Below are 56,562 nucleotides of genomic sequence, written 5' to 3' on the forward strand. Positions count from 1 at the left end.
AGCACACCGAGGTGTACCCGCTGCTGCTCTTCGCGGTGGCCGGCATGCTGCTGTTCCCGGCGTCCGGCGACCTGCTCACCATGTTCGTCGCGCTGGAGATCCTCTCCCTGCCGCTCTACCTGCTGTGCGGCCTGGCGCGCCGTCGTCGCCTGCTGAGCCAGGAGGCGGCGATGAAGTACTTCCTCCTCGGCGCCTTCGCCTCCGGCTTCTTCCTGTACGGCGCCGCGCTGGTCTACGGCTACGCCGGCTCGGTGTCCTTCGCCGGCATCAACGAGGCGGTCCGCGCCGGTACGGCCAACCACGGCCTGCTGCTCGCCGGCATCGGCCTGCTCGCCGTCGGCCTGCTGTTCAAGATCGGCGCCGCTCCCTTCCAGGCCTGGACCCCCGACGTCTACCAGGGCGCGCCCACCGCGGTGACGGCGTTCATGGCCGCCGGCACCAAGGTCGCCGCCTTCGGCGCCCTGCTCCGGCTGCTCTACGTCGCCTTCGGCGGCGAGCGCTGGAGCTGGCAGCCGATGCTGTGGGTGATCGCGATCGCCTCCATGGTGCTCGGCGCGGTCCTCGCGATCGTCCAGAACGACGTGAAGCGGATGCTCGCCTACTCCTCGGTCGCCCACACCGGGTTCATCCTGGTCGGCGTGCTGGGCGTGCAGAGCGCGGGTGAGCTCGCGAAGGGCCAGTACACCTCGCTCGAGGGCGTGCTCTTCTACCTCACCACCTACGGCTTCGCGATGATCGGCGCCTTCGCGATCGTCACGCTGGTCCGCGACGCGGGCGGCGAGGCGACGGCGTACGAGCGCTGGGCCGGCCTGGGCCGGACCTCGCCGCTGGTGGCGGGCGCGTTCGCCTTCTTCCTGCTCTCCATGGCCGGGATCCCGCTCACCGCGGGCTTCATCGGCAAGTGGGCGGTGTTCACCTCGGCACTGTCCGCGGGCGCGTGGCCGGTGGTGCTGGTGGCCATCGCGTGCAGCATCCTGGCGATCACGTTCTACGTGCGGCACATCCGGCTGATGTTCTTCACCGAGCCCAGCGCCGACGGCGCCGGGGTCGTGACCCGGTCCTCGCTGCTGACGTCCGGCACCATCGCGGTGTGCCTCGTCGCGACTCTCGTGATGGGTGTCGTGCCGGGCCCGGTTCTCGATCTGGTGGTCAGTGCGGGAGACTTCATCAGGTGACCCCTGATGCGCGTCCCGCCGACCTGGCCCTGCCGATCGACGACACCGCCCTCGCCGACCGGCTGAGGGCGCGGATGGCCACGGTCGAGGAGGCCCTGTACGGCCACGCGTCCAGTCGGGCGCCGTACGTCACCGAGGCGGCGCGACACCTGCTGGCCGCCGGCGGCAAGCGGTTCCGCCCGCTGCTGGTCCTCCTCGCCGCCGAGTCCGGGCCGCGGCCCGACGCCGACGACGTGCTCACCGCCGCCTGCGTCGTGGAGATCACCCACGTCGGCTCGCTGTACCACGACGACGTCATGGACGAGGCCGCGCTGCGCCGCGGCGAGGACTCGGCCAACGCCCGCTACGACAACCTGGTCGCGATCCTCACCGGCGACTGGCTGTTCGCGAAGTCCTCGGAGCTGACCGCCCAGCTCGGGCCGGACGCCGTACGGATCCAGGCGGAGACGTTCACCCGCCTGGTCGAGGGGCAGATCCTCGAGACCGTGAAGCCCGGCCCCGACGAGGACGCCCTGGCCCACTACCTGGAGGTCGTCGCCGGCAAGACCGGATCGCTGATCGCCACCTCGGCCCACTACGGCGCGCTGTTCTCCGGCGCCGCCGCCGAGGTCGTCTCGGCGCTCACCGAGTACGGCGAGCTGGTCGGCACCGCGTTCCAGCTCTCCGACGACATCCTCGACATCGCCTCCGAGAGCGAGGAGTCCGGCAAGACGCCCGGCACCGACCTCAAGGAGGGCGTCCCCACCCTGCCGGTCCTGATCGCCCGCGCCTCCACCGACCCGGCCGATGCTCGCCTGCTCGAGCTGCTCGACCCGGCGCGAAGTGACCTCGCCGCCGACCCCGACCTGCACGCCGAGGCCCTCGACCTGCTCCGCAAGCACCCCGCCATGGACCAGGCCCGGGCGTACGTCGTCGCCCGCGCCGAGGAGGCCAAGCAGCTGCTCCAGGCCCTGCCCGAGGGCTCGGTGCGCACCGCCCTCGAGGCGTTCGCCGACGTCGTGGCGGTCCGCTCGGCCTGAGGCTCGGCTGCGTGCGCGCATGAACTGCCCTCCCGCTGTGACGTATGAGGCCGGTGGGTCGGCGGGACACGCGCCCGCCACGCCGTGATCGGCAGCACCTGTCAGGGGGTCGGCCGAACCGTGGTGGCGCGGACTCGTTGAAGAACAGTTTTCCAGTTAACTTTATAGCCGTAGCTCGGTCGCGGACTTCCGCCCGAGCGACCCCGATCGCCTCGCGCGGCGGCGACGTGCACCCCGTCCGCCGCCGCGCGGGGTATCACATCGCGCAGGACTCGGCTGCGAGAGCCAGTTGGCGCCGGTGGTGGCGCAGCGCCTCGGCGGTGAGTACGACCAGCGCCAGCCAGACCAGTCCGAACCCGACCCAGCGCCCGGCGGGCATGTGCTCGCCGAGCAGGGTGACGCCGAGGGCGAACTGGATGGTGGGCGTGAGGTATTGCAGCAGGCCGAGGGTGGTCATCGAGACGCGGGTGGCGGCGCCGCCGAAGCACAGCAGCGGCACGGCGGTCACGATGCCGCTGGCGACGAGCAGGACGACGTGACCGGGGCCCTCGCTGGTGAAGCGGGCGTGGCCGGTGGTGCCGAGCCAGACGAGGTAGCCGAGGGCGAAGGGCGCGATGACAGCGGTCTCGAAGGCGAGGCTCTCGATGGCGCCGGCGTCGGCGGACTTCTTGGCCAGTCCGTAGGTGCCGAAGGAGAAGGCGAGGACCAGCGCGATCACGGGTGGGCGGCCGTAGTCGAGGGTGAGCACGACGACGGCCACGAACCCGATCCCGAGCGCGGTCCACTGCACGGGCCGCAGGCGCTCGCCGAGGACGAGGACGCCGAGCACCACGGTGACGAGCGGGTTGATGAAGTAGCCGAGCGACGTCTCGACGACGCGGTCGCTGTTGACGCCGTAGATGTAGGTGCCCCAGTTGGCGGTGATGGTGACCGCGGCGAGTGCCAGCAGCAGCGCCGTACGTCGCTCGCGGAGCAGGGAACGCAAGGCGCCCACCCGCCGCAGCGCGACGACCAGGACGCCCATGACGACCAGCGACCAGACCATCCGGTGAGCCAGGATCTCGACGGCGCCGCTGGGTTTGAGCAGCGGCCAGTAGAGGGGAAAGGCACCCCATATCAGGTACGCGAGGAACCCGAGGGTGAAGCCGCGGCGCTGGTCCGACACACTGGGACCCTAGCGACGTGGGGCCGCTTCGCGGGCGCGAGGTGGTTTCAGGTCGTGACCAGGTGGGCACGAAAGCCGTGTCCACGAACGAACCCGATCTCGAGGGGGAGGTCCCCGATGCGATTCACTCGCACCATCACCGTCCTGGTGGCGGCTCTGACCGCCGCGCTGCTGGGCTTGACGCTCGCACCGACCGGAGCCCAGGCCGCCGATTCCATCCAGGCCCAGCCGTCCAGCAAGGTCGTCGCCGCGAAGGGTGTCACCCCGCGTCAGGTCGGCATCGGCGCCTGTGGTCCGAACCCGCCCGACTGCTACGGCAAGCGCCTGTGGGCCAAGTTCACCACCAACCCGGCCTCGCCCGGCGTGAAGATGAAGGTCTTCGTCAAGCGCCACGGCAAGTGGGTCCGGGTCGCCAAGGTGAAGACGAAGGGCAGCGGCCTGACCAAGAAGGTCTTCGTCCGCGCCGAGGGCCGGAAGACGACCAAGTACAAGGTCGTCGCCAAGGGCGACGCCGTGTGGGCCAAGGCGAGCTTCAAGTTCAAGGTCTACCCGCGCAGCTGACGCACTCCGTCTCCACGCGAAACACGAAACGCGCCGCCGAGCCCAGCTCGGCGGCGCGTTTCGTCGTACGGCGGGGGACCGGGTCAGTCGATGGTCCAGGTGTCGCCGGTGTTGATGAGGGCGGTGAGGCGTTCGGCGGGGCTGCCGTGGGTGGCGGCGGCTTCGCTGGCGGTGGTGATCTGGGCGCGGGCCTGGTCGTCGTAGGTGGGGCGGGTGATCTGGCGGAAGATGCCGATGGGGCTGCGGTTGAGGTAGCCGGCGTCGGTGAGTCGTGAGATCGCGAACGCCGTGGACGGGTCGTCGTTGTGGGTGTCGTGGACGATGATCTGCTCGGCCGCCACGGTCGCGGTGTCGACGATGTCGATACCGCCGGAGGCGGCGCGCACGAGGGCCTTGTCGCCCAGACCGGTGGTCTCGTCGCGGACACCGAAGGTGATCGGTTGGCCGTGGACCAGCGGGATGATCGCGTGGGCCTTGGTGTCGTTGTCCTTGATGGTGTCGAAGGCGCCGTCGTTGAAGATGGGGCAGTTCTGGTAGATCTCGACGAGGCTGGTGCCGCGGTGCGCGGCTGCGGCGGCGAGCACGGCGGTGAGGTGTTTGCGGTCCGAGTCGATGGTGCGGGCCACGAAGGACGCTTCGGCGCCGAGGGCGAGGGAGACGGGGTTGAAGGGGTGGTCGAGGGAGCCCATGGGGGTGGACTTGGTGATCTTGCCGGTCTCGCTGGTGGGGGAGTATTGGCCTTTGGTGAGGCCGTAGATCCGGTTGTTGAACAACAAGATGGTCATGTTGACGTTGCGGCGCAGGGCGTGGATGAGGTGGTTGCCGCCGATGGAGAGGGCGTCGCCGTCGCCGGTGACGACCCATACGGAGAGGTCTTGGCGGGCGGTGGCGATGCCGGTGGCGATGGAGGGTGCGCGGCCGTGGATGGAGTGCATGCCGTAGGTGTCGAGGTAGTAGGGGAACCGGCTGGAGCAGCCGATCCCGGACACGAAGACGATGTTCTCGCGCCGCAGGCCGAGGTCGGGCAGGAAGGACTGGACGGCTTTGAGCACGGCGTAGTCGCCGCAGCCGGGGCACCAGCGGACCTCCTGGTCGGAGGAGAACTCCTTCGCACTCTGCTTCTCGCCCTCGGGCAGGGTCGGGACCAGGGCCGTGCCCAGAACGGGCGTGGGCAGGTCGATGGTGGTCATCGGACGGGAGCCTCCTCGTGGTCGGCAGGAAGGTTGAGGCCGTGTTCGCCGAGGTCGACCTCGCGTCCCTCGGTCTCGCCGATGAGGGCGCCGATGGCCTCGGCGAGCTCGGCGGCCTTGAGGGGGAGGCCGTAGACGTGGTTGTAGCCCTGGGCGTCGACCAGGAACTCGGCACGCAGCATCTTCGAGAGTTGGCCGAGGTTCATCTCGGGGACCAGGACCTTGTCGTAGGACCGCAGGATGTCGCCGAGGTCCTTGGGGAAGGGGTTGAGGTGGCGCAGGTGGACCTGCGCGACGTGGTAGCCGGCGCGGCGCACCCGGCGGCAGGCCGCACCGATCGGGCCGTAGGTCGAGCCCCACCCGATGACCAGGACCTTGGCCTGGCCTTGTCCTGGGGGGCCTGAGGGGTCGTCGACCTGCAACGGCGGCAGGGAGTCGGCGATGCGTTGGATCTTCTCGGCGCGGATCCGGACCATCTGGTCGTGGTTGGCCGGGTCGTAGGAGATGTTCCCGTGACCGACCTCGAGGGTGCCGGCCTTCTCCAGTCCGCCGATGCGGTGCTCAAGGCCGGCGGTGCCGGGGATGGCCCACGGACGAGCCAGCGTCTCGGGGTCTCGGGCGTAGGGCCAGAACTCGGCTCCCTTGACACCGTCGTGGTTGGGCTGGCCGTCGTGGTTGGGCTGGGTGGCGAAGTTCGCCTCGATCTTCGGCAGCTCGTTCGACTCGGCTGATACGTCGGGGATGGCCCAGGGTTCGGACCCGTTGGCCAGATACCCGTCGGAGAGGAGGAAGACGGGGGTGCGGTAGGTGATCGCGATCCGGGCGGCCTCGAGGGCGGCGGCGAAACAGTCGCCGGGTGATTGGGGCGCCACGATCGGGACCGGTGCCTCCCCGTTACGCCCGTACATGGCCTGCAAGAGGTCGGCCTGTTCGGTCTTGGTCGGCAGACCCGTCGATGGTCCGCCGCGTTGGACGTTGATGACCACCAGGGGGAGTTCGGTCATCACCGCCAACCCGATGGCCTCAGACTTCAACGCGATCCCGGGTCCCGAGGTGGTGGTGACCGCCAACTGTCCAGCAAAGCTCGCGCCGATCGCGGCGCCGATGCCGGCGATCTCGTCCTCGGCCTGGAACGTGGTCACCCCGAAACCCTTGTGCTTGGACAACTCGTGGAGGATGTCGGACGCCGGGGTGATCGGATACGACCCCAAGAACACCGGCAGCTCGGAGCGGACCCCGGCGGCGATGAGACCGTACGACAACGCGAGGTTGCCGGTGATGTTCCGGTAGGTCCCGGCCGCCATGCGGGCGGGTTTGATCTCGTAGGAGACCACGAACGTCTCGGTGGTCTCGCCGTAGTTCCACCCCGCCTTGAACGCCGCGACGTTCGCACCCAAGATCGCGGGCACCTTGGCGAACTTGCGCTTGAGGAAGTCGATGGTCGGTTCGGTCGGGCGGCCGTACATCCACGACAGCAACCCGAGCGCGAACATGTTCTTCGCCCGCGCGGCGTCCTTACGCGAGAGCCCGAACTCCGCGACCGCGGCGACGGTGATGCCGGTCAGGTCGACCGGCTGGACCGAGAACCCCGCCAACAGGTCATCGACCTCCCCGAGCTTGTCCAACGGGTTGGAGGAATAACCCGCCTTGTCGAGGTTGCGTTTGGTGAAGTCGTGGGTGTCCACGATGATCGTCGCCCCCCGCGGGAGGTCGCCCAGGTTGGCCTTCAACGCGGCCGGGTTCATCGCGACCAACACATCGGGACGGTCACCGGCGGTGAGGATGTCGTGATCAGCGAAATGGATCTGAAACGACGACACCCCCGGGATCGTGCCTGCAGGAGCGCGGATCTCGGCAGGGAAGTTCGGCAACGTGACCAGGTCGTTGCCGAACACCGCCGACTCCTGCGTGAACCGGTCACCGGTCAGCTGCATGCCATCACCCGAATCACCAGCGAACCGGATGATCACCCGATCCAGCTGCTTGACCTGCTTCGTCCGGCTCACACCTGCTCCACTTCTCTCGACGTCGGCGAGGGCTGATTCTAGAGCCAATCTAGAACACGTTCCTTTTTTGCCCTGGCGCCTGTCCGACTGGCGCCTGGCCGCCCGATCGGCACTGCTCGGCAACTCCTCACCACGATAGACCGCCGCCGCGGCGCGCCCGGCGCCACGCCGCCTGATGGGCGCCCGGGGCCGTCCCGGGGGCCCTGTGACCTCTGTCATGTCGTCGATTTGTCTTCCGAGCGAGTCGCTTAACTCTCTAATGTGTATGATTCCGATCTATTTTGAGGAACTGGTCCCCGAGAGACCGGCCGAAGCAAGCAAGGAATGGGTGCAATGAAGCGAGTTATCAAGGCTGCGGCCCTGGCGGTGACCGGCGCACTGGCGCTGACCGCCTGCGCGAGCGCCGACGGCGGCAACGCCGACGACAGCGGTTCGACGATCAACATCGTCGGATTCGCCGTGCCGGAGGCCGGCAACAAGGCCGCCGCGGCGGAGTTCAACAAGACCGAGGCCGGCAAGGACGTGAAGTTCTCCGGCTCGTACGGCGCCTCGGGCGACCAGAGCCGCAAGGTCGTGGACAACAAGGGCAAGGACACCGACTACGTCGTGTTCTCCCTCGAGCCCGACATGACCCGTCTCGTCGACGCCGGTCTCGTCGCCGACGACTGGAACGCCGGCCCCAACAAGGGCATCGTCTCCAGCTCCGTCGCCGTGATCGCCACCCAGGCGGGCAACCCGCTCGGCATCAAGGACTGGGACGACCTCACGCGCGACGACGTCAAGATCGTCACCCCGGACCCGGCCAGCTCCGGCTCGGCGAAGTGGAACATCCTCGCGCTCTACACCTACGCGAAGTCGACCGGCGCCACCGAGGAGCAGGCGGACGCCTTCCTCGAGAAGGTCTTCAAGAACGTCACCACCTGGGCGGCCAGCGGCCGTGAGGCGACCGAGGCGTTCAAGAAGGGCGTGGGCAACGTGCTGCTGACCTACGAGAACGAGGCCATCTTGGCCAAGCAGAACGGCGAGGACCTCGACTACATCGTCCCGAACCACACCTTCAAGATCGAGAACCCGGGTGCCGTCCTGAAGGACGCGGCGCCGGTCGCGAAGGACTGGCTGGACTTCATCCTCAGCGACGAGGGCCAGACCGCGTTCGTGAAGAAGGGCTTCCGTCCCGTCGGTGACCTCGACATCTCCGGCATCGAGGTCGAGGGCGCCAACGACCCGAGCAACCCCTTCCCGGCGGTCCAGGACCTCAGCACCGCTGCCGATCTCGGCGGCTGGAGCGCCATCAACGCGGAGTGGTTCGGCAAGGACGGCGAGAAGCTCCGCTTCGACAAGCTGTACGCCGAAGCAACGAAGCAGTGACCGACACCCTGGTCACACCCGCAGGGCCGGCTCCGACACGGAGCCGGCCCTCGGGCACTGCCAAGGGCGGCTCCGGCCTGTTCCGGCTCACGCCCACCTCGCGCCTCGGGCTCGGAGTGGCGCTGGTCTGGTTCAGCGTCCTGGTGCTGCTCCCACTCGCCGCCGTCGTCGGCGCGGCCGCCGAGGGCGGCTTCGGCCGCTTCTGGGACACGCTGACCGACGCCCAGACCTTCGCGGCGCTGCGGCTGACCGTGGTCGAGGCGCTGCTCGTGACGCTCGTCAACGCCGTCATCGGCACCGTCGTCGCCTGGGTGCTGGTCCGCGACCAGTTCCCCGGCAAGCGGATCCTCGACGTCGTCATCGACATCCCGTTCGCGCTGCCGACGATCGTGGCCGGCCTCGTGCTGCTCAGCCTGTGGGGCCCGGAGAGCCCGGTGGGGGTGAACATCGTGAACACTCGCCAGGGCATCTTCTTGGCGTTGCTCTTCGTCACCCTGCCCTTCGTCGTGCGCACGGTGCAGCCGGTGCTGCTCGAGCTCGACGCCGACGTCGAGGAGGCGGCCGCCTCCCTGGGGGCCTCGCGGCTCACGACATTTCGCCGGGTGATCCTCCCGAGCCTGGTGCCGGCCATCGCCGCCGGCTCCTCGCTCGGCTTCGCGCGGGCGATCAGCGAGTTCGGCTCGCTGGTCCTGATCTCGGGCAACACGCCCTACCAGACCGAGGTCGCGTCGCTGAAGATCCTCAAGTTCCTCGAAGGCGACAATCAGGCCGGAGCGGCGGCGGTCGCCGTCCTCCTGCTGATCGTGGCGGTGCTGACGATCGTCGTCCTCGACGTCATCTCGAGGCGGGTGGCGCGCCGTGGCTGACACCCGTGCCATCCGCAGCCGCAAGGGGCCGGTGGCCTACGCGTTGCGGATCTTCGTCATCGTCTACCTCGCGGTGCTGGTCATCTGGCCGCTCTTCGAGGTCGCCAAGCAGACCTTCGCTCCGGCAGGCGTCGGGGACGAGGGCGGTCTGGCCGCCTTCTGGGAGCGACTCAGCGACCCGTCCGTGAGCTACGCGTTCAACCTGACCATCACCGTGGCGTTCTGGGCGGTGCTGATCAACACCCTGTTCGGGGTGGGGATCTCGCTGCTGCTGGTCCGCTACCAGTTCCCGGGCCGACGGATCCTCTCGGTGCTCGTCGACCTGCCGATGTCGGTCTCACCGGTCGTCGTCGGTCTCGCCCTGGTGCTGGCCTACAGCACCGGGAAGGGCTGGTTCGGCGGGGCGCTGGAGTCGGTCGGCTTCTACGTGATCGGCACCACGCCGGGACTGATCATGGCCACCGCCTTCGTCAGCCTGCCGTTGGTCATCCGCGAGATCGTGCCCGTGCTCGAGGAGATCGGCACCGACGCCGAGATGGCGGCCCACAGCCTGGGCGCCAATGGCTGGCAGACCTTCCGGAGGATCACGCTGCCCAGCATCAAGTGGGCGGTCGTGTACGGCGTCGTACTGAGCATGGCCCGCTCGCTCGGTGAGTTCGGCGCGGTCAAGATCGTCAGCCCCGGTGCCGAGTTCCGTGGCGAGACCGCCACCCTCCTCATCCAGAACCGCTACACCAACTACGAGGAGCCCACGGCGTACGCCGCCGCTTTCGTGCTCGTGCTGGCCTCCGTGCTCGCCCTCGTGGTCGTCTCCCTGATCCGCAAGGAGGATCACGCATGAGCATCGAAGTGAAGGGTGTCGGCAAGCGCTACGGTGACTTCGTCGCACTCGACGACATCAACGTGTCCCTGCCCACCGGTCAGCTGACCGCACTGCTCGGGCCCAGTGGCGGTGGGAAGTCGACCCTGCTGCGGATCATCGCCGGCCTGGAGTCGGCTGACGGCGGCTCGGTCGAGATCGAGGGCGTGGACGCCACCAGGCTGCCACCGCAGAAGCGCAACGTCGGCTTCGTGTTCCAGCACTACGCCGTGTTCAAGCACATGACGGTCGCGAAGAACGTCGCCTTCGGCCTGGAGATCCGCAAGCGGCCCAAGGCCGAGGTGAAGGCGAAGGTCGCCGAGCTCCTCGACCTCGTCCACCTCTCGCAGTTCGCGCACCGGCTGCCCTCGCAGCTCTCCGGCGGCCAGCGCCAGCGCCTCGCGCTCGCCCGGGCGCTCGCCGTGGAGCCCTCGGTGCTGCTGCTCGACGAGCCGTTCGGGGCCCTTGACGCGAAGGTGCGCAAGGAGCTGCGCGACTGGCTGCGCCGGCTGCACGACGAGGTCCACGTGACGACCGTGTTCGTGACCCACGACCAGGAGGAGGCGCTCGAGGTCGCCGACGAGATCGTGGTCATCAACGACGGCCGGATCGAGCAGATCGGCACCCCCGACCAGCTGTACGACGAGCCGGCCAACGACTTCGTGATGGGCTTCCTCGGCGCGGTCACCCAGCTCGGGCCGGTGGCACTGCGCCCCCACGACATCGAGGTCGCGGTCGAGCCCGGAGTGCCCGGCTCGGCGGCGGGCATCGTCCAGCGGGCGCTGCGCGTCGGCTTCGAGGTGCGCCTCACCGTCGACGTCGAGGGACAGCAGGAGCCGGTGCTGGTCGTGCTCTCGCGCACCCACGCGCGGGCGCTCGACCTCGAGCTCGGCAGCAGGGTCTGGCTGAGCCCCACCACCGGTGCGACCACCGTGCCGGTGCTCGGGGTTCCGCGGGAGGCGGTGGCCTCCGCCTAGTCTGGGGCGTGTGAGCTATCTGCGGGCGACGCGGGTCCTGTGCTGGCTGCTCGGGATCGCGGTACTGGTGTCGGTCGTCCACTACGTCGACAACTACGTCAACTACGACGACTACCCGGTGCCCGGTCCCGATGCGGCCGTGCCCGCGCCGTCCGCGACCCTGGTCGCGGTGGGCTGGTTCGTGTTCACGGCGTTCGGGGCGGTGGGGCTGCTGCTGTGGCTCCGTCGCCACATCACCACGTCGGCGATCTTCCTCACCGGCTACTCGGTCTCCGGGCTGATCGGCATCGCCCACTACACCGTGCCCGGTGCCACCGACATGGTGTGGTGGCGCCAGACGCACGTGCTGGCCGACATCGTCTGTGGCGCCGCGGTGCTCGGCTTCGCGCTGTGGGCGGCGAAGAACGCAGACGGGCTCATCCCGCCGGGCGCGAGGCCTCCGCCCGCTGCTTGAGCCCCTCGGCGTGGCGGCGGAAGCCGTCGGCCACCCGGCCGGGTCCGGCGAGACGGACGAGCGGCCCGCTGAACTCCTCGACCGTCTCGTACGACGTGGGCCCGCCCGGGTGCTGCGTGAGCCACTGGTGACGTACCCCCTTGACCAGCCCGAGCCGTGAGGGGAGACCCTCGTAGACGTACGACATCAACGCGCTCGTCGTACCGGTGGCGGGGTCGGTGGTGGGGCCGTCGAGGGCGGTGATCCGCTCGGGGGAGCGGGTGCGTCGGCCGTTGGCCCACACGACGTGGAGCACGATCGGGCTGCCGACGGTGGCAGGCTGCGCGGTCTCGGCGCGCTCGACGAAGGGGTTCCACTCGCCGTACCGCTCGGTGTCGGTCATGACCTCCCACACCACGGCGAGCGGGGCGTCGATGTCGATCTGCGCGGAGGGGTTCACGCAACCATCATGGCGGTCCGGCCGGCAGCGCGTCCGGTGCGCTGCTCGACCGGGTGACGCACTACTCGGCGAGCGGCGAGGTGATCCGCCGCTGGGGGTCCTCTGGAAGCGGGAGCGGCCAGTTGGACAATCCCCAGGCCATCGCGGTCGGCCCGAACGGCGACGTCTACGTCGGTGAGCGCTGGAACAACCGGGTCTCCCGGTTCAGCGCGACCGACGCCCAGGGGAACGTCTACGTCGCGGGAAGGCCACCAAGAAGAGCCGCAAGGTGTTGCGCAAGAAGGCGGTCACCAAGGCCGTCGTGACGGTCCACGGCAGCGTGCGGAAGATCAAGATCCGCCGCTGAGACCGGCGCGCGCGGCGTAGACGTTCGCGAGCTGGGCGATGTCGGCGACGTAGGCGTCGGAGTGGTTGAAGCTGAAGATCGCGCGACGCCAGGTGCCGGGGTCGGCGAGGTCGCCGGCGTGGCACAGGTAGCGGGCGGCGGCCAGAGCGGCGTCGTCGATCTGGTTCGGGTCGCTGACCCCGTCGCCGTTGCCGTCGGCGCCCCACCGCTCCCAGGTCGACGGGATGAACTGCAGCGGCCCGATCGCGCGGTCCCAGGTCGCGTCGCCGTCCATCGCGCCGCCGTCGGTGTCGCGCACCGCTCCGAACGCGCCGCCGTCGAGCACCGGCCCGAGGATCGCCGGCCGCGGCACGCCGTCCTCCCCGAGCACCGAGCCCTGCACGCTGCCGTGGGTGGACTCGACGCCGCCGATCGCCGCCAGGCTGTTCCACGCCACCCGGCAGCCCGGCTGCTCGGCCGCGGCCCGCAGGTGCGCCCGCGCGTACGCCGTGAGCGCCCGCAGCGGGATGCCGGTCCGGGCCGACACCTGTGCCAGCCAGGCGTCGTCGGGGCGGTACGGGTCGGGCACGGTGGCGGGTGCGGCCGGGGCGCCGGTGATCGCCGGAGCCGCCGGGACGACGGGGGCGGTCTGCGCCGGCGGCGGCGTACGACGCCGGGCCGAGCCGGCGTCGTACGCGAACGCCACGCCGACGCCGATCACCAGCGCGAGCGTGACGACCGCGAGGGAGACCGCGCCGATCAGGTAGCGGTCGGGTCGGGGCATCGGTGGGTCCGCGTCAGCGGTGGTCGGTGGAACGCGCAGTGCGGGACGACCGGCGTTGGTTGCCGTGGGCGGTGTCGCCCTGATCCGCGGTTGCTCGTTCGGTGGCGTGGTCCGGTGTTGGCACGAGGCGAGCCTACTGTCGGCTGTCTGCGGACCGATGGAGAGGAGGCGCTGAGCCGGCGCCGAGTCAGAGCCGGCCGTCAGCCGGCGTTCTGCTCGTCGCCCTGATAGAGCAGGACCTCGCCCTTGTCGGTCCACTCGACCACGGCGCCCGGGACCATCAGGTCCTGGTCCTTCCAGAGCAGTCCCTCACCGAGAGCTCCGTCGAAGGGCTCCTCGGCGAGCTGGAACATGGCGTCCTTGACGGACTCGCGGTCGCCGGACTGTGCTTCCTTGATCGCCCGGGCGAGGAACCAGGCGACGATGTCGCCGTCGAAGCCGGCCTGTCGCAGCTGCATCACCGCGGTCGGGTTGGACGCCCCGACCAGGAGCACGGCGACCATGTCGGGAGCCTCGCGGAGGATCTGCGAGATCGGACCGGTGTAGTCCTGCGTCGTCGCCGACGTGGCGACCGTCTTCACGATGCTGGCGCCGGCTTCGTCCACCATGTCCGGAAGGGTCTCTTCCGCGATCAGCTTGTAGGTCGGCGTCTGAGAGGCATAGAGGACGCCGACCGTCGTCGCGCCCGATTCCTTGATGTGGCGGATCAGGTGCGGATAGTAGGTCGTCATCATCGGCGTCGCGCGCCAGGTGTAGTCGCCGATGACGACACCGTCGGAACCGGACTGGGTGTAGATGGTCGGCACCTTGGACTTCTCGGCGAGTGGCGACATCGCGACCGCCTCGTTGCTCGACACCGATCCCAGCACAGCGGAGACGTCGCTGATGGCGGCCTCGCTCATGTGCTGTGCCGCCGTCACCGGCTCGCTCTTGGTGTCCACCAGCGACAGGTCGATGGTCGTGCCCTCGAGGAAGTCGGTCTCGTTGATCTCCTTGACGGCGAGCTCGTAGCCCTTGTTGGTGGCGTTGCCGGCGAAGGCGATGACGCCGGTGGTGGGGTTGATCGACACCACCTTGACCGTGTCCGGGAGACCGTCGGACCGCTGCGGTCCGCTCGACGCTGTGGTGGAACCGCAACCGGCCAGGGACAGTGTCCCGGCCAGGGCGCGCTCGTCACCGCGGCGGGACCGTTCGTGACGGTGGCCGTCGGCTGCGGATCGCGCGTCGTCGAGCGCTCGGGTCAGGCCCTGACCGACCGCCAGGTCAGCTCCGCGGCGCGGTGCCAGGCGGCGGGCGTCGACTCTGCGGACTCCGAGAGCCGCCCGGCCATGCCGAGTACGAGCAGCGACAGATCGGCGTAGGTGACGTCCGGATGGATCAGCTTCGCGGCGACGCCGCGCGCGATCGCTTGGTTGAAGAGCTCCTCGACCTCGGCGCGAGCGTCGGCCAGGTATTCGTCGACGTCGCCCGAGCGGAAGACGTCGAGAGCGAAGCGGTCGGCGCGCAATCGGTCGAACGTGCCGACGATCAGGGCCTCGAGGACATCGTCGGCGTCGTCGAGCAGGTAGATCGCTGCGTCACCGCGCCAGGCGATCAGCCAGCTGTTCGCAACCTCGCTGAGCAGGTCCGAGCGGGTGGGGAAGTGACGGAACACGGTGGCGTTGCCGACCTGTGCTCTGCTCGCGACGTCAGCCATGGTGGCGTCGAGGCCGATCTCGGTGAACACGGCCAGCGCCGCGTCGAAGACGCGACGCCGGTTGCGTTCGGCGTCCTTGCGCGGGCGCCGGACAGGCGTCGCCGTTGGAGCGTCGGAGTCCGCGGGAGTCATGATCGCTTCATCTCGCCTGCTGTCAGCTGGCGCCGACGAGCGCGGCTCGGCTGATCTGCTCGATCGCCACCGACGCGACCGCGCGCGCCAGGACGCGGAGGTGCTCCTCGGTCTTGGTCGCGACGGGATGGGGTACGACGAGGACCGGCGCCTCGGGTGCTCCGAGCACGTTCTTGAACCGGTCGACGTGGGCGATGAAGACGTCCGTGATCAACACGGAGGCCGGGACGCCGTTGCGTTCCATGAGGAGCGCGTCCTGGAGGGAGCAGGCGCTGCAGGCGCCGCAGTCGCCCAGGCCGGTGATGGCGACGTCGATCCGCGCGGCCAGGTCCTCGGCCTCGTCGTCAGCGAGTGGTGAGGCGGCCGAGGGCTTGCTGACGAGGACCGTTTCCGCGACTGGAGCCAGCTTCGCGATCTCCTCGCCGAGGAGCACGAGGATCTCGCGCGCCTTGGGCTTGCCGTTGTCGACGAGCCCGAGGCGCAGGGGGCGGTCCCAGACTGCGCGCTCGGCCATGCTGACCGCGCTCGGCGGTGCGACGGGGGCGGTCGGGACATGCACCCGGATGATGGCTTCGGTCATTGCTGTGCTCCCTTTCCTGCGCGGCTGAAGGTGGAGAGATCGATCTCGCACGCGTCGGGACCGCAGTCGGGGAGCGCCTCCCCGGCCACGCGGACCCGTCGCGACACGGCCCGGCTGTGCTTCGCGGGCGCGAAGCCGGGGAGATAGGCGGACCAGCCCGGACCGCCGCCCCCGGCGGTCACCAGGATCAGGTCGTCCTCGGAGGCGATGGAGGGCAGTAGCCCGTCGGCGCCGGGCGTCATGTCGTGGGCGCTGTCCACTTCGAGCGGCACGCCATGGGCGAGCAGCTCTTCAGGGCTGATCCGGCTGTTCGCCACGAGGAACTCGCGGGCGCGGGCCTCGCTCCAGCCGGCCTGCTGCAGGGCGAGGGAGTGCTCGGGGCCGAGGATGACGACACCCTGGCTGCCCTTTCCGACGGAGAAGGTGGCGGCGACCTTGATGGAGGACACGAAGGTCCGCAGGACTTCGAGGGGATCCTCGGAGAGGTGGTTCGCAACCTGCCGCGGCCCTTCGGTCGCCATCACCGTGACGACGGTGTCCTCGGGCCCGAAGCCCTGCCGCACCCGCAGGGGGTCCCAGGTGCCGGTGTCCGTCGCTTCGGCGAAGCACAGGGTGAGCTTGCCCGGGTCGCCCATCGAGGAGGCATCCATCTCGGTGCTGGACGCCCCGAAGACGTTGCGTGCCACGAGGCGGACCGCACGGCCGATGGTGGCGTTGGCGCGGTTGCCCCCGCCGAGCAGGTTGGAGCCCGAGTTCATCTGCACGGCCTCGGCGAGCGGACCGCTGACGATGACGGTCGTGGCCGCGCCGCCGGTACTGGTGAACGCGGCATGCGCGTTGAAGACCGGATCGAGTGCGGCGCCCAGGGCGGCGACGACGATCGGGAAGTAGTCGGGTCGGCAGCCGGCCATCACGGCGTTGACTGCGGCCAGCTCGACGTCGACCTGGCGACCCCGGCGCGGGATCCCGCCGATCACGTCATCGGGCGCCATGCCGGACGCGGCGACCATCGCGGCCACCGCGTCCTCGGTCGGTGGCACCACCGGCAGGCCGTCTGTCCATCCCCTCTCGAAGAACTCGTCGACCACGCGATGAGCAGGTATCTCCAGTAGCTGGGACATGCGCGGCCTCCAGGGTGGGGTGATCGGCGTCACATGCACCCTAGGGGTAAAAACGGACTAGCGCAATCCGTTTTTTCGTATGGCTGTCGCCGCCGAGTCTAGCGGTAGTTGGTGAACTGGACCGCGAAGTCGTAGTCCTGCGCCTTGACCAGCGCCTGGACGGCCTGGAGGTCGTCGCGCTTCTTGGACGAGACGCGCAGCTCGTCGCCCTGGATCTGCGCCTTGACGCCCTTGGGGCCCTCGTCGCGGATCAGCTTGGAGACCTTCTTGGCGTCCTCGGAGCTGATCCCCTCCTTGAGCGTGATCCCGATCTTCGAGACCTGGCCGGACTGGCGCGGCTCGGAGGCGTCGAGGATCTTCAGCGACTGGTTGCGCTTGATCAGCTTGTCCTGGAAGACGCTGAGCACGGCACTGGCCCGGTCGTCGGCGGACGCGCTGATCTCGATCGCGTGCTCGCCCTTCCACTCGATCGTGGCGCCGGTGCCCTTGAAGTCGAAGCGGGTCGAGATCTCGCGCGCCGTCTGTCCGAGCGCGTTGTCGACCTCCTGGCGGTCGATCTTGGAGACGATGTCGAACGAGGAGTCGGCCATGGGTGTCACCTGCTGATTCGGAGGGGTCAGTCCTGCTGCGCTATTGTTCCGCGTAGTGGCCCGGTCGCCAAAAGCGGTCGGGTGACACCGAGGCAGGTTGCCCGAGCGGCCAATGGGAGCGGACTGTAAATCCGTCGGCTTTGCCTTCGAAGGTTCGAATCCTTCACCTGCCACAGAACAGATGTTCTGGCGCCGGACCCCCACCATCGAGTGGGGGTTCAGTGCTTTTCGGACTCTGCTGACCTGCCTGTGAGTGCGGGGGCAAGGTCAGCGTCGCGCAACGGCCCGTCCGCGGCGTTGAGCGCGTCACCAGGCTCCTGCTCGGAACCCTCGCGAAACGCGGCGGCTCGGCCACCTTCCGAGTGGTGGACCTGAACAGGCAGCCCGCGCTTCTCATCGCGGCGAACGACCGGCACGATGTGTGCTCCTTCGAGACGAGAGACGGGCTGATCAGCGGCATCCAGTGGCTCGCGAACCCGGAGAAGCTCACGCACCTCGCGGCGCTCTGACCGAACGATCGACCCCCCGCCGGGTCAGCCGGCAGCCGCCACCAGCACGCTGAAGGTGAGGGCGGCGCTGCCGTCGCCGTCGGCGGTGGCGGTGAGGCCGCCCTGTGGCCCGGCGGCCACCGGGCCGGCGCTGTCGCCGAGGACCGCGGTGACGTGGCCCGAGCCGGTGCCGGCGGCGCTCGAGCGGCCGGTGACGCCGGGTGGCAGCGTCCACGACGTGGTCACGGCGCCCTTGTCGGCCCAGTAGCTGACCAGCCAGTGCGAGCCGTCGGGGGCGAGCACCGAGGGGGTCACGTGGGTGGCGCTGCTGCTGGTCTGGGTGGCGATCGCGCTGTCGGTGACGGGGGCCGTCGGGTTCACGCCGCGGTAGGCGACGATGGTCAGCACGCTCTTGGCGTAGTCGGTGGACGTGACCGTGACAGGGCTGCCGGCGTCGCCTGCCGTCGCCACGCGGGAGTACAGCCGGCCGACGGCCTTGGAGCCGGCGCTGGCGGCCTCGAGCTCGGTCCAGCCCGCAGGCCCGGTGTACGACGGTCCGGTCGTGTTCGCGGCGAAGAAGGCCAGCAGCAGGTCGCCGGGTTGCACGGTGGTGGGGATCGAGGTGCGGTGGTTCATCCGGTTGCCGTCACTCGAGGCGGCAGCGACGGTGACGATGCCGCCGGTGCCCGGGGATGCCGGCTGGGCGGTGCGGGTCGTCGTACCGGTGGCGCCGCCGTTGTCGGTGACGGTCAGGGTGACGGTCACGGCGCCGCCGGTCGCGTAGGTGTGGCTGGTGGTGGGGCCGGCCGTTCCGGTCTGGCCGTCGCCGAAGCTCCAGGCGTAGCCGGTGACGGAGCCGTCGGTGTCGCCGGATCCGGTGGCGTCGAACGAGCAGGTGAGGCCGGTGCAGGACACGGTGAACGACGCCGTCGGGGGCTGGTTGACCGGGGGCGCGATCGGCGTCCCCTGGTAGAGGAACATCGCCCGGGACGACCAGCCGGAGCCGGCGGGGTAGATGGTCGTGGCGGTGCCGCCGACGGCGGTGTGGGTGCCCCAGTCGGCCCGGGTCAGCGAGCCGTTGCTGTTGGCGAACCACAGCTTGCCGTCGGCGACGAAGGCACCGCGCATGCTGCTGTAGCTCACGCCGGCGACTGACGGCAGTGAGAAGAGCTGCTGCCCGATGATGCCCGACTCGGGCTCGAAGCCGCGCCGGTAGAGCACGGACGATCCCGACTTGGTGAAGTAGATCCAGCCGCTGTCGTAGAACAGGCTGGTGAGGTTCGGGATGTCGCCGTTGTGCCAGTCGTCCTGGTAGACGAGCTGGTCGGCCGTGTTCACGGTGGTGGCGGCGCCGTAGCTCGTGCCGTCGAAGGCACGCCGGGTGAGGGTGCGGTTGGCGTAGGCCGTGTAGAGGTCGCCGTTGACCATGAAGGCGCCGACGACGGTGCCCCAGCCGGTGCCGTTGGGTGCGTTGACGGGCGCGCCGGCCGTGGTGCCGTCGAAGCCGGCCCGGACCAGCTGGGAGCCGCCGCTCGCGACCCGGAACACGTTGCCCGGCAGGGTGCCGGCCTGGCGCGCGGGCAGCGTCGCGCCCGAGGCGAGGGGGACGAAGGCGACCCTGCGGTGGGTCTCGCCGGCGAACACGTCGGTGTCCGAGCCGACGAAGAGTCCCTCCGGCGTGGCGACCATGTCGCGGACGCCGGCACCCAGGGTGCGGGTCGGGTTCCAGGAGTACGGCATCCCGGTGCGGGTGTTGAGTGCCGCGATGCCCGGCCGGGAGACCGCGCCCTCGTCGGGCGCGTCGCCGCGCGCCGGGTTGTTCTGCCAGCGCATGTGACCGCCGGTGTAGACGACGTCGTCGGTGACCTCGACCGTCCAGGTCGTGTCGCCACCGGTGTACGCCGTCCAGGTAGGACGCACGTTGGTGCCGGTGGCGCCGGACTCGAACCGGGCGACGAGGTCGCAGCCGCTGGTGCCGGCCATGCTGCCGCTGTAGCCGCCGTACGCGCCGGTGGTGGAGACGATGAAGAAGCTGCCGTCGGGGGAGAACTGGACGTCGGTCATGTAGGTCTCGAAGGACGCGCTGCAGGCCGACTCGTACTGGGTGGTGTAGAAGTTCGCGAGCGCGAGGCTCGGTCCCGAGATGTCGAGGACCGCGAACTGGTGCCGCTTCACGCCGTTGACGGTGTCGAAGTTGCCGATCAGCACGAGCTTGCTGTTGGCCGGGTCGGTGTCGATCTTCTGCACGTTGGTGGTGGAGCCGCGGTGGACGCCGGCGATCACCGCGTTGTAGTAGGGGTCGCGGGCTCCGGTCGTGGCGTTCAGGGTGCCGAGTGCGCGGCTCTGCTGGCCCTGCAGGTGGGTGAACTTGCCGGCCACCCACAGCCGGTTGCCGGTGACGGACACGTCGCGGACCTGGCCGTTGATGGTGCCGGGCTGGAAGGCCGCGATCCGGTTCCCGGTGGCGACGTCGGCCTTGTAGAGGCGACTGACGGAGACGGTCGCGCCGCCGGAGGTCACGCTGGTGAACGCGCCGCCGATGTAGGCCGAGGTCCCGTCGGCCGCCGGCTCGAGGGTGTAGACCCGGTCGTTCGGGTTGGGGACGAAGGTGGTGCTCACCTGGCCGGTGAAGGCGTTGAACGCGAACAGGTTGCGGCGCGGGATGTCGGTCGAGCTGCCGGCGTTGCGGACCCGGGTGAAGATGCCACCGACCAGGATCATGTTGCCGACCCGGGCCATCGCGAACACGTCGCCGTCCATGACGTGCGGCGTGAACGCGACGGGGTCGTCGTCGACGATCCGGCCGGTCTGCGGAGCGGGGTTGCCGGTGTCGGCGGCCCGGACCGGGGGCGCTCCGGCCAGGAAGGTGGCGACGATGATCCCCACGGCGAGCAGCATTCCGGTCGTCTTGCGCGCTGTCATGGGTCCCATCCGACCCTCTCGACGACCCGCGCGAATGACCCGTATTGGTTAAAACCCCCGAAAGTGTGGCGTTTCGGCGTGGGTCAGTAGGCGCCGCGGCCGCTGAACACCGCACCAGCGGTGCGGAGCAAGATCCGGACGTCGAGCAGCAGCGACCAGTTGTCGACGTACTGCTGGTCCAGGCGCACCGTGTCGTCCCAGGACAGGTCGGAGCGGCCGGACACCTGCCACAGGCCGGTCATGCCGGGGCGGACGACCAGCCGGTGCCGTACGTCGGGGAGGTAGGCCTCCACCTCCGACGGCAGCGCCGGACGCGGGCCGACGAGGGACATCTGGCCGAGGACCACGTTGATCAGCTGCGGGAGCTCGTCGAGCGAGGTACGGCGCAACCACCGGCCCACCCGGGTGATCCGCGGGTCCCGGTGGATCTTGAACAGTGGGCCGCCGGCCTCGTTGAGGTCGATCAGGTCGGGCACGGCGGCGCTGGCGTCGCAGCGCATGGTGCGCAGCTTCCACATCGTGAACGGGGCGTCCCCACGTCCGATCCGGGTCTGCCGGAAGAACGCAGGGCCGGCGGAGTCGAGGCGGACGGCGACGGCGAGGGCGAGCAGCAGCGGCGACAGGACGAGCAGCGCGGTCGCGGCGATGGCCCGGTCGAGCGCGTGCTTGACCAGCAGGGTGGGACCGAGCCGGCGGGGTGCGCCGAGGTGGAGCAGGGGCAGCTGGTCGCCGAGGTCGAGGCGGGTGCGGCCTGCCGGAGAGCTGAGCAGCCCGGTCCACACGAAGATCGCGATCCCGGTGTCCTCCAGGCGCCAGCACAGTCGCTGCAGGTCCGCGGCCGGGACCGTCGGGTCCGGCGCGATGATCACCGCGTCGGCGTCGCCCGCCCGCGCCCGCGGAACGCAGTCGCCGAGCCCGCAGGCGTCGATCACGTCGAAGCGATGGGCCGGCGACTGGCCGAGGCGCTCCAGCAGGCGGGGCAGGGTGTCGGCGGTACCGGCCACGACCACCCGGTGCGTCATCCCGCTGAGCCGGACGCCGCTGCGTGCCACGGCCGCCACCGCGCCGCGCGCGACCCCGCCGAGACCGGCGCTCGCCACGCACACGGCCGCGACGGTGCCGGCCGACAACGGGTACCCGACCAGGTCGGCGACGAGCAGCGCGCCGGTCGGCAGCATCAACGCCGCCACGGCGAGCCGTCGGCCGCGGGCCGCGAGATGGCCGGGCAGCTGGTAGTCGCCGGTCGCGGCGACCGCGGCCACCCACATCGGAACGAACAGGAACGCCGGCTCCAGCCGGCTGATCGCGTCGGGAACCAGGCTCGCGACGAGCACGACGAGCGCTGCCGCCAGGGCGTCGGCGATCGCGAGCACCCGCCCGGCGCGGTGCAGCGGGGCGGTGGCGCGAACCACCTCGGGTTCGGCCGTCGCCACCGCCGTCGTACGCGTGCCCAGGACCGTCATCGATGCACGAGATCCTCGACCAGGGCCTCGAACCGGGCGAGTGTGGGAGAGGGCCGATGATCCTTCGGGGCACGGTGACCGGTCAGCACGGCGAGTGAGAGGCGGGTCGCGAGCTCCTCCTCGTCGTAGGCGGTGACGACGAGGCCGGTGCGGGAGACGAAACGCGCGAAGCGCTGCTGGTGGTCGTCGACGTGCTCGCCCTGGCGCGGGTCGCGGGGGACGACGACGGGCAGGTGTCCGTGCTCGCGGGCATCCATGATCGAGCCGGGTCCGCCGTGCGTCACCACGGCGTCGGCCCGCTCGAGGAGGTCGGCCATCGCGGCCGGGCCCAGCAGGGGCTCGCCCGAGAGGCCGGCGGGGAGCGGGGTCGAGCCGTGCTGCACGTGGAAGCTGAACAGGCGCTGCTCCGCCAGGCTGCCGACCCAGGCCAGCAACCGGTCGAACCGATGGTGGTCCGTGCCCAGGAACACCGCCACGAGGGGCGGCCGCGTCGGTGTCACCACAGCTCGCCCACCAGGACCGAGGAGCGGTAGAGGTGCTGCTGCTCGGGCCACTGCACGAGGAACAGGTCGGTGGCCGGCCGGCACAGCTTGCCGGTGAGCGTGCGGGTCTCGACCCGGTCGTAGACCTCGAGGTAGATCGAGGAGGTCTGCCGCCGGTGGCGCAGCCAGAAGTAGGGGACCGCGACGGCGGCCCCGGTCGAGACGACCACGTCCGGGACGAAGCTGTCGAGCACGTGGTGCGCCTGGACCGAGTTGCGCGCGAGGTTGATCAGGTTGCGGGTCGTCGGGTGGTGCGCCCAGGTCACGTCCTCGCCCTCGAGCTTGGCGACGGCGTCCGCGGTGTCGAAGGTGACCCAGTGACGGTCGTGCTTCTCCCACCACGGACGCAGGCACATCAACTGGGCGAGATGGCCCCCTGAGGAGGAGACGAGCAGCACCCGCATGACGCACTCCCGGACCTTGATGGCTGACGGCGATCCCCCGACCCTAGGGAGGCGCCGTGTGCCTGACATGCCCCAAATACGGCATGTCTGAGTCCTCGCCCGGGCTGGCTCAGGCGGCGTAGTCGGCGGCGAGGGTGATCGCCTGGTGGGTGTGGAGGTGGTACTCGGCTTGGGTGATGGGTCGGGTGCCGCCGCCGGTGACGAGGCGGTAGAGGCCGTGGGGTGTGCCCCAGATCCACGTGTTGGGTCCGAGTTGCAGCACGGTGTACCCGCGGACATGCGTCTTGGCTCTGTGGTGGTGTCGGGTCAGTGGGGTGTCGTTGTGGTCACCGGTCTGCCCGGGTGGCCCGTGTCGGTGGTAGGCGACGGTGTGGTCGTGGTCGGGTGGGCGGCCGTGCTTCGTGAAGAGGCTGGTGGCGTGGGGGAAGGGCTCCCCGATCGTGCGGAGCTCGGTGCGGTGTTTGACGTCGGTGGGGTGTTCGTAGCCGTTGACCGACCTGCCGGTGTGGAGGTCGACGACCGGGGTGAGGGTCACGTGCGTGTGGTGGCGCAGCAGGTCGCGGACCTGGGCCAGGAGCCGCGGGCCGAGGCCCTCGACCCGGGCGACGGGCCCGAAGACCCCGCCCTGGTCCATGGCGAGGTGGACGACCAGGTCCGCGGTCGTGCTGGGGGCCTCTCGTGAGGCTCGCTCCTCGACCTCCTCGACCTCCTCGACCTCCGCGTCCTCCGGGTCTTCGGTCATCGAGGAGGTTGTGCTGCAACCGTCCCGAGAAGTCTGGTGAGTTGTCTGGAGGAACGCGAGGACGGCGGCGGGGTCGGCGAGCATCGCGAAGGCCTCGGCTCGCCAGTGATCCACGCCCAGTGGTTCGACTCCGTCGGGGACCTCGGCGTGTTCGGCCAAGGCGGTGGCGAGGTCCTCGACCATCTGTTGGTGCGCGCGTGCGTCGGCTTCGTCGATCCGGGCGAACACGGTCCCCAGGCCGGCGGCGTTGTCAGCACCGTCGAGGCGGTCGTCGATCTGGGAGCCGGGGCGGGGTGTCGGGTACCAGACGCCCTTCTTGTCCTGGTTTGCCTGGATCCGTTCGAGGTGGGCGACGGTGTCGGCTTCGATGATCTTGGCCTCGGCGATGGTCAGGATCCGACTCGGGGCTTCGTCCAGGGCGGCGGCGAGGGCGGTGTCGATGATGTGGATCTGGTGGCGATCCAGGCGTCGTGACATCCGGGCGATCTTGCGGACCACCCACAGCTCGCAGCGTCCGTCGCGGACACCGGCCCACACTGTCGGGAGTCGGTGGCGTAGGTCGAACCCGTCGGCCAGCGCACTGCGGGTCGCCATCACGCTCTCGTGGCGGGCGATCGCCATCTCGATCAGCGCCAGGTCCGCGACCTGGGGTGTCCCGTCCCCACCCAGCGTGATCAGGCGTGGCCCGCCACGCTTGACCGGTACCGCGTGGGGCTGGTCCTGCGGGTCACCGGAGTGCAGATCGGCCCAGGCGAGCAGGACCTCGAGCTTGTCGACCTCGAGGAGCCGGGCGTCGCGGACACTGTCTTCGGCCGCGTGGAGCAGTTGCTCCGCCGTGGCATGGGAGAGGTCCGAGATCATGCCCCGATTCTATTCGAATGCCTGTTCGAACGCCAGTCTCTCCACAGGCCCTGCCTCACGCCTGCGGCGGGTGCCAGCCGACCTTGTACGCCGCGCCGACGGCGGCGAGCTGGGAGCTCATCTCCAGCTTGGCCAGGATCGACTTCACCTGGGTGCGGACGGTGGCCTCGGAGACCACGCTGGTGCGGGCGATCTCGCGCACGGGCGCGCCGCGCATCAGGGCGCCGAGCACCTCCATCTCGCGGCGGGTGAGCCGGTCGAGGCGGGTCCGGATGTCGCGGACCTCGTCGCGGTCGTGGAGGGCCAGCTCGATCAGGGAGCCGCGCTCCTGGGCGTTCATGAGAGGCAGGCCGTCGCGGGCGCGGCGCACGGTGGCGACCACCTCGTGCAGGGGGCAGGTCTTCACGAGGACCGCCTTGGCGCCCCGGCGCAGGCACTCGCCGCGGCGCGCGCTCTCGCCGCTGCCGGTGACGACGACCACGGCGATGCCGGCGGTGGCGAGCGGGGTGATCAGCCGCATGCCGTCGCCGACCCGGCCCAGGTCGAGGTCGAGCAGGATGACCCGGGGTGAGCTGCGCAGGGCCGTGGCGAGCACGGTGGCGAGGGTGGTGTGCTCGTCGGTGAGGTCGATGCGGCGTACGACGTAGCCCTCGGCCTCGAGGGTGAGTGAGACCGACTCGGCGAACAGCGCGTGGTCGTCGATGATCGTGATCCGCATGGGGCGGGGGCGTCCGGTGGCCATCGGGGTCAGCTCGCGGCCGCGGCGGTCGGCACGGGCGGCGCGGATGGGGCGGGGGCGCGGGGGACCCGGGCCGTCTCAGCCTCGACGTCGGCGCGGGCGCGGGGGAGGGTGACCACGAAGGTCGCCCCGCCGCCGAGGGCGGAGGCGGCGCGGTCGTGGTGCAGGGAGCCGCCGAGCTCGAGCATCAACCGGTGGGCGCGCTGGAGGCCGATGCCCTGACCGGGCGAGTCCGCCCCGCGGGCTCCCCATTGGAAGAGCCGGTCCTCCAGGCCGGGATCGACGCCCGGCCCCTGGTCGGACACACGGATCTCGACGCAGCCCCCGGCCGCCCGTGAGACGACGGTGGTGGCGTGCCCGTGGGCATGGCGATGGGCGTTGGTGAGCAACACGTTGAGGACCTCCGAGAGGGCGTCGTGACGGGCGTGGACATGGTGCCCGTCCGGGTTCCAGTGGACGCGGTGACCGAGCGCCTCCTGGGCGATGACGAGGGGCTCGACGACGTCGTCGACCGCCAGCTCGGCGAGCTGGTCGGGACCGTCGTCGGTGCAGGTGCGGCCGAGGCGGGCGGCCTCGGCGTCGACCATGTGCTTGAGGGCCAGGCGCCGCGGGCCGGGCGGTACCTGGTCGCTGGTGAGCAGGTGGACGCCCGCGACGATCCCCGCGGTCGCGGCGCGCATCTCGTGGACCACCTCGCGATCGTGCTGCACGGTGGCCTCGGCCTCGGCGGCACGCAGGACCAGGCTGGCCTCGAGCGAGCTGTGCTCGCGCAGCGAGGAGAGCAGCAGGCCGATCACGGTCGTCGCGAGGAGAGCGCTGCACAGGACCACGCCGGCCATCACGACCGGCGGCGGCGAGGTCGCCTCCGTGAGCGTCGCCCAGACCCGGGCGGCGAAGATCACGAAGACGCCGCAGGCGATCCGCCGCGCCGCCCAGCGGGGTAGGGCGGAGCGCAGCAGGCGCAGGGCGACCAGCCCGGTCACGCCGCAGATCGCCGCGAGGACCAGCAGACCCGGCCACCGGTGGACCGAGAGGAACGGCGTGGGGTCGGTGAGGATCAGGCCCAGGCGGATCGCCAGTACGCCGAGTCCCAGCAGCAGTCCGCCGAGCATCGGGTTGAACCGCGGCGGGTGCTGGTCGCGGGTGCCGACCGAGAAGACGGCGTACAGCACGACCACCGTCACCAGGTGGCCGGCGGTGAGCCGGTAGCTGTGACCGCCGTGCGCCGCGTCGCCGAGTGACATGATGACGAGGGGCAGGTCCTGGACGGCGACCAGCGTGGCCGCCGTCGCCATCCGGGCCCGGGCCAGGCTGTGCCCGATGCTCACGTCGAAGGAGAGCACCAGGGCGCTGGCGATCAGGACCAGGTCGGCCAGCACCATGCACAGGTGTCCGGCGGCCGCCTCGGAGCGGGGGGACGGGTCCTCGAGAAGCAGGACGCCGTACGGGTGGAGCATGAGACACGCGAGGAGCAGGGCCCACCACAGGGGCGCGCGGTCAGTGCTCTGCGGGGCGAGCGATGACCGTCGAGTGACCGTCCGAGAGTCCGCCCGCGGGGGGCGACGGGACTGACGGCCCGGTTGTGGACGCGTCATCCCGCTATTGTGCGCGGCACCCCGGCTTCAGGTCGAGGAAGCGGTCAACGTACCCAATTTTTGACCGATCGGCGGTTTCGTTGGTGTGGCCTCACCATCCTCACGGTGTCGTCACGGTGACGACGCGGGTGGTCGTGGTCGCCGCCCCCCAGCCGTCGGTGACGGTCAGGGTCACGGTGTAGGTGCCGGCGGCCGGGAAGGTGTGCGACGGCGCGGACGACGTCGAGCTCGCGGTGTTGTCTCCCCACACCCAGCGATAGGTGATCGTGTCACCGGCGTCCGGGTCCGTGGAGCCGACGGCCGAGAAGTTGCAGGAGCGTCCGGCGCAGGCGGGCGGGTTGATCACCGCGACCGGCGCCCGGTTGCCCGGCGGGGCCGTGATCGTGACGGTCCGGCTCGCGGTGCCGGTGGCACCCCACTCGTCGCGCGCGGTGAGCGTGACGGTGTAGGTGCCGGGCGCCGCGTAGGTGCGGGTCGGCACCGGTCCGGTGCCGCTGCCGTTGCCGAAGTTCCAGGTGTACGTCAGCGTGGTGGCGTTCTCGTCGGTGGAGCCGCGGGCGTCGAAGCTGCACGCGTTCGCCGTGCAGGTCGCGGTGAAGCTCGCGACCGGTGGGTTGTTGGGCGGCTGGGTGACCGTCGCGTGCCGCTCGTAGATCGCCCCGACGAAGTTGTGCTGGTCGACCGCGCGCACCCGGACGGTGTAGCTGCCCGCCGGGATGACCGGGGTCGTGTAGGAGAAGTTGGAGCCGGGAGTCCCGGGGCTGTTGAGGAAGGCGGTCCGCCAGCTCGCGGCGGTGCTGGTGAAGGTGCCTGTCGAGCTCATGTACTGCCCGGCGGCGTTGACGATCGCGACCTCGACCGCCTGCATCGCCTGGTCGTCCTCGGCCCGCCCGCTGACGAAGATCTTCCCGTCGGGGAACACGGTGCCCTCGGTCGGGCTCAGCAGCGCCTCGTTCATCACCGGCGGCTGGTCGCCCGGGTAGATCGGGTAGCGCGCCGTCGCCCCGGACGTGGACGGATCCTGTTGGCCCGCGGTGTCGAAGGCGTACGCCGTCACGTTCCAGTCGCCCTGGGTCGGCAGCGCGACGTTGAGCGTCCAGCTCGTGCTGGTCGCTCCGGGGCCGGCGAGCGTGGCGGTGAGCATCGTGGGCGTCGCGGACATGGTCCCGTTGGGCTGGAGGTAGCGGCTGGTGTCGGCGTCGCGGATCGTGACGCCGACGCGGGCCACCCCCTTGTCGTCGGTCGCGGTGCCGGTCAGGTTGAGCAGCAGCACCTGCTGCCCGTTGATGGTGCCGGTCCGGGTGAGCCGGGTGTCAGGTGGGCTGTCGCCGGGGATCGCGGCGTTGAGGGTCAGCCGGCCCTGGTTGGCCGAGGAGGTGCTCAACCCGATCCGGTCCGAGGCGCTCACCGTGAAGCTGTAGCTGCCGGGACTGAGGTTGAACGGCGTCGTGTAGGTCCAGTTGTAGCTGGCCTGGTTGAGGTTGACCGGCGAGATCCGGTACGAGCCGGCGATCACGTCGGTCCCCCACGAGCCGTCGGCGGCCAGCCGTTCGCCGGTCGAGTTGTTGCGGAGCGTGATCGTCACCGCGGCCAGTGCCTGGTCGTCGTTCGCCGATCCCGCGAAGGTGAGCGGGCTGCCCGGGGTGACGGTCACCGTCTGGGCTGCCGTGGGCGGCACCATGATCGCCGGCTGGGTGATCGAGACCGTCGGCGGCTGGCCGTTCTCCGTCACGATCCAGCGCCGGTCGGCCGTGTCGAGGGACGACTGCCCGGCGGTGTCGGTGGCTCGGGCCTGGGCCCACCACTCGTCCTCGTAGGGCACCGTGATCTCGTAGGACCAGGTCGTGCTGGTCGCGCCCACGACGTCGGGCTCGACCCGGAAGGTGCGGTAGGTGCCCGAGACCGTGCCGTCGTCCTGCAGATAGCGGTTCTGGCTGTCGCGCAGCGTCAGGCTGACCCCGTTGACGCCGAAGTCGTCGCTCGCGGTCCCGCTGATCGTGAAGGTCAGCGCGTTGACCGGGCTCGCCGGGCCCGTGATGCTCGTGGTCGGCGGGCGGTCGCTGGTCCCGAAGGTCTCGAACTTCTTGGTCGCCTTCGTGTTGTCGGCCGTCCCGTTGCCCGCCACGGCGCGGGCGCGGACGATCAGCTCGCGGTTGGTGCTCATCGTCACCGGCAGCCGCCAGGTGCGGGAGCTGCCCGTGCCCGGGTCGAGCGTCGCGTTGAACGTGTTGCTCGTGGTGCTGCCCCAGGTGGTGAGGTCGTCGTTGAGGTAGCGGTTCGTGTTGCGGTCCATGATCTCCAGCTCGACCCGCTGGATCCCGGAGGCGGCGCTCGCCGTGCCGGTGATCTCGTAGGGCTCGCCGGTCGGCTCGATCCGGCCCTCGATCGGGGCGGTGATCACGGTCTGGGTGCCGTTCTGGGCGGGCACGTTGGTGAAGTCGAAGAACGCGATCCGGCCGACGTTGTAGCTGCCCTTGGTGTTGCCGTCACCGCCGACGAACAGGCCGCGCGGCGTCGCCTCGATGTGCTTGTCGCCCTCGTAGGAGTTCGAGGTCGGGAACCACTCGAGCGCGTGGCCGTCGGCCGGGTCGAGCGCGGCGAGGTGGAAGCGCTTCACGACCGCGTCGCCGAGGGAGTAGCCGGACAGGCCCTGCCCGGTGCCGTACCCGACGTCGTCGAGCCCGGGCCACGGCACGGGGGCCGTCGCCGACTCCGACCACTGGAAGTGCCCGCCGACGTAGATGCCCGCCTCGGTGATGGCGACCGAGTACGTCGAGTCGAACTGGCGCGTGATCCACACCGGCTGCGCGTTGCTGTCGTCGTTCAGGTCGAAGCGGATCACGGTGTCGTTGATCGGAGGACGGTCTCCGCCGGAGCCGCTGGTCACGACGAAGTAGGAGTCGTCGGGTGAGATGTCGCCGCCGTAGGCGCGCTGGATGCCGCCCACGAACTGCAGGTTGTCCTCCCACAGGCTCGTCTTCCACGGCGTCAGCCGGTTGGTGCGGGTGTTGATGATCGCGACGCCGTACCGGTTCTGCCCGTTGACCTGGCGGCCGGTGTGGACGACGAGCAGCCGACCCTCGTCACGGGTGAGCTTGAGCCGCTGGACGGCGAGCTCGCCGTTGGTGCCGATGCCGCCGGTGATGTTGTTGACGAAGTCGTCGCGCACCGCCCCGCTCACGCCGTCGAGGGCGGCGAGAGCACCGCGCGGGATGTTGTTGACGGTCGTGAACCGGCCGCCGGCGTACACCGTGGTGTTGGTGACGGCGAGCTCGTTGACCTTGCCGTTGGCGTTGGCGGTGAAGCCCTCGATCGGTGCCCCCGTGGTCGGGTTGATCCGGGCGATCGCCTTGCGGCTCAGCCCGTTGACCGTCCCGAAGTTGCCGCCGATGTAGAGCTTGGTGCCGTCGGGCGAGGCCTCGACCGCCGTCACGCCGCCGTTGGTGAAGGTCGGGCGGAAGCCGGTGTCGACCTGCCCGGTGCTCCAGTTGTAGGCCGCCAGGCCGGCCTGGTTGATGACCGCGCCGTTGTTGGGCTGGCGGATCGAGGTGAACGTGCCCGCCACGTAGACCCGGTTGCCGACGACCTCGATGTCCCAGATCTCACCGTTGGTGATCGTGGGCTGGTTGGTGCGCGGGGTGTCCGGGACGAGTGCCGTGTGGCCCGGCGGCGGGGTCGGCGCGACGGCGGTGGCGGTGCTCGTGGCCCGGTCGGTGTGGCCGTGGCCGTCGTCGACGGTCAACGTCACCGTGCGGGTGCCCGGCGTCGCGTAGGTGTGGGACGGGTTGACGCCGGTCGCGCTCTGGCCGTCGCCGAACTGCCAGGCGTAGGTGAGCGTGTCCTTGTCCGTGTCGAAGGAGTGGGCGGCGTCGAACTCGCAGGTCAGGCCCGCGCAGCCCGTCGAGAACTCCGCGACGGGCGGCACGTTCGTCCCGGTCGCGTCGACACCGGGGTCGAGCACGATCGAGAAGAGCATGTCGCGCGACACGGAGGTGCTCGTGGTGGCGGTGCGGCCGGCGAGCGGGCCGACCGGCACCGGGCCGTTCGAGTCGCCGAGGACGCCGCTGATCTTGCCGGTGCCGGGCCCGGAGGCCTGGGTGCGGGTGGACATGCCGGCCGGCAGCGTCCACACGGTGTCGGTGGAGGACTTCTCGCTCCACAGGTTGACCAGCCACGAGTTCGCGCGGGCCGCGGTGACGGCGGGCGTGGTGTGGCTGGTGGCCGGGGCGTTCGCACCCCCCAGAGCGGACGCCCCGACCACAGCCGGTCCGGTGCTGCGGTACGCAGCGACCGTCATCACGGACTTCACATAGGTGGTGCCCGTCGTCACCGTGACGGTGCGACCGGCATCCACGGCGGTCGCGCTGCGGGTCCAGGCGCGCCCGCGGATGCCGTTGCCGTCGCGGGTCTGGAGCTGGGTCCAGCCGTCGAGGGTGCTGACGTCGGCCGAGGTGGAGTTCGTGACGAGGAAGAGGACGAGCCGGTCACCCGGCTCCACCGAGCCGGGGATGGTCACCGAATGCCCGGGCCGGTTGCCCGCCGTGCTGGCGGAGCCGACGTAGCTGACCTGGCCGGCCGTCACCGCGACGTCCGGGCTCACCTGGCGGGTCGCGGTGGCCTGGTGGCTGCCGTCGGAGACGGTGAGGGTCACCGTGCGCGGTCCCGCGGAGGGGTAGGTGTGCTCGGGCGCGGCCCCGGTGCCGCTCTGGCCGTCGCCGAAGGCCCAGGTGTAGGACAGCGGGTCGCCGTCGGGGTCGCTCGAGCCCGACGCGTCGAACGAGCAGACCAGACCGTTGCAGCTCGCGGTGAACGCGGCCTCGGGCGGGCCGTCGGTCAGGTCGCCGGGGGCGATCACCACCGAGAACGTGGCGGTACGGGAGGCGGGGGTGCTCGTCGTGGCGCTCTGCGCGGCGGCCGTGCCCGTCGGTACGGCGCCGGCGGAGTCGCCCCAGACGGCGCTGATCTTGCCGGATCCGGTGGCGGCCGCCGTACCGCGCTGGGTGACGCCGGCCGGCAGGGTCCAGGCGGTGTCGGTCGAGGACTTCTCCGACCACATGCTCACCAGCCACGAGCCGGAGGACCCGACCGGGACCGTGGGCGCGACGTGCGTGGTGCCGGACGTGTCCGAGCCCCCGGCGAGCGCGGTCACGGTGGGCGTGGCCCCGGTGCTGCGGTAGGCGCCCACGGTCACGACCGACTTCGCGGCCGCGCTCGTGGTCACGGTGACATTGGCATTCACGTCGGCGGCGGTCGCGGCGCGGCTCCACAGCCGCCCGCGGATGCCGTCGCCGTCGCGACCGGCGAGCGCTGTCCAGCCGGCCGGGTCGGCGATGGTGCTCGCCGTCGTGTTGGTGATGAGCGAGAGCAGCAGGACGTCACCGGCCCGCACCTCGGCCGGGATCCGCACGGTGTGCGCGGTCCGGTTGCCGGCGGTGCTGGCGGCGGCGACGAAGGAGACCGCGCCCGGCGCTGCGTCGGCGGGCGGTGAGAGTGGCGCGAGTGCGGGGACGACCACGAAGGCGGTGATGATGGGGACGACCGCCCGGGCGATGCGCCGCCATCGTCGGCTGGGGACCGGTTGACGCCGACTGGTGGTCGTGTTGCGCATCTGCCTCACCCGTCCCCGCACTCGCATGACCCTCGGTCCTGAGGGCGGTGTGATCGTGTCAACCGCGGTGCGCCGCGGCATGACCGATATTGGGCAGGATTCGGCACTTCCCGGTGAGCCCGCGGGGCCGGTCGCGAGCCCATCCCACATTTTGGGGGTATCCGCTCACCGGCCCTCCCGGAGCCCGCCGACGCGCCCATAGTGGGCGGGTCGTCGTGGGGATGACGTGAGTGGGAGGTGCGATGGGACAGCGCCGCTTCGTGACAGTGCGACTGGCACTGGTCGCGCTCCTGGTGGCCGTGCTCGCCGCGGGAGCCGCCGTGCTGTGGTCGCGCCACAAGCAGGGCGAGCACGTCGCGACCGCCGTGATCATGCTGCACCCGCTGGAGGGCAACGCGTACAGCCCGGGCGGGCGGGGCGACGACCTCGTGAACCTCGAGACGGAGGCCCAGGTGCTGCGCTCGGACGCGGTGGCCCGGGCCGTCCTCGACCAGCTCGGCGAGAAGGGCGAGCCGAGCGACCTGCTTCCCGCGGTCAGGGTCGCGGTCCCTCCGAACACCCAGCTGCTCGACATCACCGCCCGCGGGCCGGACGACGCGACCGCGGTCGCCCGGGCGTCGGCCTTCGCGGACGTGTACCTGGAGTTCCGCCGCTCCCGCACCGAGTCGGCCGTCTACGAGCGGACCTCGAAGCTGGAGGAGCTGATCGGCCTGCGCGAGGACGAGCGGGACGCCACGGTGGCGCGGCTCGACAAGCTGGCGCCCACCGCCCCGGAGCGACAGCTCCTCGAGCAGCAGGTCCAGGAGGTGGTCGTCCAGATCAGCTCGCTGCGCGCCCAGCTGGCCGCGGCGCAGGCCGTGGGGCTGGACCCCGGTCAGCTGGTCACGCCGGGCCAGCTCGTCGGTGCGGGCCCGTGGGCCGACCCGGTCCGGTCCGGCATCGTCGCCGCGCTCCTCGGCGTGCTCGTCGTGCTGTTCGTGGGCGTGGCCCGCGCCGGACAGAAGGCTCCCGAACTCGTGCGCGGCCTGGCCGATCTCGATGACGGACCGGTTCCGCTCGGCGTCCTCACGGCCCCGGTCCGGGCCGACAGCGACGTGATCGCCCAGGTGCGGTCCGTGGTGCTCGCTGTCGGCTCGGACCGGCCTCCGGTCGTCACCGTCGCGCTGCCGGGGCGGGAGTACCCGCTGGCCTTCGGGGCGCTCGCCGAGTCCCTGGCCCGGGCGCGGTACGAGGTCGTGACCGTGGATCTCGCCCTTCCGGCCGCGGTGGCCGCGATGTCGGAGCTGGTGCTGCAGGAGGCGGTGGTCGACGACGTCCTCGTCGCCGACGGGCACTTCCACAGCCGTCTCCAGCCGGTCGCCGAGGTGGGCAACCGCAAGGACTTCGCCGACCTCGCCGCCGCTGCCGAGATGAGGCGCAGCCTCGCCGAGCTGGCCAAGCGCGCGGACCTCGTGCTGGTCCGCTCGCCCGGGCTCAGCACGCCGATCGGCAGAGCGGTGCTGGCCGCGTCGACCGCGGTGGTGGTGGAGGTCTGGCCGCGCACCACGACCCAGTCCGAGATCGCGGCCGTGCTGGTCGAGGCGGACCGGGTCGGCACCCAGGTCGCCGGGGTCGTCGAGGTGGACTCGTGACGCATCCGTCCGGGACCGACGGCGAGCGCCGCCACCTGCGGGCGGTGGCGCGCGCCAGCGCCGCCACCCTGGCCGGCGCCGTGCTCAGCACGCTCGCCGGGTTCGGTCTGGTGCTGGTCGTGACCCGGAGCGTGCCGGCCGACACCGCCGGCCGGTTCTTCGCGGCCACGGCCGTGTTCTTGGTGGCTCTCGCGACGGCCGGCCTCGGCACCGACACCGGCCTCGCCCGGTTCGTGCTGCGCGACGACCGGCCCGATGTCGTCCGGCACCTCGTGCGGGTCGCCGGCATCCCGGTCGTGCTCACCGCGGGGCTGGTCGCGCTCGCCCTCGCGGCCTGGGCGCCCGACACCCGGCCGCTCGTCTGGGTGCTGCCCCTGGCCGCGACCGCCGACCTGTGCCTGGCGGCGGTGCGGGCGCACGCCATGTTCCGCTCCACGGTCGTGGTCGACCGGATCGTGCGGCCCGGCCTGCAGGTCCTGCTCGTCGCCGTCGTCCTGCTCCTCGGGCTCCCCGGCGCGTGGCTGGCCGCCGCGTGGGCAGCGGCGTACGTCGCCAGCGCGGTGCTCGCCGGGCGGGCGCTGCTGGCGGTAACGGCGGCCGCGCGGGGAGCCGGCGACCGGGGAGACGTCGGCGCCCGGGAGTTCTGGTCGTTCACCTGGCCCCGGGCCGTCGCCCGGATCGCCCAGGTGGCGGTGCAGCGCCTGGACATCGTGCTCGTCGCCTGGCTGCTCTCGCCCGGGCACGCCGCCGTCTACACGGTGGCGACCCGGTTCGTGGTCTTCGGCCAGCTCGCCAACCAGGCCGTCTCGACGGTCGTCCAGCCCCGGTTCACGATGATCCTGGCGGGTCCGCCGGACGAGGCGCCCGCGCTCGTCAACCGGGTCTTCGGCGTCACGACCGGCTGGAGCATCCTGCTCGCCTGGCCGGTCTACCTCGGGGTCGCGGCGGCGCCGGCGGCCTACCTCGGGTGGTTCGGGTCGTCGTACGTCACAGGGGAGGCGATGACCGTCGCCCTCGTGATGGCCGGCGGGATGCTCGTCGCGGTCGCCTCCGGACCGGTCGACACGCTGCTGCTCATGACCGGCCGCAGCGGCCGCAGCCTGGCCAACACCCTCGTCGCGCTGGGCCTCGACGTCGGCCTGTGCCTGGTGCTGATCCCGCGGATGGGCATCGCGGGCGCGGCCGTGGCGTGGGTGGTCGCGGTGGTGGTGCGCTGTGTGCTCGCCGTGGTGCAGCTGCGCGCCGACATCGGGCTGGCACCACCGCTGGGCCAGCTGCTCCTCGCGGCCGCGCTGCCGATCGGCTGTGTCGGCGTCCCCGTCGCCGCGGTCGGGCTGCTCGGCTTCTCGCCGCTGGGCTGGCTGGTCGCCTGCCTGGTCGCGGGCGGCGGCTACGCCGCCGTCGTGTGGCGGCTGCGCGTGCGCCTCGACGTCGACGTGTTCGCCTCCGGGCTGCGCCGGTCGCAGACCCTGGCGGTGGCGGCATGATGCGCGGGGCCCGCGCCCTGGCGAGCCGGCTGCGGCCCGTGCTCCCGCCGTCCGTACGGCGGGCGGTCCGGGCGGTCCTGCTCGGCTGGGGATGGCTGAGCGCCGACCTGCGCCAGGAGCCCGGCATCGTCGTCGTCGGCGCCCAGCGGGCCGGGACCACCACCCTGTTCCGCCTCCTCAGCGAGCACCCCGGCCTGTGCCGGCCGACGGTCGACAAGGGCACCGGCTACTTCGACGACCGCTACCGGCACGGCCGGCGCTGGTACCGCGCGCACTTCCCGCTGCGCTGGACCACCCGCGGCCGGATCGCCTTCGAGTGCAGCGGCTACTACCTCTTCCACCCGCTCGCCGCCGAGCGTCTGGCCCGCGACCTGCCGCACTGCCAGGTGGTCGCGCTGGTCCGCGACCCCGTCACCCGGGCCTACTCCGCGCACCGCCACGAGTCCGCGCGCGGCTTCGACCGGCTCACCTTCTCGGAGGCGGTCGCCCGCGAGGCCGAGCGGACCGCCGGCCAGGCCGCGCTGCTGGCGACGGATCCCGGCGCGACCAGCTTCGCCCACCGCCATCACGCCTACCTGCAGCGGGGCGAGTACGCCGTGCAGATCGACCGGTACGCCGCCGCCCTCGGCCGAGACCGCGTGCATGTCGTCGACGCCGACGCGCTCTTCGCCGACCCGGTCGAGGTCTACGTCGACCTCCAGCGCCGGCTCGGCCTGCCCGTGCATCGACCGGACGAGGTCGGCCGCTGGAACGAGCGCCCCGGCACGCCCCTTCCCCCTGACCTGGCGGCCGAGCTGCGCCGCCACTTCGACGGACCCGACGCCGCCCTCGCCGCCTACCTCGGCAGGGCGCCCAGCTGGCGAGAGGAAGCCACGTCATGACCGACCTTCTCCACCGACCCCGCCCCCGGCACCTCACCGCGTCCGGCCGGCACCGGCTCGCGCGGGTCGCCCGATGGCACCACGGGCTGCGCGAGGTGCCGGTGGCGAAGCTGCTGCTGGGCGGCCAGAACAGCATGACCGCGGCGCAGTTCGCCACGGCGATGGCCGACCCGATGTGGCCCTCGCGCCGAGTCGCCGACGGACCGCACGCCGGACTGCTCGCCCTCGCCGGACGCGACGGCGGGCTGTCCGACGCCGAGCTGATGGCCACGCCGTACGCGCGGATGGCACGTGCCTGCATCCGGCATACGGGCCGCTACTTCGGCGCCACCGACGCCGCGGGGGTCCTGGCCCAGGCGCGGGAGTTCCTGGCCGGCGGCCTCGACGGCGACGGTACGACGCCGCTCGGCGACATGCACTCCCCGCCCGGCCAGCCGGTGCTCGTCGTACCCGTCGCCCACTCGGACTGCTACCAGGTCATCGACGGCCACCACCGGATCGCCCAGGCCGCGGCGGCAGGGGAGACGACGCTTCCGGTCCGGGTCCGCCGAGGATCGGTGACCACACCGCTGCAGGACCTGCTGGTCAAGATGTCGTGGCTCGAGGGCGGTCGCCAGCTCTACCAGCCGGTCGAGGCGCCGGAGCTCGCGGCGCAGTGGCCGACGGTGCGCTGTTGCGTCGACCGGCTGGAGGCGATGGACGCCTTCCTGCGCCGGCTCATCGGTCCCACGCTGGCGGGCAGCTACCTCGACGTGGCGAGCTGCTACGGCTGGTTCGTCGCGCAGATGGGCGCCCTGGGCTTCGAGGCGGAGGGTCTGGAGCGCGACCCGCTGGGCGCGACGCTCGGCCGGATCGCCTATGGCGTCGACCCGGCCCGGATCCGGATCGGCGACGCCGTCGAGCTGCTGCGCGGCACCCACGAGACCTGGGACGTGGTGTCCTGCTTCAGCCTGCTGCACCACTTCGTGCTCGGCCGTGGCAGCTGCGACGAGGTCGAGCTGGTCCGGCTGCTCGACCGGGCGACCGGCCGGGTCCTGTTCCTCGACACCGGGCAGGAGAACGAGCGCTGGTTCCGCTCGTCGCTGCGCGGCTGGAACCCCGACCGGATCCGGGCGTTCCTGCTCGAGCACACCACCTTCGACCAGGTCCTGGACCTCGGTCCCGACCGGGACGCGGTCGGGCCGTACGCCGACAACTACGGCCGTCACCTGTTCGCCTGCGTGCGCACCGAGCCCGGGGAGTCTCGATGAGCACCGACCTCCTCGACACTGCCGCGGTGCTGTGGCCCGGCTCCGACCTGGTCCCGGAGGGCACGGCCCGCGACGGGCGCCCGGTGCGAGCCCGGTACGCCGTGATCAGCCGCGGCAGCAGCCCGACGGTGCTGGTCCCGGTCGAGTCGTCGGTCGCCGCGGGCGCCTCGCTGCGCCGGATCAGCACCGCCTCCACCTGGTGGGACACCACCGCCCGTGTGGCGGCCGGCGCGGCGGTGCGGGCGGTGCCGCGGCTGCTGCGGCACCGGGTCGAGGTGCGCGGCGGAGCCGACGGCCTCGCCGAGCACCTCTCGGGCGTCCTCGGCACGCCGGTGAGCTTCAGCATCAGCATCGGCACCGCCCGGGTGAACCGGAAGCCGGTGCTCCAGGTGTTCGACGAGCGCGGCCGGTGCCGGGCGTTCGTGAAGGTCGGCTGGTCGGACAACACCTGCGCCGACGTGACCGCCGAGGGTCGGGCGCTCGCGGCCGTCACCGCGCAGCAGTACCGCCACGTCGTCCCGCCGCCGCTCCTCGCGCGGACCTCCTGGCAGGGCCGGCCGGTGCTGGTCATCGGCCCACTGCAGCCCTCGCCGTGGCACCGGCACCGGCGCACCTGGACCCCGCCGAGGGTCGCGATGGACGAGCTGGCCGAGACGTCCGCCGGCCCCGACGCGCCGCTGGCCGACTCCGCCTGGTGGCAGCGCCAGTGGCAGCTGACCGGCGTGCTCGCCGACCCGGTGTCGCGGGGCCGCTTCGGCCGGGCGCTGGAGCGGGTCGCCGTCATCGCCGGCCATCGCGACCTGCACTGGGGCGCGTGGCACGGCGACTGGACGCCGTGGAACATGGCGCCCGACGGCGACCGGGTGCTGCTGTGGGACTGGGAGCGGTTCGAGACCGGCGTGCCGCGCGGCCTCGACGCCCTGCACTACGTCGTCAACGCGCTCAACTCGGGAGCCCCGGCGTCGGCCGAGGGGGTGCTGCGCGCGCTCAGCCTCGCGTCGTACGAGGACCGGAGCCTGGGCGGGGAGCCGCACGTGCAGAGCCTGCTCTACCTGGTCGCGATCCTGACCCGCTACCTCCGGCTCGTCGACGTCCCCGGCGGCGAGCACATCAGCGAGCGGGCGATGCAGACGCTGGTGGCCCTGGAGCACCTGACCGACGTGTAGGGTCAGGTGCCCCAGGGACCGGGGGCCGCGGACTACTTCAGGGCGGCCGCCCCGGCGAGGGCCTTCGCGAAGGCGGTGCGCTTGGTCGCGGTGTCGAGCGTCCACGGCGCGACGCTGTTGAGCGCGCTGTCGAAGTAGCTGTAGGCGATGCCGCCGTAGTTCTCCATCAGCTGCACGGCGTTCTGGATCTCCGTGGGACGCGCCTCGGCGGCGGTGTCGGTCACGCCGGTCTCGCCGAGCGCCCAGTCGACGTCGACCGTGCGGGCCCAGGTCGAGATGGTCCGGTAGTACTGCTCGAAGTCGGTCCACTTCGTCGTGGTGCTGCCGTTCTTCTCCACGCCGTACTGCTGGTAGATGTCGAACCCGGCGACGTCGATCTTGACGCCGCGCGGCCAGATGTTCGCCAGGCTGTACGCCGCGTCGCCGTAGAACTGGTTCCAGCCGGTCACCACGACGGTGTAGGCCACGTTGGGCGCGGCGTTGCGGACCAGCGGAGCGAGGTGCTCCTGCATCCGGCGCCACTCCTGGATGTCGCCGTCGCCCTCCGGCTCATGGTGGAAGGCGACCCACACCGGGCCGTCCAGCGCGGCGAGGCGCTGGGCGAGGTCGCTGGCCCAGGCGTCGCCCTTGCCGTCGGCCATCTCGGTCCACGAGTAGGGCAGCTTGAAGCTGATCCACGGCAGCCGGCCGGCCGCGAGGTCGGCCTGGGCGGTACGGACCGCGGAGGCCACGCCGGTGGCGGTGTAGTAGGTGCGGCGGACACCGAGGTGGCTGCCGGCCTGCCTCTCCAGCTCCGCCGGGTCCGTGTTGGAGCCGTGGGCGGCGCCCACGTAGGTCCCGCACGACGGGATGCCGCGCTCGGTGTGGCTGCAGCCGTTGGTCAGCATGCCGGCCTTGTCCCCGGCGGCGGCACCCTCCCCCTTGGGCTTGACGGCCACGTCGTCGACGAGCACCTTGTCGCTCGGGGTCTGGCCCGGAGCCTGGATCCGCAGCTTCAGCGCGGAGTCGCGCTTCCTCGTGGTGACCCGGACCTTCAGCCGGGTCCAGGCGCCGGCCTTGGTCGTCACGCGGACGGCCTCGGTCTGGACCTTCTCGCCCCCGGCGACCTCATGTACCCGCAGCGTCACCTGCTGCGCCTGCGGGGTCCGCACCCACGCCCGGACGGCGTAGACACGGCCGGCCTTGTGGGTCCCGACGAAGCGCTGCCTGCTGACCGTCGCGGCCGGGCCGCTCTTGGTCGCCCGCACCACCAGCGCCCGGCTGCGGTTGCGCCCCGCGCCGCTGTGCGAGAGCTTGACCCGACTGCCCTTGACCGCCGTGAAGCCGGCCAGGTGCCTCTCGAAGTCTCCCGTCGGAGCGGCCGCGCCGGCCGCGCTCTTCGACTGTGCCGGAGGAACGGCCGCGACCGCTCCGATCATCAGCATCGCCGCCACGGCGACCAGCCAGGTCCATCGTCTGTTGGCGTACTTCAACACGCCACCTCCCCGCATCTGGCCGTGGGGGAGCATCGCACACGGCCTCGTCGTCTCTTTCTCGATCGGCTCGATTGGAACCGGTACGAGGAGTCGGGGCCAATCTCGTCCCCCAAATGGGGGAACGACCGAGACGACGACGCAGCTGCTCAAATCCCGTGCCCGCGCCGGTGCGCCAGGTCGAGCAGCCGCTCGGCCCGCACGACGCGCAGTGCGACGAGCGTGGCCAGGTAGGCGCGGGGCTCACGGGGGGAGGTACGGACCGTGCGCGCGGCGCAGCGCAGCGCCGAGCGGTCGCCGAGGGCGGCGAGGGCGAAGGCCTTGCGGCCCAGGAGCCGGGCATGGGCGCGGCGGTCCTCGCGGAACACGGGGTGCTTGGCGAGGCCGTAGTCGATGGCGGCGACGATGGTCGCCCACTGGCGGGAGAACTGCGAGCCGCCCCAGCGGACCCGGACGAGCGGCTCGGGGACGACGTGGAAGCCGCCGGCGCCGGCGGCCCGGATCATCCAGTCGAAGTCCTCGCCGTAGCTGCCGGGGATCTCCTCGTCGACGAGCCCGATCGTGGTCAGCAGCTCGCGGCGGCGCACGACGACCGAGGAGGGGTGCGCCTCCATGACGCGGCGGCGCACGAGGTTGCGCAGCTCGAGGGCGGCCGCGGTGGGGACCCGGGTGGTCGTGGTCCCGGCGTAGTCGACCTCGATCCCCGTGACGCAGGTCGGCGCGCCGCCCGTGAGCAGTGCCCGGACCTGGCGGTCCAGCTTGCCGGGCAGCCACATGTCGTCGTCGTCGCAGAAGGCGACGATGTCGCCGTGCCCGTGGAGCACTCCGCTGTTGCGGGCGCCGGCGAGGCCCGGGCTGCGATGGTTCGTGATGACCTCGACGACCCGGCCGTCACCGTCGTCGGCGCGAACCAGGTCGGCGTCGGGCTCGGAGCGGTCGAAGACGACGATGCAGCGGATCGCTCCGGCGTACTCCTGGCCGAGCACGGCGGCGATCGCCTCGCGCACCAGGACCGGCCGGTCGTGCGTCGCGATCACGACGTCGACGTCCGGGAGCCTCACGTGACGGCTCATGGCCGGCTCCCTTCGACGGGGCCGGGTACGACGTCCAGCGCGGCCGCCAGGCGCCAGCTCCGGCGCAGGTTGACACCGGTCGCCACCAGATAGAAGGCGAGCGCCACGACCAGCCCGGCCACCGCGGGCCGGGGCCCGAACAGGGGCAGCAGGCCGAGCACCAGCGTCTCGGCCTCGACCGCCCACGGCACGGGGCTCATCGTGAGCCGCCGGCACACGCGCAGCCACGGGTCCAGCAGCGGCAGGTCGGTGCGCCCGATCAGGTCCGACCCGCCCTCGCCGCGACCGGCCCGCTCGGCGAGGTGCTTGCGGTGGGCCAGCGCCCAGCCGTAGCCGGACACGGCGGCCAGCAGGGCCACGACGACGGCGGGATCGACCCGGTCGGTGCGCACGGCCCACAGACCGAGGGCCGCGTACGCCGAGCTCACGCACACCACGTCGGTCGCGACGTCGAGCAGGGCGCCCCGCTCGGAGCTCGAGGACTGCAGCCGGGCGATCTTGCCGTCGAGGCAGTCGGCGAAGAAGCGGAGCAGGAAGAGGGCGCCGCCGATCCGGAGCCGACCGGTCGCCAGGCACGCCGCGGCGGCGACGCCGAGCACGCCGGAGACGACCGTGACCCGGTTGGGGGTCACCCGCGGGTGCGGCGCGAGGACCCGGGCCAGCGGGTCGGCCAGCGGGTCGATCACCAGACGCGTCCAGATGTCGCGGGGGCGTGGGCTCATGGTCGTCTCCGTTCGTCGCGGCGCCGCCGGAGCCGACGCAGCCGGTGCGGGCCCAGCCGGTGCGGGCCGGTGCGGAAGAGCGCGAGCGCGACCAGGCCGCCGATCGCCGTACCGCTGGTGACCGGGACGCCGTGCTCCACGCCGACCGACCGGGCCGGGCCGACCCGGATCACGTTGCCGACCTCGGGGCGGTGCGTGGTCAGGTGGTCGATGGCGGCGCGGAGGTAGGCCCGGGTCGCGTCCCACGCGGGGTCGCCGGGATCGACCGCGGCGAGTCGCTCGTCGAGGCGGGCGATGAGATCGGTGCGCCGGGTCTCGAGGAAGCGCCCCCGCTCGGCGAGGTACTCCCGGGCCACCGCGAGCGCCGCCGCCTCCGGGTCCTGTCCGCGCGCGGTCGTCACCGTGACGTCCAGGACGGTCGAGAGCGGCGGGGCGGCGACCTGGATCTCGGAGCGCAGCACGGCGGGCGCCACGCCGACCTGCTCGCCGGCACGCTCCATCGCCCGCTCGGAGCGCAGCAGCGCGGCCTCGGTGTCGATCGTCGCGGGGTCGGGCGGCCGGACCAGGATGCCGGTGTCCGCCTCCCGGGCGACGTCGCCGACGTCGAGGTAGGTCGGCGACGGCGTGAGCGCGACCGTCACCGTGCTCGCGACGTGCCGCTCCTCGCCACGGGTCGCGCCGGCGCCGAGCGCCGCACCGAGGACCCCGAGCGCCGCCGTGGCGACCAGCGTGCGACGGGCGGGCAGGCGCAGCGTCGTGCCCGACCGCTCCTCGCGCCACGCGAGCGCGACGGCGGTCATCACGATCATCATCGGCAGCCCGAGGGTGTCGTACACCGTCAGCTGGAGCAGGAAGATCCCGACGACGAAGGTCGCCACGGTCTGGTTCACGGTGCGACAGCGCCAGGTCCGGCGCAGCGCGAGGACGAAGAAGGTCAGGAAGAACAGCGTCCCGATCCAGCCCTGCGAGAACAGCACGAGCCAGAGCTGGCCCTGGGTCCCGAGCGGAGGTACGCCGCACGCGGGGCAGCTGGGCGTCGCGCCGCCGGCGATCGAGGTGAAGGTGCCCTCGACGTCGCGGGTGCTGCCGAAGCCGACCACGGGTGAGCCGCGGCTCATCGAGTCCACGGTGGCCACCAGGAGCTGGGAGCGTCGCTCGTTGCTGTGCGGGTGCTGCAGGCGCGAGGTGACCGTCTCGCCCAGCGGGGTCGACGGCACGATGATCCCGCCGACGACCACGACGGCGACAAGGACCCCGAGCGCCGTGTGGTTGCGCCGCAGCGCCAGCAGCACCAGCAGCCCGACCGCGCCGACCCCCAGCGCCAGCCAGAGCCCCCGGTTGAGGCTGAGCACGATCGGCACCGCCGCGGCCGCGAGCACCGGCCCGGCGAGCCAGCGCAGCCGGGACCGGTTCGCGACGACCGTCGCGACGAAGAAGACCAGGGTCAGCGAGATCGCGCTGCCCCAGGTGTTGGTGAACGGGAAGGGCGCCTTGGGGCGGGGCTCGGCGTACCCGAGCACCTTCTGCACGTCGGCGCTCTCGGCGGACACCAGGGTGCTCACGAAGCCGTTGCTCCGCAGCCCGCCGGGCAGCACCCGCTCGGCCAGGGTGGTGATCGTCAGGTCCGGGAGCAGCAGGCCGAGGAGCCCGCCGGCGACGGCGACCACGAACACCCACGCCAGGATCCGATGCACGACCCGGTCGGGGAGCCGGTCGGCCGGCGTGTTCCCGATCCACACCAGGAGCACGGTGCAGGACAGGTACCAGGCCAGCCGGTAGCCGAACACCAGCAGCCGCCCGGCACCGCCGTCGTCGACGGCGCCCGGCGCGGCGGCCCACAGCGTGCCGACGCCGAGGACCACCCAGACCAGGAACAGCAGCCACCAGCCGGCATGCGGGGGCAGCAGCACCCTGCGCCGCGAGCGCAGGTCCCAGCCGAGGGGGATCGCCAGGGCGATCGGGACGATCGAGGCCAGCCCCAGCAGCCACCACACGGGCAGGCCGGCGATCCCGACGACGAAGCAGCGCACGGCGAGGTCGGTCGGGCCACGTCCGGGCCGGTCACCCGGTGACGTGGTGGACGTCATGGACCAAGCGAACCCGGCGCCCGCGCGCGGCGGCTCACCAATTTTGGGGGACTAACGGCGCACCCGGCCAGGGGTGTGTTGGACCGTCCTACTGTCGCCTGAACCCCGGGAACGGGCAGGTGTTGACGGGAGGCGCGCCATGAGACGCACTGCTGCTGTCGTGCTCTGCTGCGTGGCCCTGGTCCTGTCGTCGATGCTGGTCGCGTCCGCCTCCGCCGGCCCGGAGAACGGGGGCACCCTGGTCGGCCAGGAGCCGGTCGCCGGCACGCCGCAGGTGCTCGACGGCGAGGTGTTCGCCGTCGTCCAGGTCGGCGGCACCATCGTCCTCGGCGGCAGCTTCACCCGGGCCCGTGACGACGGCGGCGACGTCGAGCTGGCCCGGCACGGCCTGCTCGCGTTCGACGCCGCCACCGGCCGGATCGACCCGGGCTTCCATCCCGATCCGAACGGCACCGTCAACGCCGTCGCCGTCGGCCGGCCCGGGACCGTGTACGTCGGCGGCGAGTTCTCCTCGATCGGCGGCCTGCCGCGCGCGGGGCTCGCGCAGGTCGCGCTCGCGGGAGGCGCGGTCGTGCCGGCCTTCGACGCCGGCCGGGTCGACGGACCGGTCCGCGACCTCCGGCTGCGCAAGGGCCGGTTGTGGGTCGCGGGGGCGTTCTCGCGGATCGGCGGGCGCAAGCAGCGGGCGCTGGCGGCCCTCGCGCCGCGCACCGGGGCCGCGAAGGCTGAGCCGCTCGTGCGGATCAGCGGCCGGGCCCGCCGAGGACTCGGCCGCACGTCGCTGGCCGGGATCGACGTCAGCCCGAACGGCCGCTACCTGGCCCTCGTCGGGAACTTCCGCTCGGTGCAGGGCGAGCGCCGCCCGCAGCTCGCCGTGCTCGACCTGCGGCGCGGTGCCCGGGTGACGACCTTCCGCACCCGGTTCTACGCCGCGACCTGCAAGGAGATCTACTACAGCTACGTCCGCGACGTGGACTTCGCGCCCGACGGCTCGTACTTCGTCGTCGCGACGTCCGGGGGCCCCGGCGGACCGGGCTCCCCCTGCGACTCCGTCGCTCGCTTCGAGACCCGCGGCACGGACCGCGCGGCCCGACCGTCCTGGATCGCGTCGACGGGGGGAGACACGGTCCAGGCGGTCGAGGTGACCGCGTCGGCGGTGTACGTCGGCGGCCACCAGCGCTGGTTCAACAACCCGTACGGCGACAACTCGGCCGGTCCGGGCGCCGTCGCCCGGGAGGGCATCGCCGCGCTGAGCCCGGTCAACGGGCTGCCGTTCAGCTGGAATCCCGGCCGCAGCAAGGGCGTCGGCGTGGGCGACCTGCTCGCGACCGGCGCCGGACTGTGGGTCGGCTCCGACACCGAGCGGATCGGTGGGCAGATCCGGCCCCGGATCGCGCTGCTGCCGGCCGGCGGGTCGGCGTACCCGGGCCTGGCGGCGCCCCGCCGCCTCGCCACGGTCTACCGGGTGCAGGGCGGCGAGCTGACTCGCCGTACCCATCGTGGGACCCGTGCGGGCCCGGCCGCGACGGTGGCGGGCGGCGGCCCGGAGTGGGCCGCGGTCGCGGGGGCCTTCCTGCTCGACGGCCGGCTCTACGCCGCCGGCCGGGACGGGTCCTTCACCCGCCGCACCTTCGACGGGGCGGCCTACGGGCCGGCCGATCCGGTGGCCGGCGCCGACGGGCTGGTCCCGCTGCTGGCCTGGCGGGCCGAGCTCGCGGCCGTGACCGGCCTGTTCTACGACCACGGCCGGATCTACTTCACGCTCGCCGGCTCCCGGGCGCTCTACTACCGCTACTTCAACCCCGAGAGCGGCATCGTCGGCGCGGACCGGCTGGTGGCCTCGCGCCGCGTCGGCGGCTTCGCCCCGCGCCGGGTGCGCGGGATGTTCGTGGCCGGGAGGCACCTCTACTGGGTCACCGCGAACGGACGACTGCACCGGACCGGCTGGCTCCGGACCGCGCAGTCGGGGAAGCCGACCGGTGAGGTCGCCGTCGTCGGCGGCCCGAAGGTCGACGGGATCCGGTGGGGAACGGGTGCGGTGTTCGTGGGTCCCGCTGTCCGACGGGGCGGTTGAGTCGTGCGAGCCTCGCCCCTGGTCGGGGTCCTGCTCGCGATCGGCGTCGCGGGCGGGTGCGCGGTGAGCGACGGCGCCGTTCCGCCGCCCGCCGCTCGCCCCTCCTCCGGCCTGGACAAGGTCGACCTCGGCCTCGGGTTCGACCACGTGGTCGTCCCGGGCGACCTGGTCCCGGGCGCGGTCAACGACGGCACCGCGACGGTCGACATCACCGTCGTCACCCAAGGCGGGGGCCGGCTCACCTGGACGCCGGGGCGCGAGGGCGGATCCGCCGTCCGGACCCCGGCGTACGCCGCCGAGGGCACGGTCCCGGCCGCCGCGCTCGTGGTGCGCACCGACTCCTCGGGCGCCGACCCGCTGGATCCCGGGACCGCGGACTTCGTGGTGGGCGTGGACTTCCGCGCGGATCCCGCGACGGCCGGGCGGCCGGAGGACGACGGCGACAACCTCGTGCAGCGCGGCCGGTACGGCGAGCCCGCCCAGCTCAAGATCCAGCTCGACCACGGCATCGCGTCGTGCCGGCTCGCCGGGACGCTCGGCGAGGTCCTGGTCCAGGCCGACCAGCCGGTGACGCCCGACCGGTGGTACCGGCTGACCTGCACCCGGACCGCGGCCTCGGCGCAGCTGCGACTCGAGGACCTCGACGGGACCAGGAAGCCGCAGGAGTGGACCGTGGCGGGCGATCCCGGCGCGATCTCCTTCGGCCACGTCCCCCTGTCCATCGGAGCCAAGGTCGCCGACCGCGGCGATCGCATCGCCAAGGGCTCCGCCGACCAGTTCCACGGAACGATCGACCGTGTCGTCCTCGATGTCCGTTGAGGAGCCGGTGCGGCGCATCGCCCTGGTCGCCGAGCGTCGTCTCGTCGGCCAGGCGATCGCGGCGGCGCTGCGCGGACGGGGGCTGGCGCCGGTGCTGTTCGACTGGCCCGAGCGCGGCGGCCGACTGTCGTTCCGGCAGGGCCTGGCCCGCAGCGGCGCGTCGGTCGGCGTGATCCTGTGCGACCTGCGCACCCCCGACCTGCTGCACGACGTCGAGCTGCTCGTCGGCCGCGGCCCGATCCGCTGGCTGGTGCTGACCGACAGCGAGTTCGGCCCGCGCTGGGGCACGGTCCTCGGCGCCGGCGCGGCCGGCGTGCTGCCGACGACCACGACCACCGCCGGCCTGGCCCACGCGATCCGCGAGACGCTCGCGGGCGGCTCGCCCACGCCCGGCGTCCTGCGGGAGCGCGCGCTGCGCGAGTGGGAGAGCGTCGCCGACGAGCAGCGCGACCTGGTCCGGCGGATGGAGCTGCTCACCCACCGCGAGTACGAGGTCCTCGGCGCCCTCTACGACGGACTCTCGGTGCGCCGGATCGCCGATGCGTCCGGGGTGGCCGAGGCGACGGTCCGCAGCCAGGTGAAGTCTCTGCGCCGCAAGCTGGGCGTGGACTCCCAGCTCGCCGCGGTCGCGCTCTACCGGCGCTCGCTGGAGGTGTTCCCGCGCGCTCGCCAGTGACCGGTCACTCCCCGGGGAGCCGGGCCCGGGGCAGCCGGATGACGAAGGTCGTGCCGCCGCCCTCGGGAGGATCGGCCAGCTCGAGCGTGCCGCCCTGCTCGAGCAGGATCCGTCGGGCCCGGTGCAGCCCGATGCCCTGACCGCCGGACGTCGTCCCGTGGCTGCCCCACGAGAACAGCCGATCGCGCAGGGCCGGGTCCAGTCCGGGGCCGTGGTCGGACACCAGGATCTCCACGTGGTCGCCGCTGCGGCGAGAGCTGATCGTGGTGCCCTGGCCACCGGCGTGGTCGGCCGCGTTGGTGATCAGGGTGCCGAGCGCCTCGGCGAGGTCGTCCTGCCGGGCCCGCACCCGGTGCCCGCCGGGCGTCCAGGCGACGTGGTGCCCCAGCGCCGCCTGCGCCACCACGAACGGCGCCACCACCGCGTCGACGTCGACCGTCGTCAGCGGGCCCGGCTGGGCCTTGACGGTACGACGCAGCCGCGCGGCCTCGATGTCGACCATCTTCTCCAGCGCGTCGCGACGCGGCCCGGCCGGGATCTGGCCGCTGGCCAGCAGCCGGGCGCCGGCGGCGAGGCCCGCGGCCGCCGAGCGGACCTCGTGCGCGACCTCCCGGTCCTGCTTGACCTCGGCCTCCGCCTCGGCGGCCAGGTGGGCGTACCGGGCCACCCGGGCGTCCATGTGCTCCAGCGCGATGCGCAGCAGGGAGGCCGCCGTGGTCGCGGTGAGCGCGCTGAACAGGGCGACGCCGACCACCGCGACCGGGGGCGGTGTCATCGCGTCGACCAGGGTCGAGTACAGCCGCGCCGCGAAGATCGCCAGCATCCCGACGCCGATGCGCGTGGCGGCCCAGGCCGGCAGCTGCGAGATCGCCAGCTGGATCCCGACCGCCATCAGGACCAGGCCGATCAGCGCCATGATCACGATGTCGCTCGGGTCGCCCGTGGTCAGCACCCCCGCGTCGTGCTCCAGGTGCTTGACCAGCCGATGCACCCCGAGGGTGATCGCCGACGCGGCCATGCCGAGCGCGATGCCGGTCACGATCAGGTACTTCCCCGGCACGGCGGCCCGGCGGCCTCGGTGGATCACGACCAGCACGATCAGCACCGTGACCAGATGCCCTCCGGTCAGCCGATACGACAGCGGGCTCATCGTCCGGTCGATCATCCCGAGCACCACCAGCGGCGCGTCCTGGACGGCGACGACGGCCGCGGCCACGGCCATGGCCCCGCGCAGGCCGTCGTACATCAGCCGGGCGTCGACGGCGAGCGCCACGCTCGCCCCGAGCAGCAGCAGGTCGGCCAGCAGCATCACGGCGTGCCCCGCCAGGGCCACCCGGTCGCCATGCGGGTCCCCGATCATCCCGACGACGAGATAGGGGTACAGCAGCAGGGCCGTGACCGCGGCGCCCCACCACCACGAGGAGTGCGCCCGCTGACGCTCGCCGCGGCGGATCCACCGCCGGGCGGGTGACCTCGTGGGGCCGCGGTCCCCACGGCCCCCCAGGTGCGCCGTCATCCTCCTATTGTGAGCAGTGAGGGGTGGTCCCGTGCGGGATCGGCGCGATTGGGTCCAAGTCCCGGGGCGGCGGCGAACTCGGCTCCGCTACTGCGGACTCAGCCAGAAGACGGGGATGACCCGGTCGGTCCACTCGACGTACTTGTCGTAGTTGGGCCACACCGTGACCATGTGCGCCCAGGCCCGGTCCTTCTCGGCGCCGGTCAGCTCGCGCCAGGTGCAGGTGTGGTGGCGGCGCCGGTAGTCGACCTCCACGGTCCGCGCGGCGCGCAGATTCGCCGACCACGCCGGCGCCTTCGGGGCGCCGAAGGACGAGCCGGCGATCAGCCAGCCGCCCTGCCACGGCACGCACAGCAGCGGCGTGGAGCGCGCGATCCCCGACCTGCGGCCCTCGACCGTCAGCAGCAGGCTCGGCAGCCCGGCGAGCCCGACCAGGCTGACCCGGCGGCCGGTGAGCCGCTGGAGGCGCTGGTCGGTCCAGGTGATCTGAGGCAGCAGCCTCGGCATCCACGGCTGGGAGCCGAGCGTGATCGCGACGGGGGTGAACAGGCCCATGGAGGGCACCCTAGAACGTGTTCTCTCGAAACGGCGACGGGGCGCCCTCCAGGTGGAGGACGCCCCGTCGTACGACGCGCGGGTCAGCCGACCTGCAGGACGCGGGTGCCGCCCGCGAACTTGTCGTGCCAGCCCTGGTGGTTGGGCTGGTCGCTGTTGAGCGTGATCGCGATGTAGATGACCGCGGCCAGCGGGACCGCCCAGCCGAGGAAGAACCACCCGATGAACGGGATGATGCTGAGGATGCCGAGCGCCGAGTAGGCGTTGCGCTTGATCGCCTGCTCCATGGTCGGCTTGCTGACGCCGTCGGGGCCGTAGGTGCGCAGCTTCAGGACCATCTTGCCGACGGTCTGGCCGGAGTTGGACTCCATGAACGAGAAGTAGCCGAGGTAGACGGCCGCTTGGAGGATCGCGGTCACGGTCCAGAACAGGAAGTACTCGCCGAAGGAGTGGATGAAGCCGGTCAGGAAGATCCCGCTGAACACCGCGTAGATGATCGCGTAGACGACGCCGAGGATCACGTGGTCGATCAGGCGGGCCAGGAACCGGTTGAGCAGCTCACCCGGACGGGGGACGCCGGCCTGCGGGGCGCCGTACCCACCCGGCGGGGGCGGCGGCGCACCGCCCGGCGGAGGCGGCGGGGGCGGCTGGTTGTGGGACATGCGAGCTCCTCGAGTCGTGGGGTGCGCGTGCGCACCCCGGGTGGCAGCAATCTAGTGGTGAAAGACGCCTCCGAGAGGGCATTGCGAGCGTTCTTGCCCCGTTGCCTGCGCGTTCAACCCCCTGATGCCGGGTCCTCCTACCTTCCGACCGTGATCGCTCGCGGAACGCTCGGCAGCCTGCTGATGCTGCTCGGGGGACTCGTCACCGCCACGCTGCCCGCCTCCACGCCGGTGCTGCGCCTCGGCACGCTGGGTGCGCTGCGCGGCCACGAGATCGGCCGGATGACCGGCCTGGTCGTGGTCCTGGTCGGCCTGGGCCTGCTGGCCAACGCCTGGCTGCGGCTGTGCCGCACGGTCGCCGTCGGGGACCGCGAGACCGAGGACCCGGTCGAGGGCGTGGCCCTGGCCCGCTTCGCCGCGGTCGTGTGGACCGCGCCGCTGCTGTTGGCGCCGCCGCTGTTCTCCCGCGACGGCTGGTCGTACGCCGCCCAGGGCAAGCTCGCCGAGGTGGGGCTCTCGCCGTACGTCGTCGGGCCGGGTGCGCTCGCCCCCGACACCTTCCTCCCGCTGCCGGGCTGGATCACCGGCCCGCCGATCGTGCAGGCCGTGGACCCGCTGTGGTGGGACACCGCGACGCCGTACGGACCGGTGCCGGTGTTCCTCGGCGCGCTCGTCGCCCACCTCACCGGCAACCCGTGGATCCTGGTGATCGCGCACCGTGGGTTCGCGCTGGCGGGCCTGGTCCTGCTGGCGTGGGTGGTGCCCCGGCTCGCGGCCTGGGGCGGCGCCAACCCCGCCGTCGCGACCGCGCTGGTCATCGCCTCGCCGCTGATGATGGCCAACGGCGTCGCCGGGCTCCACAACGACCTGCTCATGGTCGGCCTGATGGCCGCCGCGCTCGTCGTGGCCGTCGAGCGCGGCTGGGTGTGGGGCGCGGTGCTCGCCGGCGTCGCCGCGGGCGTCAAGGTGCCCGGCGGCCTGGTGGCGGTGGGGATCGTGCTGGTCTCGCTGCCTGTCGGCGTCGGCGTGGCCGCCCGGCTGCGACGGCTCGGCGCGGTGGCCGCGGTCTCGGTCGGCACCCTGGTCGGACTCGGCGTCGGCACCGGGATCGGCAACGGCTGGCTGCGCGCACTCACCGTCCCGGGCGAGGTGAACACCCCGCTGTCCGCCACCACCCTGCTCGGCGGGGTCCTCGACTGGCTGGCCCTCCACCTCGGCCTCGGCACCGAGCCTGCGCTCTTCCGCGACCTGGTCCGCGCGCTCGGGCTGCTGGTCGCCGTCGGGATCGGCGCCTGGGTCGGCCTGCGCTGGCCGACCGGCTCCCGGAGGACCGCGATCGCGGCCGTCGCGACCGTCGGCGCTGCGTTCGTGCTGCTCTCACCGGTCGTCCACCTGTGGTACTTCCTGCTGCTGCCGCCCTTCCTCGCCACCCAGCGCCTCCCGCGCCATGCCACCGGCGCGTTGGTCGCCGTCTCGGTGCTGCTCGGTCTGGTCGCGCCGCTCGACTCCTCGCTGCACGGCGCGTACGACGCGATCGTGATCGGCTGCATGACCGTCGCGCTGCTCATGCCGGTGCTCCTGCTCACCCCGCCGGCCCGTGAGCGGCTCGCCCGGATCGTCGCGCCGCTCGCCCCGCCGCTGGTCACCTCGGCCCGGGAGCCGGGACAGTCCCTGCTCGAAGGCACCCGAAGTCGACGGATCACGGTGCTTGTGGGCCGGGACCATCGCGGTCAGGCCAGCGCGAAGTAGCGCAGGTAGACGTAGAGCCAGGCGACGACGAGGGTCATCAGGGTCACCACGACGCCGTACTTCGTGAACTGCCAGAAGCTGATCGGCTCGCCCGACTTGGCCGCGATGCCGAGCACCACGACGTTGGCGCCGGCGGCGACGGCGGTCGCGTTGCCGCCGAGGTCGGCGCCGAAGACGAACGCCCACCACAGCGGGCTCTCCGCCCCGGACGCGGCGGTGGCCGAGACCATCTCCTCGACGATCGGGACCGTCGCGGTGGTGTAGGGGATGTTGTCGACGAAGGCACCGACCACGCCGGAGCCGAACAGCAGCACGGTGGCGGCGAGCAGCTCGCGGTCGCCCATCGCCTCGGCCGCGAGCTCGCTGATCCGGCCGATCACCCCCACCTGGACCAGCGAGCCGACCAGCACGAACAGCGCCATGAAGAAGGCGAGCGTGCCCCACTCGACCTCCTCGAGGAACTCCTCGGGCTCGGTGCGCGAGACCAGCACCGTCGCGCCGGCGCCCAGCATCGCGACCAGCGACGGGTCGAGGTGGAGCACGGTGTGCAGGCTGAACGCGACCATGACCAGGCCGAGCACCACCAGGCAGCGCATCAGCATCCGCATGTTGGTGATCGCGTCGCGCGGGTGCAGGTCGCCGAGCACGTCGCTGACGTCGACCACCTCGCCGAACGACTTGCGGAACAGCCAGCGCGCCATCACCACGAACAGCACCAGCAAGATCACGGTGAGCGGGAGCGAGTGGATGAGGAAGTCGTCGAAGCTGAGGCCGGCGCGGCTGCCGATGATGATGTTGGGCGGGTCGCCGATGAGGGTCGCCGTACCGCCGATGTTGGAGGCGAGGATCAGCGAGATGAGGTACGGCGCCGTGGGCAGCCCGAGCTGGCGGCAGACCGAGATCGTGACCGGCGCGACGAGCAGCACGCAGGTGACGTTGTCGAGGATCGGGGCGACCACCGCGCTGATCAGGACGAGCAGGACGAGCAGCCGGTAGGGATGCCCGCCCGACTTGAGCGCGGCCCACAGCGCGAGGAACTCGAACAGCCCGGTCTGCTTGAGCACACCGACGATCACCATCATCCCGAACAGCAGGAAGATGACGTTCCAGTCGATGCCGGTCTCGTGGTCGAAGAACGCCGACTGCGCGTCGACCAGCCCGATCACCGCCATCGCGGCCACTCCGCCGAGAGCGGCCGCGACCCGGTGGACGCGCTCGGTGGCGATGAGGGCGTAGGCGACGATGAAGACGGACAGGGCGGCGGACGTGAGGATCACGCCGCACCCCGCCGTACGCCGAACGCCCGGGCAGAGTTGGGCGGCTCGAGTGACTCGTACCAGCCGGCGAGGCGCCCGTACCGGCTCACGGCGCGCAGCCGGTCCTCGACGTCGTCGACCTGGCCGAGGGCGGTCACGACGAGCACCTGGTCACCGGTGCGGAGCGTGGTCCGGCCCGACGGCACCAGCGCGTTCTTGCCACGGGTGATCAGCGACACCGCCGCGCCCGCGGGAAGGCGGAGCTCGTCGACCTCGACGCCGGCGAGGTGCGACTCCGGCTCGACCTCGAAGCGCAGCAGCACCCCGTCCATCCGGTCGAGCGTCGCGAGCCCGATCGACACCTTGTGGACGAAGCTGCCCTTCTCCGCCCACCGCGGCTGCCGTCCACGCCCCACGGCCAGGCCGATCGCGAAGCCGATCGCCGCGGCGAGCATGCCGACCGCGACGGCCAGCTCCAGCTCAGCCCCGCCCACGCGGCCGGCCCCCGTCCGGATCGGCCGACGGGGAGACGATGAGATGCTCGACGGCGACCACCCGGACCGTCAGCAGGTCGCCGCCGATGCGGTCCAGGCCCGCGGTGGGGTCGGCGGTGAGGGAGGCGAGGTCGCGGCGACGGACCGCCTCCTCGACCGCGGGTACGACGATCGCGAACGCCACCCGCTCCAGCTCCGCCGTGGAGGTCCGTCCGGACGCGTCGACCTCGGCTTCGAGGAGCAGCCGGATGTCGGCGCCGTCGGCCGTGCGGCACCGGACGGTGAGGGGGACGACCAACGTCGGAGGCATGACACCAGCCAAGTCGACGCACGTGCGCGGCGGTATGGGGGCCAGCCCCCATTTCCTGATCCGGCCGCGTGGGCGAGGCTGGGGGGGTGCGGCTCGCGAACACGTCCTTGTACTGGAAGGTCTGCCTGATCAACGCGGCTGTGCTGTGCGCCGGCGCGGTGGTGCTGATGCTGTCCCCGGCGAGCGTGTCGCGGCGGGTGCTGGTCTCGGAGGCGCTGGTGCTCGTCGTCGGGATCGGCCTGGTGCTGGTGCTGACCGCGGTGCTGCTGCGCACCGCGCTGTCCCCGGTCGACCGGGTGATCCGCGAGATGGCGACCGTGCGGCTCGGTGGCGAGGGACGGCGCCTGGAGGTCGCCGGCGAGGGGCCGGGCGCCCAGCTGGTGCGCAGCTACCACGCGATGCTGGACCGGCTGGAGGAGGAGCGCCGGGCCAGCGACGCGCAGGCGATCGCCGCCCAGGAGGCCGAGCGGCACCGGATCGCCCGCGAGCTGCACGACCAGGTCGGCCAGGACCTCACCGTCGTGCTCCTCGGCCTCAAGCAGCTCGAGGACCGGGTGCCGGCCGAGCTGCGGCCCGAGCTGGCGCTGCTCCGGGAGAGCGCGCGCACGGGCCTCGACGACGTACGACGAGTGGCCCGCGAGCTGCGTCCCGGAGTCCTCGAGGACCTCGGCCTGCAGCCCGCCCTGGCCGCACTGGCGACCGACGTCTCGGCGCTCGGCGGGCCGGTCGTGCGGCGTACCTTCGCGCCGGGGCTGCCCGCGCTCGGCCGCGACGGCGAGGTGGTGGTCTACCGGGTCGCGCAGGAGGCGCTGACCAACGTCGTCCGCCACGCCGGCGCCACCCGGGTCGACCTGTCGCTGCTCCGTGTCGGCGGCGACCTGGTGCTGGAGGTGGTCGACGACGGCTCCGGGCTCGACGGCGCGGCCTGGGGCACCGGGCTGCAGGGCATGCGGGACCGCTCCGCCCTGGTCGGCGGGTCCCTGTCCGTCGATTCCTCGGCGTCCGGGACGACGGTCCGGCTGCGGGTCCCGGTGGTGGGCGCGTGATCCGGGTCCTGCTCGCCGACGACCACGCGCTGGTACGGCGCGGCGTACGACTGATCCTCGAGCAGCAGCCCGACATCGAGGTGGTCGCCGAGGCCTCCGACGGCGCCGAGGTGCTCGCGCTGCTGCGGGAGGTGGAGGTCGATCTGGTCATCCTCGACATCGCGATGCCGACCATGACCGGGCTCCAGGCCGCCCGCGAGATCGCGCGGCGTCGTACGCCACCGCGGATCCTGATGCTCTCGATGCACGACAACGAGCAGTACTTCTTCTCCGCCCTCAAGCTCGGCGCATCGGGGTACGTGCTGAAGTCGGTCGTCGACGAGGACCTGGTCTCGGCCGTGCGCGCGGCCGTGCGGGGCGAGGCGTTCGTCTACCCCGGCGCGATGGGTGCGCTGGTGCGCGACTACCTCGACCGGCTGGCCCGCGGCGAGCGGGTGCCCGCGACGGTGCTGACGCCGCGCGAGGACGAGGTGCTCAAGCTGATCGCCGAGGGGCGGTCGTCGCGGGAGATCGCCACGATCTTGTCGATCAGCGTGAAGACGGTCGAGAAGCACCGCTCCCACATCCTCGCTCGGCTCGGCATGACCGACCGCACGCAGCTGACCCGGTACGCCATCCGGGCGGGGCTGGTGGAGCCCTGAGCCGCGAGACTGCTACAGCGGGACGTCGGCGCGGCGGCTGTCGCAGTGCTTGCGGCCGTGCGGCTCGCGGGAGAACTGCTCGTCGTACAGGCGCTTGTAGAGGCCGCCGAGGGCGATCAGCTCGCGGTGGGTGCCGTGCTCGACCAGGTGCCCGTCCTCGAGGCCGAAGATGACGTCGGCCGAGCGGATCGTGGAGAGCCGGTGGGCGATGGCGATGGTGGTGCGCGACCGGGTCGCCCGCTCCAACGCCTCCTGCACCAGCCGCTCGGTCTCGTTGTCGAGGGCGGACGTCGCCTCGTCGAGGATCAGGATCCGCGGGTCCTT

Annotated in this window: 50 protein-coding genes and 1 tRNA gene (2 of these 51 cut by a window edge); 22 read left to right on the forward strand and 29 right to left on the reverse strand. The window is 72.0% G+C overall.

Annotated features, from left to right (window positions below; genetic code table 11):
• Positions 1-1,175, forward strand: the 3' portion of a protein-coding gene (gene nuoN, locus ACUP6Y_RS03190; protein WP_462554168.1) for an NADH-quinone oxidoreductase subunit NuoN. Its footprint begins 427 nt before the window's first position; only the last 1,175 of its 1,602 coding nucleotides appear in the window; its start codon lies off the left edge, out of view; the stop codon is at positions 1,173-1,175.
• A complete protein-coding gene (locus ACUP6Y_RS03195; protein WP_462554169.1) occupies positions 1,172-2,194 on the forward strand; it encodes a polyprenyl synthetase family protein in 1,023 nt (340 codons plus the stop codon). Before nuoN ends, ACUP6Y_RS03195 begins: the two co-directional genes overlap by 4 nt.
• Before the next feature lie 256 nt (positions 2,195-2,450).
• Here the strand turns inward: ACUP6Y_RS03195 and rarD are convergent, their stop codons facing one another.
• Positions 2,451-3,359 (reverse strand): EamA family transporter RarD, encoded by a 909-nt coding sequence (gene rarD, locus ACUP6Y_RS03200; RefSeq protein ID WP_462554171.1) that lies wholly within the window; start codon positions 3,357-3,359, stop codon positions 2,451-2,453.
• 117 nt (positions 3,360-3,476) lie between these two features.
• Here rarD and ACUP6Y_RS03205 point away from each other — a divergent pair, with 117 nt between their 5' ends.
• Entirely contained in the window at positions 3,477-3,920 is a 444-nt protein-coding gene (locus tag ACUP6Y_RS03205) for a hypothetical protein (RefSeq protein WP_462554172.1), read from the forward strand.
• 83 nt (positions 3,921-4,003) lie between these two features.
• Here ACUP6Y_RS03205 and ACUP6Y_RS03210 read toward each other — a convergent pair whose 3' ends face one another.
• Positions 4,004-5,110, reverse strand: a complete 1,107-nt coding sequence (locus ACUP6Y_RS03210) for a 2-oxoacid:ferredoxin oxidoreductase subunit beta (protein ID WP_462554173.1) — start codon at positions 5,108-5,110, stop codon at positions 4,004-4,006.
• The gene (locus ACUP6Y_RS03215; protein ID WP_462554174.1) at positions 5,107-7,116 is read right to left on the reverse strand and encodes a 2-oxoacid:acceptor oxidoreductase subunit alpha; all 2,010 of its coding nucleotides are present in this window, start codon (positions 7,114-7,116) and stop codon (positions 5,107-5,109) included. The genes ACUP6Y_RS03210 and ACUP6Y_RS03215 overlap by 4 nt, the downstream gene beginning before the upstream one ends.
• Positions 7,117-7,449: 333 nt before the next feature.
• On the opposite strand from ACUP6Y_RS03215, the gene ACUP6Y_RS03220 reads away from it, so the two are divergent.
• Genes ACUP6Y_RS03220 through ACUP6Y_RS03240 form a run of 5 tightly spaced genes read left to right on the forward strand, consistent with a single transcriptional unit; the run spans position 7,450 to position 11,640 of the window.
• Positions 7,450-8,484 (forward strand): extracellular solute-binding protein, encoded by a 1,035-nt coding sequence (locus ACUP6Y_RS03220; protein WP_462554175.1) that lies wholly within the window; start codon positions 7,450-7,452, stop codon positions 8,482-8,484.
• Positions 8,481-9,350 (forward strand): sulfate ABC transporter permease subunit CysT, encoded by an 870-nt coding sequence (cysT, locus tag ACUP6Y_RS03225; RefSeq protein ID WP_462554176.1) that lies wholly within the window; start codon positions 8,481-8,483, stop codon positions 9,348-9,350. The genes ACUP6Y_RS03220 and cysT overlap by 4 nt, the downstream gene beginning before the upstream one ends.
• Positions 9,343-10,191: a sulfate ABC transporter permease gene (locus ACUP6Y_RS03230; protein WP_462554177.1), complete on the forward strand. Its 849-nt coding sequence runs from the start codon at positions 9,343-9,345 to the stop codon at positions 10,189-10,191. Before cysT ends, ACUP6Y_RS03230 begins: the two co-directional genes overlap by 8 nt.
• Positions 10,188-11,186 carry a sulfate/molybdate ABC transporter ATP-binding protein gene (locus ACUP6Y_RS03235; protein ID WP_462554178.1) on the forward strand — a complete coding sequence of 333 codons (999 nt, stop codon included), beginning with the start codon at positions 10,188-10,190 and terminating at the stop codon, positions 11,184-11,186. The genes ACUP6Y_RS03230 and ACUP6Y_RS03235 overlap by 4 nt, the downstream gene beginning before the upstream one ends.
• Positions 11,187-11,196: 10 nt before the next feature.
• On the forward strand, positions 11,197-11,640 hold the full coding sequence (locus ACUP6Y_RS03240) for a hypothetical protein (RefSeq protein WP_462554179.1): 444 nt from the start codon (positions 11,197-11,199) through the stop codon (positions 11,638-11,640).
• Here the strand turns inward: ACUP6Y_RS03240 and ACUP6Y_RS03245 are convergent.
• Entirely contained in the window at positions 11,603-12,079 is a 477-nt protein-coding gene (locus tag ACUP6Y_RS03245) for an SRPBCC domain-containing protein (protein WP_462554180.1), read from the reverse strand. The genes ACUP6Y_RS03240 and ACUP6Y_RS03245 overlap by 38 nt on opposite strands.
• A gap of 80 nt (positions 12,080-12,159) precedes the next feature.
• Here ACUP6Y_RS03245 and ACUP6Y_RS03250 point away from each other — a divergent pair, with 80 nt between their 5' ends.
• On the forward strand, positions 12,160-12,384 hold the full coding sequence (locus ACUP6Y_RS03250; protein WP_462556604.1) for a hypothetical protein: 225 nt from the start codon (positions 12,160-12,162) through the stop codon (positions 12,382-12,384).
• A gap of 24 nt (positions 12,385-12,408) precedes the next feature.
• Here ACUP6Y_RS03250 and ACUP6Y_RS03255 read toward each other — a convergent pair whose 3' ends face one another.
• The 6 genes from ACUP6Y_RS03255 to ACUP6Y_RS03280 form a co-directional block, all read right to left on the reverse strand.
• Positions 12,409-13,188, reverse strand: a complete 780-nt coding sequence (locus ACUP6Y_RS03255) for a lytic transglycosylase domain-containing protein (protein ID WP_462554181.1) — start codon at positions 13,186-13,188, stop codon at positions 12,409-12,411.
• Positions 13,189-13,388: 200 nt separating this feature from the next.
• Positions 13,389-14,258 (reverse strand): ABC transporter substrate-binding protein, encoded by an 870-nt coding sequence (locus ACUP6Y_RS03260; RefSeq protein WP_462554182.1) that lies wholly within the window; start codon positions 14,256-14,258, stop codon positions 13,389-13,391.
• A 170-nt stretch (positions 14,259-14,428) separates the two neighbouring features.
• Complete coding sequence (locus tag ACUP6Y_RS03265) at positions 14,429-15,016, reverse strand: TetR/AcrR family transcriptional regulator (protein WP_462554183.1); 588 nt, start codon at positions 15,014-15,016, stop codon at positions 14,429-14,431.
• 22 nt (positions 15,017-15,038) lie between these two features.
• On the reverse strand, positions 15,039-15,596 hold the full coding sequence (locus tag ACUP6Y_RS03270) for a UGSC family (seleno)protein (protein WP_462554184.1): 558 nt from the start codon (positions 15,594-15,596) through the stop codon (positions 15,039-15,041).
• Positions 15,593-16,717: a hypothetical protein gene (locus tag ACUP6Y_RS03275; RefSeq protein WP_462554185.1), complete on the reverse strand. Its 1,125-nt coding sequence runs from the start codon at positions 16,715-16,717 to the stop codon at positions 15,593-15,595. The genes ACUP6Y_RS03270 and ACUP6Y_RS03275 overlap by 4 nt, the downstream gene beginning before the upstream one ends.
• Positions 16,718-16,815: 98 nt before the next feature.
• A complete protein-coding gene (locus tag ACUP6Y_RS03280) occupies positions 16,816-17,307 on the reverse strand; it encodes a YajQ family cyclic di-GMP-binding protein (protein ID WP_141800489.1) in 492 nt (163 codons plus the stop codon).
• A gap of 91 nt (positions 17,308-17,398) precedes the next feature.
• Between ACUP6Y_RS03280 and ACUP6Y_RS03285 the strand changes: the two genes are divergently transcribed.
• Together ACUP6Y_RS03285 and ACUP6Y_RS03290 are read left to right on the forward strand one after the other, a co-directional pair.
• Positions 17,399-17,480: transfer RNA gene (locus ACUP6Y_RS03285), tRNA-Tyr, on the forward strand.
• A gap of 192 nt (positions 17,481-17,672) precedes the next feature.
• Positions 17,673-17,816, forward strand: a complete 144-nt coding sequence (locus ACUP6Y_RS03290; RefSeq protein ID WP_462554187.1) for a hypothetical protein — start codon at positions 17,673-17,675, stop codon at positions 17,814-17,816.
• Positions 17,817-17,840: 24 nt separating this feature from the next.
• On the opposite strand, the gene ACUP6Y_RS03295 is transcribed toward ACUP6Y_RS03290, so the two are convergent.
• From ACUP6Y_RS03295 to ACUP6Y_RS03330, 8 genes are all read right to left on the reverse strand, one after another.
• Positions 17,841-20,717 carry a PKD domain-containing protein gene (locus tag ACUP6Y_RS03295; RefSeq protein WP_462554188.1) on the reverse strand — a complete coding sequence of 959 codons (2,877 nt, stop codon included), beginning with the start codon at positions 20,715-20,717 and terminating at the stop codon, positions 17,841-17,843.
• Between the two features lie 83 nt (positions 20,718-20,800).
• Positions 20,801-22,180, reverse strand: coding sequence for an exopolysaccharide biosynthesis polyprenyl glycosylphosphotransferase (locus tag ACUP6Y_RS03300; RefSeq protein WP_462554189.1), 1,380 nt, complete (start codon positions 22,178-22,180; stop codon positions 20,801-20,803).
• The gene (locus ACUP6Y_RS03305; protein ID WP_462554190.1) at positions 22,177-22,680 is read right to left on the reverse strand and encodes a glycosyltransferase; all 504 of its coding nucleotides are present in this window, start codon (positions 22,678-22,680) and stop codon (positions 22,177-22,179) included. Before ACUP6Y_RS03305 ends, ACUP6Y_RS03300 begins: the two co-directional genes overlap by 4 nt.
• Positions 22,677-23,126, reverse strand: coding sequence for a UDP-N-acetylglucosamine--LPS N-acetylglucosamine transferase (locus ACUP6Y_RS03310; protein WP_462554191.1), 450 nt, complete (start codon positions 23,124-23,126; stop codon positions 22,677-22,679). The genes ACUP6Y_RS03305 and ACUP6Y_RS03310 overlap by 4 nt, the downstream gene beginning before the upstream one ends.
• A 109-nt stretch (positions 23,127-23,235) precedes the next feature.
• Complete coding sequence (locus ACUP6Y_RS03315; protein WP_462554193.1) at positions 23,236-24,729, reverse strand: hypothetical protein; 1,494 nt, start codon at positions 24,727-24,729, stop codon at positions 23,236-23,238.
• 55 nt (positions 24,730-24,784) lie between these two features.
• On the reverse strand, positions 24,785-25,471 hold the full coding sequence (locus ACUP6Y_RS03320) for a response regulator transcription factor (RefSeq protein WP_462554194.1): 687 nt from the start codon (positions 25,469-25,471) through the stop codon (positions 24,785-24,787).
• Between the two features lie 5 nt (positions 25,472-25,476).
• On the reverse strand, positions 25,477-26,925 hold the full coding sequence (locus ACUP6Y_RS03325; RefSeq protein ID WP_462554195.1) for a sensor histidine kinase: 1,449 nt from the start codon (positions 26,923-26,925) through the stop codon (positions 25,477-25,479).
• A 238-nt stretch (positions 26,926-27,163) separates the two neighbouring features.
• Complete coding sequence (locus tag ACUP6Y_RS03330; RefSeq protein WP_462554196.1) at positions 27,164-32,671, reverse strand: PKD domain-containing protein; 5,508 nt, start codon at positions 32,669-32,671, stop codon at positions 27,164-27,166.
• Positions 32,672-32,931: 260 nt separating this feature from the next.
• Here ACUP6Y_RS03330 and ACUP6Y_RS03335 point away from each other — a divergent pair, with 260 nt between their 5' ends.
• Genes ACUP6Y_RS03335 through ACUP6Y_RS03355 form a run of 5 tightly spaced genes read left to right on the forward strand, consistent with a single transcriptional unit; the run spans position 32,932 to position 39,086 of the window.
• Complete coding sequence (locus ACUP6Y_RS03335) at positions 32,932-34,302, forward strand: hypothetical protein (RefSeq protein WP_462554197.1); 1,371 nt, start codon at positions 32,932-32,934, stop codon at positions 34,300-34,302.
• A complete protein-coding gene (locus ACUP6Y_RS03340) occupies positions 34,299-35,789 on the forward strand; it encodes a lipopolysaccharide biosynthesis protein (protein WP_462554199.1) in 1,491 nt (496 codons plus the stop codon). Before ACUP6Y_RS03335 ends, ACUP6Y_RS03340 begins: the two co-directional genes overlap by 4 nt.
• Positions 35,786-36,670, forward strand: coding sequence for a sulfotransferase family protein (locus ACUP6Y_RS03345; protein WP_462554200.1), 885 nt, complete (start codon positions 35,786-35,788; stop codon positions 36,668-36,670). Before ACUP6Y_RS03340 ends, ACUP6Y_RS03345 begins: the two co-directional genes overlap by 4 nt.
• Positions 36,667-37,920, forward strand: a complete 1,254-nt coding sequence (locus ACUP6Y_RS03350) for a hypothetical protein (protein WP_462554201.1) — start codon at positions 36,667-36,669, stop codon at positions 37,918-37,920. The genes ACUP6Y_RS03345 and ACUP6Y_RS03350 overlap by 4 nt, the downstream gene beginning before the upstream one ends.
• Positions 37,917-39,086 carry a hypothetical protein gene (locus ACUP6Y_RS03355; RefSeq protein ID WP_462554202.1) on the forward strand — a complete coding sequence of 390 codons (1,170 nt, stop codon included), beginning with the start codon at positions 37,917-37,919 and terminating at the stop codon, positions 39,084-39,086. Before ACUP6Y_RS03350 ends, ACUP6Y_RS03355 begins: the two co-directional genes overlap by 4 nt.
• 32 nt (positions 39,087-39,118) lie before the next feature.
• Here the strand turns inward: ACUP6Y_RS03355 and ACUP6Y_RS03360 are convergent, their stop codons facing one another.
• From ACUP6Y_RS03360 to ACUP6Y_RS03375, 4 genes are all read right to left on the reverse strand, one after another.
• Positions 39,119-40,561 (reverse strand): carbohydrate binding domain-containing protein, encoded by a 1,443-nt coding sequence (locus tag ACUP6Y_RS03360; protein WP_462554203.1) that lies wholly within the window; start codon positions 40,559-40,561, stop codon positions 39,119-39,121.
• Between the two features lie 146 nt (positions 40,562-40,707).
• The gene (locus ACUP6Y_RS03365; protein ID WP_462554204.1) at positions 40,708-41,631 is read right to left on the reverse strand and encodes a glycosyltransferase family 2 protein; all 924 of its coding nucleotides are present in this window, start codon (positions 41,629-41,631) and stop codon (positions 40,708-40,710) included.
• Positions 41,628-42,353, reverse strand: coding sequence for a CDP-alcohol phosphatidyltransferase family protein (locus ACUP6Y_RS03370; RefSeq protein WP_462554205.1), 726 nt, complete (start codon positions 42,351-42,353; stop codon positions 41,628-41,630). The genes ACUP6Y_RS03365 and ACUP6Y_RS03370 overlap by 4 nt, the downstream gene beginning before the upstream one ends.
• Entirely contained in the window at positions 42,350-44,440 is a 2,091-nt protein-coding gene (locus ACUP6Y_RS03375) for a hypothetical protein (protein ID WP_462554206.1), read from the reverse strand. The genes ACUP6Y_RS03370 and ACUP6Y_RS03375 overlap by 4 nt, the downstream gene beginning before the upstream one ends.
• A gap of 139 nt (positions 44,441-44,579) precedes the next feature.
• Here ACUP6Y_RS03375 and ACUP6Y_RS03380 point away from each other — a divergent pair, with 139 nt between their 5' ends.
• From ACUP6Y_RS03380 to ACUP6Y_RS03390, 3 genes are read left to right on the forward strand one after another with little or no spacing between them, the layout of a single operon-like run.
• On the forward strand, positions 44,580-46,514 hold the full coding sequence (locus ACUP6Y_RS03380) for a hypothetical protein (protein WP_462554207.1): 1,935 nt from the start codon (positions 44,580-44,582) through the stop codon (positions 46,512-46,514).
• A 3-nt stretch (positions 46,515-46,517) separates the two neighbouring features.
• Positions 46,518-47,333, forward strand: a complete 816-nt coding sequence (locus tag ACUP6Y_RS03385) for a hypothetical protein (RefSeq protein WP_462554208.1) — start codon at positions 46,518-46,520, stop codon at positions 47,331-47,333.
• Entirely contained in the window at positions 47,311-48,009 is a 699-nt protein-coding gene (locus ACUP6Y_RS03390; RefSeq protein WP_462554209.1) for a response regulator transcription factor, read from the forward strand. The genes ACUP6Y_RS03385 and ACUP6Y_RS03390 overlap by 23 nt, the downstream gene beginning before the upstream one ends.
• Positions 48,010-48,013: 4 nt before the next feature.
• Here ACUP6Y_RS03390 and ACUP6Y_RS03395 read toward each other — a convergent pair whose 3' ends face one another.
• The 3 genes from ACUP6Y_RS03395 to ACUP6Y_RS03405 form a co-directional block, all read right to left on the reverse strand.
• Positions 48,014-49,525, reverse strand: coding sequence for a sensor histidine kinase (locus ACUP6Y_RS03395; RefSeq protein WP_462554210.1), 1,512 nt, complete (start codon positions 49,523-49,525; stop codon positions 48,014-48,016).
• An 87-nt stretch (positions 49,526-49,612) separates the two neighbouring features.
• Positions 49,613-50,080: a nitroreductase family deazaflavin-dependent oxidoreductase gene (locus ACUP6Y_RS03400; RefSeq protein ID WP_462554211.1), complete on the reverse strand. Its 468-nt coding sequence runs from the start codon at positions 50,078-50,080 to the stop codon at positions 49,613-49,615.
• An 83-nt stretch (positions 50,081-50,163) separates the two neighbouring features.
• Complete coding sequence (locus ACUP6Y_RS03405) at positions 50,164-50,742, reverse strand: RDD family protein (protein WP_462554213.1); 579 nt, start codon at positions 50,740-50,742, stop codon at positions 50,164-50,166.
• Between the two features lie 150 nt (positions 50,743-50,892).
• Here ACUP6Y_RS03405 and mptB point away from each other — a divergent pair, with 150 nt between their 5' ends.
• Positions 50,893-52,491: a polyprenol phosphomannose-dependent alpha 1,6 mannosyltransferase MptB gene (mptB, locus tag ACUP6Y_RS03410; RefSeq protein ID WP_462554214.1), complete on the forward strand. Its 1,599-nt coding sequence runs from the start codon at positions 50,893-50,895 to the stop codon at positions 52,489-52,491.
• Here the strand turns inward: mptB and ACUP6Y_RS03415 are convergent.
• Genes ACUP6Y_RS03415 through ACUP6Y_RS03425 form a run of 3 tightly spaced genes read right to left on the reverse strand, consistent with a single transcriptional unit; the run spans position 52,473 to position 54,551 of the window.
• The gene (locus ACUP6Y_RS03415) at positions 52,473-53,768 is read right to left on the reverse strand and encodes an ArsB/NhaD family transporter (protein ID WP_462554215.1); all 1,296 of its coding nucleotides are present in this window, start codon (positions 53,766-53,768) and stop codon (positions 52,473-52,475) included. The two genes, mptB and ACUP6Y_RS03415, sit on opposite strands and share 19 nt — an antisense overlap.
• Positions 53,765-54,241: a TrkA C-terminal domain-containing protein gene (locus tag ACUP6Y_RS03420; protein ID WP_462554216.1), complete on the reverse strand. Its 477-nt coding sequence runs from the start codon at positions 54,239-54,241 to the stop codon at positions 53,765-53,767. Before ACUP6Y_RS03420 ends, ACUP6Y_RS03415 begins: the two co-directional genes overlap by 4 nt.
• On the reverse strand, positions 54,228-54,551 hold the full coding sequence (locus ACUP6Y_RS03425; protein ID WP_462554218.1) for a hypothetical protein: 324 nt from the start codon (positions 54,549-54,551) through the stop codon (positions 54,228-54,230). The genes ACUP6Y_RS03420 and ACUP6Y_RS03425 overlap by 14 nt, the downstream gene beginning before the upstream one ends.
• Before the next feature lie 86 nt (positions 54,552-54,637).
• Here ACUP6Y_RS03425 and ACUP6Y_RS03430 point away from each other — a divergent pair, with 86 nt between their 5' ends.
• A complete protein-coding gene (locus ACUP6Y_RS03430) occupies positions 54,638-55,597 on the forward strand; it encodes a sensor histidine kinase (RefSeq protein WP_462554220.1) in 960 nt (319 codons plus the stop codon).
• The gene (locus ACUP6Y_RS03435; protein ID WP_462554221.1) at positions 55,594-56,238 is read left to right on the forward strand and encodes a response regulator; all 645 of its coding nucleotides are present in this window, start codon (positions 55,594-55,596) and stop codon (positions 56,236-56,238) included. Before ACUP6Y_RS03430 ends, ACUP6Y_RS03435 begins: the two co-directional genes overlap by 4 nt.
• 12 nt (positions 56,239-56,250) lie before the next feature.
• Here the strand turns inward: ACUP6Y_RS03435 and ACUP6Y_RS03440 are convergent, their stop codons facing one another.
• Positions 56,251-56,562, reverse strand: the end of a protein-coding gene (locus ACUP6Y_RS03440) for an ABC transporter ATP-binding protein (protein WP_462554222.1). 1,659 nt of this gene lie beyond the right edge of the window; the window shows 312 of its 1,971 coding nt (coding positions 1,660-1,971); its start codon lies beyond the right edge, outside the window; its stop codon occupies positions 56,251-56,253.

This window comes from Nocardioides sp. S5-5 (genome assembly GCF_054954065.1).

Coding starts and splice junctions, on each gene's coding strand:
- ACUP6Y_RS03205 (WP_462554172.1), top strand. CDS start 3,477: ATGCGATTCACTCGCACCATCACCGTCCTGGTGGCGGCTCTGACCGCC.
- ACUP6Y_RS03210 (WP_462554173.1), bottom strand. CDS start 5,110: ATGACCACCATCGACCTGCCCACGCCCGTTCTGGGCACGGCCCTGGTC.
- ACUP6Y_RS03220 (WP_462554175.1), top strand. CDS start 7,450: ATGAAGCGAGTTATCAAGGCTGCGGCCCTGGCGGTGACCGGCGCACTG.
- ACUP6Y_RS03235 (WP_462554178.1), top strand. CDS start 10,188: ATGAGCATCGAAGTGAAGGGTGTCGGCAAGCGCTACGGTGACTTCGTC.
- ACUP6Y_RS03255 (WP_462554181.1), bottom strand. CDS start 13,188: ATGCCCCGACCCGACCGCTACCTGATCGGCGCGGTCTCCCTCGCGGTC.
- ACUP6Y_RS03265 (WP_462554183.1), bottom strand. CDS start 15,016: ATGACTCCCGCGGACTCCGACGCTCCAACGGCGACGCCTGTCCGGCGC.
- ACUP6Y_RS03270 (WP_462554184.1), bottom strand. CDS start 15,596: ATGACCGAAGCCATCATCCGGGTGCATGTCCCGACCGCCCCCGTCGCA.
- ACUP6Y_RS03275 (WP_462554185.1), bottom strand. CDS start 16,717: ATGTCCCAGCTACTGGAGATACCTGCTCATCGCGTGGTCGACGAGTTC.
- ACUP6Y_RS03280 (WP_141800489.1), bottom strand. CDS start 17,307: ATGGCCGACTCCTCGTTCGACATCGTCTCCAAGATCGACCGCCAGGAG.
- ACUP6Y_RS03295 (WP_462554188.1), bottom strand. CDS start 20,717: ATGACAGCGCGCAAGACGACCGGAATGCTGCTCGCCGTGGGGATCATC.
- ACUP6Y_RS03300 (WP_462554189.1), bottom strand. CDS start 22,180: ATGACGGTCCTGGGCACGCGTACGACGGCGGTGGCGACGGCCGAACCC.
- ACUP6Y_RS03310 (WP_462554191.1), bottom strand. CDS start 23,126: ATGCGGGTGCTGCTCGTCTCCTCCTCAGGGGGCCATCTCGCCCAGTTG.
- ACUP6Y_RS03315 (WP_462554193.1), bottom strand. CDS start 24,729: ATGATCTCGGACCTCTCCCATGCCACGGCGGAGCAACTGCTCCACGCG.
- ACUP6Y_RS03320 (WP_462554194.1), bottom strand. CDS start 25,471: ATGGCCACCGGACGCCCCCGCCCCATGCGGATCACGATCATCGACGAC.
- ACUP6Y_RS03325 (WP_462554195.1), bottom strand. CDS start 26,925: ATGCTCCACCCGTACGGCGTCCTGCTTCTCGAGGACCCGTCCCCCCGC.
- ACUP6Y_RS03330 (WP_462554196.1), bottom strand. CDS start 32,671: ATGCGCAACACGACCACCAGTCGGCGTCAACCGGTCCCCAGCCGACGA.
- ACUP6Y_RS03345 (WP_462554200.1), top strand. CDS start 35,786: ATGATGCGCGGGGCCCGCGCCCTGGCGAGCCGGCTGCGGCCCGTGCTC.
- ACUP6Y_RS03350 (WP_462554201.1), top strand. CDS start 36,667: ATGACCGACCTTCTCCACCGACCCCGCCCCCGGCACCTCACCGCGTCC.
- ACUP6Y_RS03355 (WP_462554202.1), top strand. CDS start 37,917: ATGAGCACCGACCTCCTCGACACTGCCGCGGTGCTGTGGCCCGGCTCC.
- ACUP6Y_RS03365 (WP_462554204.1), bottom strand. CDS start 41,631: ATGAGCCGTCACGTGAGGCTCCCGGACGTCGACGTCGTGATCGCGACG.
- ACUP6Y_RS03370 (WP_462554205.1), bottom strand. CDS start 42,353: ATGAGCCCACGCCCCCGCGACATCTGGACGCGTCTGGTGATCGACCCG.
- ACUP6Y_RS03375 (WP_462554206.1), bottom strand. CDS start 44,440: ATGACGTCCACCACGTCACCGGGTGACCGGCCCGGACGTGGCCCGACC.
- ACUP6Y_RS03380 (WP_462554207.1), top strand. CDS start 44,580: ATGAGACGCACTGCTGCTGTCGTGCTCTGCTGCGTGGCCCTGGTCCTG.
- ACUP6Y_RS03395 (WP_462554210.1), bottom strand. CDS start 49,525: ATGACGGCGCACCTGGGGGGCCGTGGGGACCGCGGCCCCACGAGGTCA.
- ACUP6Y_RS03400 (WP_462554211.1), bottom strand. CDS start 50,080: ATGGGCCTGTTCACCCCCGTCGCGATCACGCTCGGCTCCCAGCCGTGG.
- ACUP6Y_RS03405 (WP_462554213.1), bottom strand. CDS start 50,742: ATGTCCCACAACCAGCCGCCCCCGCCGCCTCCGCCGGGCGGTGCGCCG.
- ACUP6Y_RS03425 (WP_462554218.1), bottom strand. CDS start 54,551: ATGCCTCCGACGTTGGTCGTCCCCCTCACCGTCCGGTGCCGCACGGCC.